This is a genomic window from Neisseria weaveri, assembly GCF_900638685.1.
In the GTDB taxonomy this organism is placed as follows: Bacteria; Pseudomonadota; Gammaproteobacteria; order Burkholderiales; family Neisseriaceae; genus Neisseria; species Neisseria weaveri.
On the sequence record NZ_LR134533.1, the window covers coordinates 2,184,608 to 2,238,481 of the forward strand.

The window sequence follows — 53,874 nt, forward strand, 5'->3', positions numbered from 1 at the left end:
TTTTTCAGGAGGTGCGGGATGGATCAAACCCAATTCAGCTGTTGCAATATAGTGTTGCGACAAAGTTTTGGCAAAACAATCCAATTGGTGATGATGTTGCAGCAGAGTTTCCGCCTCGGGGAGAAAAGCTTCTCCGGCAATCGTCAGCATCATGCCGCTGGCTGTTCGGGTAAACAGTGCCACATCCAATTTTTTTTCCAAAGCTTTGATTTGTGCTGAAACCGCAGGCTGGGAAAGATGCAGCCTTTCTGCCGCTTGGGTTAAGTTTCCGGTATGGGCAACCGTTGTAAAGGTTTTAAGTAAGGTATAATCCATAGTTTTCTTAATATATTTACATCAGCTGTACCTTAATAAAGCTTATTTGTTTTAAAGGCAAGCCCGAGAATGTGGCAGTTGATGATTATTGAGTCGGCATATTTTAAATATATTTATATATATCAATATATTATAAATAGGTATCAGAAAAACGGATTGAAGCTATTAGAAAATAAAATTGGTCAATGTGTAAAATTTTCATTTTAATGACGCTACATTTTTTAACAACCGTTTCCATTTTGCGACAAGTATCGGAATAATAACAGCAATAAAGTTGCTGTGGTTGTAAAATTATGTCTGCCGGGGCAGTTTGACCGGTTGAGCGTCGGGTTGGAGACATGAGCTTCCGTATCCGGCGTTGTGCAGGATTAAAACAAGGAGAAGAAAAACATGGATAAACAGACAGCCGAACGGGTATTAAAACACCCGAAATTCCGTCAAATGGCGCGTCAGAAAGCCCTTATCGGTTGGGGTTTTTCTGCCGTTATCTTTTTTATGTACGTCATTTATATTTGGATGATCGGTACATCACCCGAAATCTTCGGGCATCCCGTTTCAGAAGGCAGCATTACCACTTGGGGTATTTATGCCGGCTTATTCGTGATTGTCTTTTCATTCATTACCACCGGTATCTATGTAAGCATTGCCAACGGTAAATTCGAAGACATGACCAAAGACGTCGTACGCGAAGCTCAGGGAGAATAAGCATGAATAAATTATTAATTACCGCAGCTGCTCTCTTGGCTTCCGGCAGCGTTTGGGCGGATGCCTTCACCGGCGAAGTTCAAAAACAACCTTTAAACATCGCGGCCATCGTGATGTTCCTGATTTTCGTCGGCGGCACCCTGTTTATTACCAAATGGGCTGCCAAGCAAAACAAATCCACCAAAGACTTCTACACTGCCGGCGGCGGTATTTCCGGCTTCCAAAACGGCTTGGCGATTGCCGGCGACTACATGTCTGCCGCGTCGTTTTTGGGTATTTCCGCCATGGTGTACACCACCGGTTACGACGGCCTGATCTACTCCACCGGCTTCTTGGTGGGCTGGCCGATTGTATTGTTCCTCGTGGCCGAACGCTTGCGTAACTTGGGTAAATTTACGTTCTCCGACGTAGTTGCCTACCGTCTGAAACAAAAACCCGTGCGCGTGTTTGCGGCCAGCGGTTCGCTGTTGGTGGTGATTCTGTATCTGATCGCGCAAGTTGTGGGTGCGGGCAAACTGATTCAGTTGCTGTTCGGCATGAGCTACACTTCCGCGGTGATTATCGTGGGCGCGCTGATGGTGGCGTATGTATTGTTCGGCGGTATGTTGGCAACCACTTGGGTGCAAATCATTAAAGCCGTTCTGCTGCTGTCCGGTGCGACTTTCATGGCGTTCATGATTCTGAAAGCCAGCGGCTTCAGCTTGGAAGGCATGTTCCTGAAAGCTACCGAAATCCACGAAAAAGGTACGGCGATTATGGCGCCGGGCGGCTTGGTGTCCAACCCGATCGACGCGCTCTCGTTGGGCTTGGCGTTGATGTTCGGTACCGCCGGTCTGCCGCACATTCTGATGCGTTTCTTCACCGTACCCGATGCCAAAGAAGCACGTAAATCGGTATTCGTTGCTACCGGCTTTATCGGCTACTTCTACCTGCTCACTTTCGTCATCGGTTTCGGCGCGATCATCTTCGTTACCAAAGACAACCCGCAATTCTTCACCACTATGGTAAACGAAGGCAAAACCGTAGTCGAAATGATCGGCGGTACCAACATGGCGGCGGTTCACCTGTCCGGCGCATTGGGCGGCAACCTGTTCTTGGGCTTCATTTCAGCCGTAGCATTCGCCACCATTTTGGCGGTAGTGGCCGGTTTGACCCTCTCCGGTGCGTCTGCGGTGAGCCACGACTTGTATTCTTCTGTAATCCGCGAAGGCAAAGCCACTCAAGAAGAAGAAATGCGCGTATCCCGCTTGGCTACTTTGGGCTTGGGCGTTCTGGCGATTGTGTTGGGCATTGCGTTTGAAAACCAAAACGTAGCGTTTATGGTGGGCTTGGCGTTCGCGCTGGCTGCTTCGGCCAACTTCCCGATTCTGGCTTTGTCGATGTTCTGGAAAGGCCTGACGACACGCGGCGCGGTGATCGGCGGTTTCTTGGGCTTGTTGGTTGCTTTTGTGCTGATTATCTTAGGCCCGACCGTTTGGGTGAAAGTGCTGCACAACAAAGAAGCCATCTTCCCGTACAGCAACCCTGCCTTGTTCTCAATTCCGCTGGCCTTTATCGCAGCTTGGTTCTTCTCGATTACCGACAAATCGAAACAGGCCGAATTGGATAAAGCAGGCTTCGAAGCTCAATATGTACGCTCGATGACCGGTATCGGCGCGGCTGAAGCCAGCGACCACTAATCGGGCATGATCAGTCATAACGTTTAAAGCAATGGCTTGATTAAAAAGGCCGTCTGAAATTTCAGACGGCCTTAGTTTTATTTTCTTTATTTATTGCAATACAAAGTAAAGCCAAATGGCGGTGTCAATAGAGAGTCTTGATTTTGATGGATTTGATAACAGACTCAATAGATTGGAATGTCTTTATTGATACGATCTGAGTTAAGGCATAGGCCGTCTGAATTTTCAGACGGCCTAAGCTTTTTTCACTGTAAAACAATTTTGCATAAACAGAACCAGAGATAGCGATTAGGAAGCCGGTCAATTTGATTGAAGATAGTTTATGTGTATATGCTGGTTCTGACTAAGGGGGGAGGCCGTCTGAAATTTCAGACGGCCTCTTGGTTTTTCATAAAAGCAGGAGACGGATACTGTTTGCATAGTGGCATATTAATTGCATGGTAATGCTATGTATTTAAAAAAGAAATGCCTGAATTTCGGGCTGATTCTCATGATATTTGCAACTAAACTTGTGATTTATTTGATAAATATAAATATCGTGATTAATTATGTTAATATATTAACCTTATATTAACTATCATTATTTGTTTTTAAGTGACAATAAATGTCATTTTAGTTACTTTTTATTTTTATATAGTTGCCGCAGGCAGCAAAACATTATCAGCGTCTTTACTCACAGGAAAAAATATGAATAAAAGTTACCGCACCATTTGGAACGAGTCTTTAGGAGCATGGGTTGCAGTCTCTGAAATTGAGAAGACAAAGGGGAAACCGTCTAAAGGTTCCGTGGGAAGCAGCATAAATAACGTAAGCCTTTCCCTGTGGGGTACGGGGCTGCGTACAATGATTGTTTGCTTGGGCATGGCATTTGGCGGAGTTTATCAGGCTCAAGCTGCCACTTTGTATTGTGAAACTGACAGCTCGGGGTCACCTAGCGGCAATATTAAATGTGGTGCTGGTTCTGCTGCAAATGGTAATCAATCTATAGCAATTGGCTCTAAAGCAAAGGCTACGGGCGTACAATCTGTTTCAATTGGTGCGGATACGATAGCTTCGGGATCTTCATCAGTTGCCATTGGTGGTGACGATTTGTTGATTGTTTCGAAAGCGCGGGGAAATAACACTGCTAATACTAGTAATATTGCATTGAAATATCGTGCAGTTACGGGCGATGTTTTATTTCAAAGATATGATTCTACCCAATCAGGGGAAGCGGCTGTTGCGGTAGGCGTATCGGCAAAAGCTGCTGATTTAGCGACTGCGTTTGGTACACGATCTAATGCGGCAGGTGCTGTATCGGTTGCATTGGGTGCCGGCGCACATGCCGATAAAGAGAATGCTGTGGCTATTGGTGCAGGTGCTTCTACAGTCAATACAACTGCAGAAGGTATCACTGATGTTGCTCTAAATAGTAATAAAGTTGCCATTACTACGCCTTCGACTGAAGCGCCAGCTTTTTATCGCTTGAGAATTAATAATGTTGACTTCGATTTTAAAGCCGGCAATAGCGTATCTGATGGGGATATTGTTTCTTTCGGCGCGCAAGGCTTTGAACGGCAATTGAAATATGTTGCGCCGGGTAAGATTTCGGAAAACAGTACGGATGCGGTGAACGGCAGCCAGCTGTATACGGTGGTTGATGCTTTGACGGCATTGCGCGGGAATGTAACCAATCTGGAAAATACCAAGACACGCTTTTACAGCGTGAATAACGCAGGAACTACTGCAGCTACAGGCAACTATGATAATGATGGTGCGAAAAAGCCAAGATCCTTAGCAGCAGGTGTAGAGGCTCTTGCTAATGGAGATGGCGCAGTATCTGTTGGTTACAGAACGAAATCGACAGCCGGTTCCGCCGTTGCCGTAGGCGATCGTGCCGAAGCCTTGGACAATCAAGCGATTGCGATTGGTCAGGAAGCCAAAGCAAGTGCTGATTGGGATATTTCGATAGGCCGTCGTGCTGGGTACGGCATACAAAATGTAGCAGAAGAAGGTAGAAATATCGCAATTGGTGATGGCGCATTAAAACAAGCCGATGCACCTAACAATAATATTGCACTCGGAACGGATGCTGCGGCTTCTTCAAGAGGCAATTTTAATGTTGCCATCGGTACTTATGCCAATGCGCCAACTTCATTAGATGCAATTGACGGTATTGCTGTAAAAACTAGGGTACAGGCAGATAGAACAGTTGCTGTTGGCGATCGGGCGGTTGCTTATACCAGTTCGTCGGTTGGTGTGGGCGCGCGTTCAAAAGCAATAGGTACTATCTCAACTGCAGTGGGGGCAAGTGCTGAAGCACGTGGAGATTATTCTATAGCCCATGGTTATTCAGCAAAAGCAACCGGTACTTCTTCTATTGCTATCGGCGGTGCACAAAACGTAGGAACCAATAGTACCCAGGCGACTGCACATTATGCAGTCGCCGTAGGCTCTGTAGGTACGCAGGCAACGGGCGTGTCTTCTTTGGCTTTGGGTCATGGCGCTCAAGCAAGCGGCGCGAATGCTATTGCTCAAGGTAAATCTGCCCGTGCCGGGGCTGAAAACAATATTGCGGTGGGTAATAATGCTCAAGCTTCCACAGGTACCAATACCATCGCAATCGGTAAAGACGCTTCAGTATCTGCGGCTAATGCAGTTGTTGTCGGACACCGTGCAACAGTTGCCGCTACCGGTGCAGGGTCTGTTGCGGTTGGTTCTTCAAGTAAAGCGAACGGTGTAAATGCAACGGCAGTTGGTCAAGCTTCCGAAGCGGCCGGTCAAAATTCATTTGCAGGCGGTCAAGACTCCCATGCGACAGGTAAATCTACCGTGGCGGTCGGCGATGGTGCGAAATCCACGCAAGATTCTGCAGTAGCGGTCGGCGCGTATGCGCATGCAGGCCCTGAAGCTGCTGATTTGGCGCAAGACCAGAATGCCGGTGCCGGATCGGCTGCGTTCGGCTATTCGGCCAGAGCGGTAACTTACCGCAGTTTGGCTTTGGGGGCGGCAAGTAAAGCTGCGGGCGGTAACGGCGCATTGGCAATCGGCGATACCGCCCAAGCGTTGGCAGGCGATACTGTGGCTATCGGAACATCATCTTCTGCCGCAGCTGTTCAGGCTGTGGCGTTGGGGCGGCAATCGAATGCGGCCGGTGCCAAGAGCTTGGCTTTGGGCTATCTGGCCAACACCGGTGCTAATGCAGACAGCGCGACTGCCATTGGCCGTGAGGCGCGTGCGGATCTTGCCAATGCGGTTGCTTTAGGTTCAGGCAGCGTAGCCAATACCGCTCATGGTGTGGCCGGTGCGGATCCTTTGGGTGCGGAAACAAATAAAGCCAACAGCACATGGACGGCAACGACGGCTGCTGTAGCTGTGGGTAAAGGCAGTGAAATTACCCGCCAGATTACCAGCGTTGCAGCCGGTGCGGCGGATACCGATGCTGTGAACGTGGCGCAATTGAAAGCCGCAGGTTTTAAATTGATTGCGACGGCTTCCGAAGGTACGTTGGAGTCTGCAGCGGAAACCAAAGTTAAAAACGGTGAAACCGTTACGCTGGATGCGGGTAAAAATATCAAGCTGACTCAAAACGGCAAAACCATCAAAGTTGCGACTAAAGATGAAGTTGAGTTTAACCGGGTAACAGTCGGCGATGTCCAAATCGACAGCCAAGGCATTAATGCCGGTAATAAGGTAATCAGCAATGTTGCCGCGCCAACAGCTGCGAATCATGCTGCAAATAAGGCTTATGTTGATAGCGGACGCACTCAGGTGAAGTCTTCCAACAAAACAGTTACCGTGGTTTCTAAAACTGAAAACGGCGCCAATGTTTATGACTTATCGGTAGATACTTCATTGTTGGCGCAAGCGGACGGTACCAATATCGCTCTGCAATATGGCGGCGACGGCGGCACTACCGGTAGCAGTGCTTTGAGCCAACGCGTTCAATTCAACGGCACCAGCGATGAAATTGTTACCACCGCTACAGACGGTAACGTAACATTTAAGCTGGCAGACGCTGTGAAAAATAAAATTGAAGCAGCTAAAAACCAAGCTGAGGCCAATAAAACAAAACTTGCGGATCATGAAACCCGCATTACCGACAATCAGACTGCGGCTAAAGCTGCAGCCGATAAAGCAGCGGAAAATGCAGGAAAAATCGATCAAAATACCCTTGATATTCAACGCAATGCAGATAAGATTGCCGAAGGTTTGAATTTCTCGGGCAACAACGGCACGCCGTTTAAGCGCGAGTTGGGTCAAACGGTTGCTGTTAAAGGTGCCGATACCAATATTTCCACAACGGCCGACAACGGCACGATTACTGTCGAGCTTGCCAAAACGTTGGATTTGGGCGCAACAGGCAGCGTAACAACCGGCAAGACCAAATTATCCGATAACGGCGTAACGATTACTCCTACCGGAGCAGGCAATCCGGTTAGCTTAACTTCAGACGGCCTGGACAACGGCAATAAAACAATCCGTAATGTTGCCGACGCACAAAACGAAACCGATGCTGTTAACAAACGCCAATTGGATGAAGTGGCAAACAGCGGTTGGAATCTGCATAACAACGGTCAAGCCAAAGATACGGTTAAGCGCAATGATGTCGTTAATTTTGCCGATGGCGAAGGTACAACCGCGCTTGTGGAAACCGCAGGAGATACATCGTCTACCGTAAAATTCTCCGTGAATACAGCGGCTCTGAACGTACGCGACGGCGTGGTTTCTGCCGATAAAACCGGTAATGCGTTTGCAACGGCAACCGATGTTGCCCAAGCAATCAATGCTTCGGAAAAAACGTCTTCCGTGGTTCAGGGTAATAACACCCGTGTTACCACCGATGTACAAGGTAATCATACGGCTTATACCATTCACGCTGAAAAAACCACGTTGACCGGTTCGGATAAAGTATCGGTTACCGCCGGCAATAAAGATAATAATGATGTAACGAATTATGCTGTCGATTTAACCGATGCGGCAAAACAAGACATCGAAAAAGGCGTGCAAGCGAAAACTGCTATCGACGGTTCCGGCTTGCAGTTGAAAGATGGCGCAGGTGCTTTTTCTTCAGTGAAAAAATTGGGAGAAAGCTTCACGGTAACAGGCGACAGCAATATCACGACTGCCGCAAATACCGACGGTATTGAAGTCAAACTGAATCCTAATCTTTCAGTAACCAGCGTGAATGCCGGCGGAAGCACATTAAATTCAGACGGCCTTACCATCACGGGCGGCCCGAGTGTAACCAAAGCAGGCATTGATTCCGCTAATCAAAAGCTGACAAATCTGGCAGCCGGGCAAGATGACGGTGATGCTGTCAATATGTCTCAATTGAAAGACAGCGACAATATTGCCAAAGGCAATATGGCCGCTTTGGGAGGCAAATACGACTCTGCAAACAATACGTACACCCAACCGAGCTATGCTTTGAAAGATAGCGAAGGTGCGGTTAAAACACCTGTTCATACTGTTCAAGACGCTTTAAGCAGTTTGAATGAAGAAATCGAGAAACCGCTGACTTTTGTTGCTGATAAAGGTACGAACAGCAGCCGTAAATTGGGTTCGACCGTTTCTATTAAAGCCGGTAATTTTGCGGGTGCGGCTTCTGTCGAAAACCTGGTTACCGAGAACGACGGCAACGGAACGATTACCATCAAGCTGGCAGACAATCCGACCTTTAAAGGCAAAGTAACGGCTCAAGGTTTGGATGCGGGCGGTCAGCAGATTACAGGCGTGGCCAAAGGTAATAAAGAAACGGATGCGGTCAATGTAGGGCAACTTCAGCAAGCCATGAAAGATGTGACTGTAGAGAATCTGGCATTGGTGGCTGCCGATTCACCTTTCTCTTATATCAATGGAGCCGGTGAGCAGCTGATCCGTAAAGTCAATGAGCAAGGCCAACCATATTTTTTAAAGGCAGACGGTATCACTCCTTATAAAGGTACAGACATCTCTATTTCTGCTTTGAATCCGACTGATCCGCAAACTTCCGTGGCAACCCGCGTAACCAATGTTTCAAAAGGTATTAAAGATACTGATGCGGTTAACACTGCCCAATTGAAAGACGTTTTGACTGCTTTGGGTACGACGCTCGGAACGGACGGCGTACCGGTTAAACCGGTTTATGAAATTACCCGTGCCGACGGCTCGCCTATAGGTACGGTGAATACGGTTCAAGAAGCTTTAGGCCATCTGAATACGGCTTTAAAAGATCCGATTACCATCAGCGGCAATGCCAATAAAGGCAGCAGCACCATTGTTCAGGGCGGTTCTGATCATAAATTGGGTTCTAAGCTTCAGATTGTCGGCGGTTTGGCAAGCGATGAAGCGTCTGCCGATAATATCCGTACGGTAGTTTCGGACGGCAAAGTTGAAATCCAGCTTGCCAATGCCCCTACCTTTACCGGCAAGTTAAGCGCCAAGGGGCTGGATGCGGGTAATGCGAAAATTACCGGTGTGGCAAACGGCAGCGATCCTACTGATGCGGTAAATAAATCTCAGTTGGATGCGGTTTCCGACAGAGTAAATTTAGGTTGGGGACTGACGGCCAGTGGAGCAAACTTGTCTAAAGTAACGCCTGATGAGACCGTTGATTTAAACAATACCGATAACAATATCGTTATCAGTAAAACCGCCAATAGCAATGATGTTACTTTCAATTTGGCGAAAGATTTGAATGTCGACAGCGTAACCGCAGGCGACAGCGTATTATCTTCAGACGGCCTGAAAATCAAAAACGGTCCGAGCGTGACCAAAGCAGGCATTGATGCTGCGGACAAAGCAGTCAGCAATGTGGCAGCCGGCAAAAACGACAAAGATGCGGTTAACGTATCCCAGTTGGCTCCGTTGGCCAAAGCCTTGGGGGTAACGGTAGACAGAACCAGCGGAGCGGTTTCCGCACCGGCATTTACCGTTATGAAAACCGACGGAACGCAATATGATCCGGTAAACAGCATTCAAGGGGCATTCGATCATATCGGCTCGGAAATCAGAAAACCGATTACTTTTGCGGGTGATAACGGTTCGGGTAATTTCGACCGTAATTTAGGCAGCACCGTCAATCTGAAAGGCGGCGCAGACGCAACCAAGTTGAGTGACCGCAATATCGGTGTGATCAGCAACGGTCAAGATACTCTGGATATCAAATTGGCTAAAGAATTGACAGAATTGACCAGTGCGGAATTTACCGATGCACAAGGCAACCGCACGACAGTGGACGGTAACGGAGTGACCGTACGCAATGCCGACGGACAAAATACGGTCAAATTAAATTCAGACGGCCTCCGCATTGAAAACGGCCCGAGCCTGACTAAAACCGGCTTGGATGCGGCCAATACGGTGATTCGTAATGTTGCCGGCGGTAATGTAGGTGAGAACAGCAATGATGCGGTTAACGGAAGCCAGCTGCACGCACACGGCAAAGGCGTTCAAAACGTATTGGGCGGTTCGACCACTTACAATCCTGCCGACGGCTCTTATGCCAATAACAATATCGGCGGCACCGGTAAGAGCAATATTCACGAAGCCATTGAATCTGTGCGTAACACTGCCGGAGCCGGTTGGAATCTGACTGCCGAAGGTGTTAACAGCAGCAATGTTGCCGCCGGTGAAACGGTGGATTTGACCAGTACGGATAAGAATATCGTTATTGCCAAGCAAGCCGATAATGATCAGGTAGCCTTTGATTTGGCCGACGACATCAAGGTCGACAGCGTGACGGCGGGTGATACGGTGGTCAATGATGACGGCGTAACCGTAAACAGTAAAAACGGTAAAGCTCCGGTGGTTTTAAATTCAGACGGCCTCAACAACGGCGGCAATGCCGTAACCAATATTGCTGCAGGTAAAAGCAATACCGACGCGGTGAACGTGTCTCAGCTGAAACCTTTGGCTTCTGCATTGGGCATGGCATTTGATGCTGCCAGCGGAAACATCAGCGCACCGGCCATTACTGTTATGCGCACCGACGGTACGGATTATCCTACTGTCAGCACCATTCAAGATGCATTTAACCACGTCGGTACGGAAATGCGTAAAGCCATCCGCTTCGACGGCAATACCGGCATGTCTGAACGCAAGCTTGGCGAAACGCTCGTGATTAAAGGTTCTTTGGCAGATAATGCCCAAGCATCCGATCAAAATATCCGCACTAAAGTAGCCAACAATACGATGACGATTGAGCTGGCGGAAACACCGAAGTTCGGCAAAGTCACCGTCAACGACAACGGCAAAATTACCGGTATCGAATCCGGCGAGGTTGCCGACGGCAGCAAAGAAGCGGTTAACGGCAACCAGCTGTACGACCAAGGCAAAGGCGTGGAAACGCTGATCGGCGGTACAACGGTTTACAATCCTGCTACCGGAACGTATACCAATACCGATATCGGCGGAACCGGCGCGGCAAACATCAATGATGCGATTGCTGCGGTTAAAGACAAAGCAACAGCAGGCTGGAATCTGACGGCACAAGGCAAAGACAGCAGCAATGTGCAGCCGGGCGATACGGTTGATTTGCGCGGTGCCGATCAAAATATCGTGATCACCAAGTCTGCAAACAGCGATACCGTAACCTTTGATTTAGCTGACGATATTACGGTAAACAGCGTGAAATCGGGCAAAACGACTGTGAATCAAAACGGTGTGCAAGTCGACGACAGCGTAGCCTTGACCGAAGAAGGTCTGAAGGCAGGCAATGTTGCCGTTACCACCAACGGCATCAATGCCGGCGACAAGGTAATCAGTAATCTGGCCAAAGGCTTGGTTGCACAAGGCAGCAAAGAGGCTGTAACAGGCGATCAGCTGTTTGCGGTACAGGAGCAACTCAATGCCAATATCGGCGTGGTTGAAAAAGGCCTGAATTTCACCGGAAACAGCGGTAATTTCAACCGTAAGCTAGGTGAAAATGTGACCGTAAAAGGAGGCTTGGCCAATACGGTTGCCGCATCTTCGGATAATGTCCGCACCGTGGCCGACAGCTCCGGCAATATCGATATCTTGCTGGCAGACGCACCTACGTTCAAAGGCAAATTGACAGCGCACGGACTGGATGCAGGCGGACAAAGAGTGAATAACGTGCAAAAAGGCCAGGATGATAACGATGCAGTCAACGTAGAGCAGTTGCGCGAAGCTATGATCAATGCTTCGGTAACAACGCAAACCGTTGTGAATGCGAATGCACCGTTCTCCTATGTAAACGCTAACGGCGATATCTTGGTTCGTTCGGTAGAAAAAGACGGCACGGTGAAATTCAAGAAAGCTTCTGATAGTTCCGAATATGAAGGTGAAGACATCAGTATTGCCGCTTTGAATGCCAAAGATCCGCAATCGGCCATTCCGACAGTATTGGGCAATATTGCCGACGGCAAGAAAGCCAATGATGCGGTTAATGTCGGTCAGCTGAAAAATACCGTTAAAGCATTGGGTGGCGGCGCGGCCATCAATAGCGACGGCACCATCAAAGATCCGGTATTCACCGTTACCGGTACCAACGGCGCTATTTCCACGCTGAATAACGTAAGCGACGCCTTGAATGCTTTGAACACCGAAGTGCTCAAACCGCTGACCTTCACCGGAGACAACGTCAGCGAAAAAGTTAACCGCCAATTGGGTGAAGAACTAACCATCAAAGGCGGTGCAACCGGAACGTTGACGGATAACAACATCGGTGTAACCGGCAGCGCGGCCGACAATACCTTGTTGGTTAAGTTGGCAGAAACGGTTAATTTAGGCGAAAACGGCAGCGTAACGACCGGTAAAACGGTGCTTAACAATGACGGTGTCAAAGTCGGCAGCGATGTTGCGTTGAATTCAGACGGCCTCAAGGCCGGCAATGTCAACATTACCGCTTCGGGTATTGATGCCGGCGGCAAGCAGATTACCGGTGTCAAAGCGGGTGAAAAAGCAACCGATGCTGTGAATAAGGCCCAGTTGGATGCCGTGAAAGCAGCGGCCAGCAATAAAGTTGAAGCTCAGGGTAATCTGACCGTTAAAGAAGAAACCAATACCGACGGCAGCACAACCTACACGCTGGCAACTGCGGATGATGTGAATTTCAACAGTGTAACCGCGGGCAAAGGTGCTAACGAAGTGTTGCTCGACGGTAAAGGCGTATCGGTCGGCGGCAATACTTACCTGACTGCACAAGGCATCAATGCCAACGGTAAGAAAGTCGCCAATGTGGCAAAAGGCAGCGTTACCGTTGACAGTACCGATGCGGTAAACGGCAGCCAGCTTTACAATACTGCGGCTTCTGTAGCCAACCTGTTTGGCGGTGATGCAGCGGTAAATACCGACGGCAGCCTCCGTATGACCAATATCGGCGGAACGGGAGCAAACAATATCGACGATGCCATTAAAGCAGTCAATCAGGCTGTTGCAGTCAGCAAAGTAGCCGTGGTACAGGGAGACAACATCGTTGTCGACAAAGCGGCAAATCCCGACGGCAGCACCACTTACACGGTTTCTACCGCTAAAGATCTGAAGGTTGACAGTATCTCCGTAGGCAGCAACACCACGCTGAACGGCAACGGTATCAGCATTGCCAATGGTCCGAGCCTGACCGATACCGGTTTGAATGCGGCCGGCAAGAAACTGAGCAATGTGGCCGACGGCGAAATTTCCGCAACCAGCAAAGATGCGGTAAACGGCAGCCAGCTGTATCAGGCTTACCAAGTATTGGGCGGCAACAGTACGTCTATCAATATGACGGATGCACCGGCCACAAGCAACTCGGACGGCAGCAGCACACCGGCAGGTACGGTAACCACCGTGGTAACCAACCCTGACGGTACGCAAACCACAACTGTAGAAACCAACCAGAAAGTTGCGGTATCTGCAGATAAGAGCGGCAAGCAGTACACCTTAACCACTTACAACGTTGAAGGACAAAATACCTACGTGACCAACGACGTCATTATGGCCGTCGGCAAAATGAACGAACAAGGTATTAAGTTCTTCCATACTAATGACGGTGAAGTTAAACCTGTCGTACAAGGTAACAACAACGAAGACTCCAGCGCTTCGGGGGCTTATGCGACAGCCATCGGCTTCCAGTCGTCTGCCAGCGGTCAAGGTGCGGTAGCGCTGGGTAATACCTATCAAACCGAGAAAAAAGTCGAAGGTGCGCAGCTGAAAGAAGTAGTCGGCGCCGACGGCAAAGTAAGCTACGAACAGCGTACTATGGCCAGCGGTATCCGCTCCATTGCTATGGGTACGGGTTCGCAGGCTTTGGCCGAAGACACCATTGCCATCGGTACCGGCAACGTGGTTAGAGGCAAACATTCCGGTGCGATCGGCGACCCTTCCATCATTGACGGAGCCAACTCGTATTCAGTCGGCAACAATAACACCGTTGCCACCGACGATACGTTTGTATTGGGTAATAATGTTACGAAGACCATTAAAAACTCAGTGGTTTTGGGCAGCAGTTCTTCGGCAACAGCCGTACATACCACGGCAGCGGGCGGGCATTACACTTATGCTGGTGCGAATGATGCGAATGTGGCCGGTGTGAATGACGTAGTCGGCGTAGTCAGCGTCGGTATGGAAGGTCAAACCCGCCAGATTCAGAACGTGGCGGCAGGGGTGGTATCGCCAACTTCTACCGATGCCATCAACGGCAGCCAGCTGTACCATACTAATGAAGCCGTTAATAAGGTCGTGAACCATCTGGGCAATATCCACGCGCGTATCGACGATGTTGAAAACCGCGGTAATGCCGGAACGGCCACGGCAATGGCCGTAGCCGGACTGCCTCAGGCTTATTTGCCGGGCAAGAGCATGGTTGCTGTAGCAGGCGGTACTTATCGCGGAGAGAGCGGCTACGCCATCGGCTATTCCAGCATCTCCGACGGTGGCAACTGGGTGGTTAAAGGCTCGGCTACAGGTAACTCGCGCGGTCATTACGGTGCAACCGCCGGTGTGGGTTATCAGTGGTAAAAAATTTCAGACGGCCTAAAAGCTTTTAAGGCGGAGGCCGTCTGAAAAATAATCCCAAATACTTCTCTCATCTTTTACAGCAGCTTTCAAGCTGCTGTTTTTTTATCCCTGCTGCACCATACTCAAGAAGTTGTGAAGCAGGGCGGTACTTAATGAGTTGCCGGCGGGAAGCGTGTCGGGAGGAAAGGTTGGCCTACCGGCATTCATCCCGGTTTATTTTTATATAGTCAAACATAAGGCCGTCTGAAAAAACAAACTTGTTTTCAGACGGCCTTATATATCGGGCGCTTACCGCTTATCGCATTAACAGGCGGATAAGCCCAAGCGGTTTCGATTGGTCAGTCAAAATGTATTTGCATTGGTAAATGCTTTATTTTCCGGCTTTGTCTCCGATTTTGCTTTCTTTTCCCTGCAATAAATTTTGAATATTACTTTTGTGCCGGTACAGCACCAAAATAGCGATAACGACGGTCGCGGCCACCCAAGAATCAAAAGGCATAAAGAAGTAAGCGATAACGGGGCTGGCAACTGTTGCAACCAACGCGGCAAGCGAAGAAACTTTGAATCCGAAGGCCATCACCAGCCAGATTGCCGCGCAAATCAGGGCAGTCGGCCAAGATAAGGCCAGCAGCACGCCTAAAGCAGTCGCGACGCCTTTTCCGCCTTTAAAGCCGAAGAACACCGGCCACATGTGGCCGATTAAAGCGGCAACGGCGACCCAGGCAACGGTTGCGTCCGCCAAACCGAGCGAATCTTGGAAAACCCGGGCAAGTACGACGGCAACCAGGCCTTTGAGTGCGTCTCCCAACAGAGTCAGTGCCGCGGCTTTTTTCTTTCCGCTGCGCAAAACATTGGTTGCTCCCGGATTGCCGGAGCCGTAAGAACGGGGATCGTCCATGCCGTAAAAGCGTGAAACGATGACTGCGAATGAAAGCGAGCCTAAGAGATAAGCGGTAAGGACGGCGAAGAAATTTAACATTATGAATTCTTTGTTTTAGAATGACGTGGTTATTCTAGCGAAAAATGGCGCAAAACAAAATGGACAAAATATTTTTGCACGGTATGAAAGCGGATACGCTGATCGGGGTATACGATTGGGAGCGCGAGCGTATGCAGACCCTGATTTTGGATTTGGATATCGGCGTGCCGAAAACTTCGGCACTCTCCGACAATATCGAAGATACCGTTCACTACGGCGATGTGTGTGAAGCTGTGCGCAGAAGTATGAAAGAACAGCAATTTTTGCTGCTCGAAGCTTTGGCCGAACACATCGCCGAGTTGGTTTTCGAGGATTTCAATGCACTTTGGATTCGGGTTCGGATTACCAAGCCGGGTATCTTGCCGAATGTGCGCGAAGTCGGCGTAGAAATCGAGCGCAGCCGCTCAGACGAGGACGATTGATTTTTCAGACGGCCTAAATTCGAGAGGCCGTCTGAAAAAAGGAGACGGATATGGTTAAGATTTACACTTCCGCAGAAATGCGTTTGCGCGAACAGATCGCGGTCGATGCTGGCAGCAGTTTCGAGCAGTTGATGGAAAATGCAGGGCAGGCCGCAGCGAAAGATTTGCTGTTGCGTTTCCCGAATGCGGGGCGCGCGCTGATGGTCTGCGGCAAAGGCAACAACGGCGGAGACGCTTTGGTAATCGCTAGGGTATTGGCGCAAAAGGACTGGCAAGTTGATGTGTATTTTGTTTTGGGTAATCGGCTTTCCGAGTTATCGGAATTGAACCGGGGCCGTCTGAAAAATCTTGACAGTGTCCGTTTGATAGAGAGTGATCAGCTTCCATTGGAGATTAAATATGATGTCGTGGTAGACGGCATTTTCGGAACGGGGTTTACCGGTGCGCTGCCCGAACAGGTAGCGGGTGTATGTAGGCAGTTAAACGGCATAACCGGAGCGAAAATTGCTTTGGATATACCGACCGGTTTGAACGGCGATACCGCCGAATATGATCAAGAAACATTCCAAGCCGATATCACATATGCATTCGCGGCTTTGAAACCGGCGCATTTAACGGCTGAAGGAAAACGCTTTTCAGGCGAAGTTATCTGTTTGGATATCGGTATTGATTAAGCAATAGGCCGTCTGAAAATTTCAGACGGCGTTTCAATATTGAATCGGCAATAATTCGTTCCGAAGCGACACTGCTTATAAAGCTTTTTTGTTTTGTTGAAACCAAATTTTTCTATGCTTGAGAAGTGGTCGAGAAATAACGTAGCATATTTAAATCTATATAAAACAGGATTTTACTGAAAGTCGGAAAGCAGATAAGCAGCGAAGCACGACTGTTTTGAAAGCAACTTTATTTCCACTGCGATGTTTCATCATCAAAGATTTTTTAAGAATAAAGCCTTAAAAACAAGGCCGTCTGAAAATTTCAGACGGCCTTGTTTGTTTACTCTGCTTAACCCAAAGCCTTGCGCGCTCCGGCGAACATTCTGTACCAGCCGGAAAGTTCGCTGTTTTGCCAATCGTCGGGATGCCAGCTCATTTGGGCGGTGCGGTACACGCGCTCGGGGTGCGGCATCATGATGGTAACGCGGCCGTCGGCATTGGTTACGCCCGCGATACCTTGCGGCGAGCCGTTGGGGTTGAGCGGGTAGGTTTGGGTAACTGCGCCCAAGCCGTCCACATATTGTAGGGCGATGTTGAGGCCGTCTGAAATCTTGCCGCCGATATGGGCGAAATCGGCGCGGCCTTCGCCGTGGCTCACCACGACGGGCAGGCTGCTGCCTTGCATTTCGGCCAGAATCAGCGAGGGCGATTTGGGCACGTTGACCATGCTCAGGCGGGCTTCAAATTGCTCGCTTTGGTTGCGTTTGAACTTCGGCCAGCCTTGCGTGCCGGGGATGATTTCCGCCAAGTTGCTCACCATTTGGCAGCCGTTGCACACGCCCAAAGTGAGCGTGTCGCCGCGCTCGAAGAAGGCTCTGAACTGGTCGCGCAGTTCGGGGTGGAACAGGATGGATTTCGCCCAGCCTGCGCCCGCACCCAATACGTCGCCGTAGCTGAAACCGCCGCAGGCGGCGAGCATGTGGAAGTCGGCCAGTTTCACGCGGCCGGCCATCAAGTCGCTCATGTGTACGTCGTAAGCGTCGAAGCCCGCGCGGGTAAAGGCGGCGGCCATTTCCACCTGCCCGTTCACGCCTTGTTCGCGCAATACGGCGATTTTCGGCTTGGTACCGCTCGCAATAAACGGTGCGGCGATGTCTTCTTTAAGGTCGAATTTCAGGTCGGCAAACAGCGCGCTGCGTTGGTTGTCTGCCAGCAGGGCAAATTCGCTGTCGGCACATTCAGGGTTGTCGCGCAGGCGTTGGATTTGGTGGCTGGTTTCTTGCCAGGTTTGTTGCAGTTTGATTAGGTTGTCAGAAATAAGGTGAGTTTGCCCGTCGCGGATGATTAACGTGTTCTCATCAGTTAACGTACCGATTTCAAAGACATTGTGATGCAGCTTTTGTTGATAGAATAAATTGATAATATCGGCAACATCTTGTTTTCTGACTTGGATAACAGCACCCAACTCTTCATTAAATAATGTGCGGGCAATGGTTTCTTGCCATTCAGCCAACGCTTTTACCTCTTCAGTCCGCAATGATTGAGACAGAGCGGTATGGTTGGTAATGAATGTTTGTGCAAGCAATAAATTTAAATCTATATCCAAGCCGCAACGTGCCGCAAACGCCATTTCCGCCAACGTAGCAAACAGGCCGCCGTCGCTGCGGTCGTGGTAAGCCAGCAGTTTGTCTTCGGCCACAAGTTTTTGAATCACTTGGTAAAACGCTTTCAGACGGCCTGCTTCGATATCCGGCGCTTCGCCTGCCATATCGTTATACACTTGGCTTAAGGCCGAGCCGCCCATGCGTGCTTTGCCGAAGCCCAAATCCACGGCCAGCAATACGCTGTCTGCCGTGTTTTTCAATTCGGGCGTAACGGTTTTGCGCACGTCCTGCACCGGTGCGAAACCGGTAATAATCAGGCTTAACGGCGAAGTTACCGATTTTTGTGCGCCGTTGTCTTGCCACACGGTTTTCATCGACAGCGAATCTTTGCCCACGGGAATGCTGATGCCCAGTTCCTGACAGGCTTGCGACACGGCTTCGACGGTGCGGTAGAGTTTTTCGTCTTCGCCGGCGTTGCCGCAGGCGGCCATCCAGTTGGCAGAAAGTTTGATGTTGCCGATGTCGCCGATATTCACGCCGGCGAGGTTGGTCAGCGTTTCGCCGATGGCCATGCGGCCGGAAGCGGGCGCGTTAAAGAGGGCGACGGTGGGTTTTTCGCCCATGGCCATGGTTTCGCCTTTGTGGGTGTTGAAGCCCATCATGGTAACGGCGGCATCGGCTACGGGGGTTTGATATTTGCCGACCATTTGGTCGCGGTGGGTCATGCCGCCGACGCTGCGGTCGCCGATGGTAATCAGGAAGTTTTTGGCGGCCACGGTGGGCAGGCGCAACACGCGGTAGGCGGCTTCTTTCAAGTCGATATGGCTACCTGAAAACGGTTTTTCAGACGGCCTTACGGTGTTGTCGCTGCGGGTGGTTTTGGGCGGTTTGCCGAGCAAAACGTTCAGCGGCAAATCGACGGGATGGTTGCCGTACAAATCGTCGCGCACTTGCAGATGGCCGTCGTCGGTGGCGGTGCCGACCACGGCAAACGGGCAGCGTTCGCGCTCGCAGATTTGGCGGAACAAGTCTAAGTGTTCGGGCAAAATCGACAACACATAACGCTCTTGCGCTTCGTTGCACCAAATCTGCATCGGGCTTAAGCCGTGCTCTTCCAGCGGCACGTCGCGCAGTTTGAATATTGCACCGCGGCCTGCGTCGTTGACCAATTCGGGGAATGCGTTCGACAAGCCGCCCGCGCCGACATCGTGAATGGCGATAATCGGATTGCCTGCGCCCAATTGCCAGCAGCGGTCGATCACTTCCTGCGCACGGCGTTCGATTTCGGGGTTGCCGCGCTGTACCGAGTTGAAGTCCAAATCGGCGGCGTTGCTGCCGGTATCCATAGACGAAGCCGCACCTCCACCTAAACCGATGAGCATGCCGGGGCCGCCGAGTTGCACCAATAATGCGCCTTCGGGGATTTGGTCTTTATGGGTTTGCTCTGCCTGAATGTTGCCCAAGCCGCCGGCAATCATAATCGGTTTGTGGTAGCCGCGCATTTGGCCTTCGAACTCTTCTTCAAAGGTGCGGAAATAGCCCAAAAGGTTGGGGCGGCCGAATTCGTTGTTGAACGCCGCGCCGCCGATGGGGCCTTCGATCATGATGTCGAGCGGGCTGCTGATGTGGTCTGGCTTGCCGTAGCCGCCTTCCCACGGTTGTTTGAAATCGGGAATGTTGAGGTTGGACACGGTAAAGCCGGTCAAACCTGCTTTCGGGCGCGCGCCGCGTCCGGTGGCACCTTCGTCGCGGATTTCGCCGCCCGCACCGGTGGCTGCACCCGCGAAAGGCGCAATGGCGGTGGGGTGGTTGTGTGTTTCCACTTTCATCAAGATGTGCGTTTCTTCTTCGCTGAAGCGGTAGCCTTGCTGCTCGTCCGCACGCGGGTAGAAACGCTCGATTTTCGCGCCCTCGATAATGGAGGCGTTGTCTTTATAGGCGACTACGGTGCCTTCGGGGTGGGCATTGTGGGTGTCGCGAATCATGCCGAACAGAGATTTGGGCTGTTTTTCGCCGTTTAAAATGAAGTCGGCATTGAAGATTTTGTGGCGGCAGTGTTCGGAATTGGCCTGCGCGAACATCATCAGTTCGACATCGCTTGGGTTGCGCTGCAAGGCTTGGTAGTTTTCCAGCAGGTAATCGATTTCGTCGGGCGACAATGCCAAGCCCAGTTCGCTGTTGGCTTGTATTAAAGCGTCTTTGCCTTTGCCTAAAACGTCAACGGTGGCGAAGGTTTGCGCTTCGGGGTGGGCGAAGAGTTGGGAGGCCGTCTGAAAATCGGGCAGCACGCTTTCGGTCATGCGGTCGTGCAAGAGGGCGGCCCATTGCTGTTTTTGCCCGGCGTTCAGTTCGCCTTTCACCCACACCGCCATGCCGCGCTCGATGCGTTCGATTTCGCCCAAGCCGCAGTTGTGCGCGATGTCGGTGGCTTTGGATGCCCACGGCGAAATGGTGCCGATGCGCGGGGTGATTAAAAACAAATGCAGGCTGTTTTCGGCTTCGGGTGTTTTTTCGACACTTTCTGCTTCTAACAAAGCCTGCAATTTCGTTACAGTTTCGTGGTTCAGCGCGGATTCGCTGCTCACAAAATACCAAAATTCGCTGCTTAATTCTGCTTTCGGCAGGCCGGCGGCCGCGGCTTTTTGCAGGAGTTTTTCGATGCGGAAATCAGACAGGGCGGCAACGCCGCGCAAGGGCAATACGACGGACATGAATCTAGCTCACACATGCGGTTGGAAATGGGCGTAATTGTACGATAAATTCGACTTTTCTGCTTGGCTTTTTCAGGGGAAAAGAATAGCGTGTCTGTGTTTGGGATTGAAACGGCGTGCAGGGATGGAATTGCTTTATAATGCAGGGTTGTTGACAGTGAAATCATAGATAGGCCGTCTGAAAATTATGGCAAAAAATACCGATGCGTTCAGCCGTTTGATTAATGCTTTGAAAATATTGCCCAATGTTGGGCCGAAATCGGCCCAACGGATGGCTTATCAATTGCTGCTGCAAAACAGGCGGGCCGAAGCCGAGGAATTGGTTGAGGCTTTGCAGAATGCGTTGAAGCAGGTTCATCATTGCAAGCGGTGCAATACCTTTTGCGAAGGCGAAATTTGTGAAATTTGTGCGGATAGCGGGCGCGACAGCCACCGTCTGATGATTGTCCATATGCCTGCGGATGTTGCCAGCATGGAGGCGGCAAAATGTCACGACGGCCTGTATTTTGTTTTGATGGGGCAGGTGAATCCTGTGCAAGGTATGGATTTGAGCCATATCGCTTTAAACGAACTGGTAGGCCGTCTGAAAAACAGCGAGGTCGAAGAAGTGATCATTGCTACGAATTTCACGGCGGAAGGCGATGCGACAGCGTATATTTTGGCAGAATTGTTTAAAAACCTGCCTTACAAGGTGAGCCGTTTGGCTCGGGGTATGCCTTTAGGGGGGGAGTTGGAATATGTTGATGCGGGAACGTTGGCGCAAGCGGTGTATGAGCGGCGGATGTTGAAAGAATAGAATGCCGCGAAATTGTTTTTAAACTTTCTATAACAAGGCCGTCTGAAAAATAGACTTTTTCAGACGGCCTTTCTTCTTTTATTTAGGAAACGGTTTAATCCAAATTACCTAAAATAATGCGCAACATACGGCGTAAAGGTTCTGCCGCGCCCCATAATAATTGGTCGCCTACGGTAAAGGCGCTGATGTATTCGCCACCCATGCCCATTTTGCGGATACGGCCGACGGGCACGCTTAATGTGCCGGTTACTTTGGCGGGGGTAAGCTCGTTCATGCTGGCTTCTTTTTCGTTCGGAATCACTTTCACCCAGTCGTTGGCCGAAGCCAAAAGTTTTTCGATTTCTTCGACAGGTAAATCTTTTTTCAGCTTCAGAGTGATGGCTTGGCTGTGACAGCGCATGGCACCGACGCGAACGCATAAGCCGTCGATGACTACGGGATTGTCACCGGTAGCCAGAATTTTGTTGGTTTCCACGCCGCCTTTCCATTCTTCTTTGGATTGGCCGTTGCCTAAATCCGTGTCAATCCAGGGAATCAGACTGCCTGCCAGGGGTACGCCGAAGTTTGCTTTCGGGTAATCTTCGCTGCGGAGAAAATCGGAGACTTTGCGGTCGATTTCCAAAATCGCGCCGGCAGGATCGGCCAATTCTTTGGCCACTTCGTCGCGGATGGCACCCATGCCCTCGATTAATTCACGCATATTTTTCGCACCGGCACCCGAAGCGGCTTGATAAGTCATGCTGGTGGCCCACTCTACCAAACCGTTTTGGAACAAACCGCCCAATGCCATCAGCATCAGGGAAACGGTGCAGTTGCCGCCGACATAGTTTTTTACGCCGTTTTTCAGGGCTTCGTCGATAACGTTACGGTTAACGGGATCCAAAATGATTACTGCATCGTCTTTCATGCGCAGAGAAGAAGCGGCATCAATCCAGTAGCCGTTCCAGCCGCTTTGGCGCAACGGCTCGAAAACGGCTTTGGTGTAGTCGCCGCCTTGGCAGGTAACGATGATGTCCATGTTTGCCAGTTGTTGGATATCGTTGGCATCAAGCAGTTGTTTTTCGGTTTGGCCGAAGTCAGGAGCTGCACCGCCGACGTTGGACGTGGTAAAGAACACGGCTTCAGGAATGTGGGCAAAATCATTTTCTTCCTGCATGCGCTGCATCAATACGGAACCGACCATACCGCGCCAGCCGACAAATCCTACTTTCATTCTGTACTCCTTCGATGGAAATGGTTTGTTAAATAATATTAAAAAAGAAATGTTTTAACCTTATACGCTGAAAAAGTAAAGTTTTTTATTTGAAAACCGGTTTATGGCTTTGAATATGGCTATAAAACTCTTTCAAACGGGTTAAAAAGCATATTTATCGAGACAAAAAAGACGGCCTTTTTTATCGGAAGGCCGTCTGAAAAATAAAAGGGCTTAGTGGCTGTTTTCAGACTGTTTCTGCAAGGGCAGAACCCAGTTTAAAACAATGGCGAGAATAGCGCACAAACCTACGCCGGCAAAGCTCATGCTGCCGAATTTGATAACCATACCGCCGACGCCGGTCGTCAATACCGAGCTGACGATAACCAGATTTTTCGGCTGCATTAAATCCACTTTGGCATCAATCAGGGTTTTCAGTCCCAAAGAAGCGATGGTGCCGAACAGCAGAATCATAATGCCGCCCATTACCGGCAAGGGAATCGAAGCCAAAAATGCATTGAATTTGCCGAAAAACGCCATGCAGATGGCAAAAATTGCCGCCCAAGTCATGATGTAGGGATTGCCGTTTTTCGTAATCATCACTGCGCCGGTTACTTCGCCGTAAGTCGTCACCGGCGGACCGCCGATCAAACCGGCAACGCATACGCCCAAGCCGTCGCCTGCCAGCGTTTTATGCAAACCGGGGTCGGCGGCGTAATCTTTGTCGGTCACTTTGCCGATGGCCATCACGCCGCCGATGTGTTCGATGGCGGGTGCAATGGCAACGGGCAGCATAAACAGTGCGGCTTGCCAGTTGACTTCGGGGGTAACAAAGTGGGGAACGGCAAACCACGGAGCGGCGGCAATCGGCGCGGTATCTACCAAGCCCATTACCAATGCGGCGGTATAGCCTGCGGCCACGCCGATCAGAATCGGAATCAGCTTCATCATGCGGCTGCCGAATACGGCCACAACGACGGTAACGGCAAAGGTAAAGCCTGACAGCAATAGGGATTGCGTGTAGTCCACAACTTGTTCGCCACCGGCCTGACCCATTGCCATCTGGCTAGCCACAACGGCAACCGACAAGCCGATGACCATAATCACCGGGCCGATAACCACAGGCGGCAACAAGCGGTTGACGGCGGCAAGACCGCGCCATTTAACCAGCCCTGCAAACACGAAATACATAAAACCTGCGGCAAACAGGCCGAACATGGTAGAGGGCAGCCCCCATTCGGAAATAGAGTAGATAATCGGCGCGATAAAGGCGAAAGACGAGCCGAGAAATACGGGAACTTTCCATTTGGTTACCGCTTGGAACACCAGCGTGCCGATGCCTGCGCCCAAAAGTGCCATAGCCGGGTTCAGTCCGGTCAGAAGGGGTACGAGTACCATGGCACCGAAAGCGACAAACAAAATCTGCATGCCGGAAACGGCCAGTTTGATTTGCTGCATAATAAACTTTCACTTTGGTCGGATGATAAAATGCTGCGGATTATACCGCTGTCGGCAGGGTTTGTGTTGAGGCCGTCTGAAAACCGGGCGTTCTTTTTTCAGACGGCCTGCGTGCTTAAAAAATGCTACAATCTCTTCCGTTTACAACAAATTATTATTTTTATGAGTATTATTGAAGCAGTTTTTATTTTGTTTTTGCTGATCTTGATCAGCGGTTTTGTTTCCGCCGCCGAATTGTCGTTGGCTTCATCGCGGAAAATCAAATTGCAGGTAATGGGCAACGAAGGTGATGTACGGGCATTGGAGGTATTGAAAATGCAGGAGCAGCCGGGCAGTTTCATTACCATCGTCCAAATCGGTTTAAACGCAGTGGCCGTATTGGGCGGTATCATCGGCGAAGCGGCCGTCCGTCCTTTCCTGAGCCGCCTGTTTTCTGCTTACGGCGGCATACCGGCTTTGGAAACGGCGGCTTCCGTTTTATCTTTTCTTTTGGTAACCGGTTTCTTTATTCTGTTTGCCGATCTGATGCCCAAACGCTTTGCCATGATCAACCCGGAGAAAGTGGCGGTTCGGGTGGTTCGTCCTTTATTGTTGCTGATTTTTCTGCTGAAACCGTTTGTTTTCGTGTTTGACGGTTTGGCCAACTGGATTTTCAAGGCTTTGAAAATTTCTACGGTACGCACCGACCAGCTGACTTCCGAAGACATTTATGCCGTAGTGGATGCCGGTGCGCAGGCAGGGGTGTTGAAGCAGCAGGAGCATTATCTGATTGAAAACATTTTCGATATGCAGGAGCGTACGGTTACTTCAACCATGAATACGCGCGAATATATCGTTTATGTTGATAAAAACGATGATGCAGAAACCGTTTTGGCGAAAATGGACGAAGTGCCGCACTCTAAAATTTTGGTGTGTAACGGCGGTTTGGAAAAAGTCATCGGCTATATAGAAAGCCACACTTTCCTGACCCTGTACCTGAAAGAGAAAAATATCCGCCTGACCGACCGCCGCGTCTTGCGCAAAGCGTTGTTTATCCCCGATACGCTGTCGCTGTATGAGGTTTTGGAAACCTTCAAAAATGCCGGTGAGGATTTTGCCGTAATCATCAACGAATATGCCTTGGTGGTCGGCGTGATTACTTTGAAAGACGTGATGAGTATCGTGATGGGCGATTTGGTCGCAACCGAAGAAGAGCCGCAAATCATCCGCCGTAACGAAACCTCATGGCTGATTGACGGTGCCACACCTTTGGAAGACGTCATGCGGGCATTGGACATCAATACTTTCCCGCATTCGGAGAACTATGAAACCATCGGCGGTTTTATGATGTATTCGTTGCGGAAAGTGCCGAAAAAAACCGATTTTGTGGTGTTCGGCAAATACAAATTCGAGATTATCGATACGGATAACCTGAAAATCGACCAATTGTTGGTGTCGATTCATCATGAAACCGAATCCAAAGAAGATTGAGGTCGGATTAAACCAAAGGCCGTCTGAATTTTCAGACGGCCTTTTTCTGTTTGCAAAGCCACTTATTTTGCCGAAGCGGATAACAGTTCGCTGAGTCTGGCTACGATCGCGGCGGCGGCTTCGTCTTTGGAGGTTTCCGGGAACGATGTTTCGGCCGTATCGTCGATGATGGTGATTTGGTTGACCGGCTTGCCCATCGCCACTGAAACCTGGTTGGCGACAAGCATGGGGATGTTTTTACGCAAGCGTTTGGCGCGGGCGTATTCCACCACGTTTTCGCTTTCTGCCGCGAAGCCGACGCAGAAGGGGGCATCGGAAAGCGCGGCTACCGAAGCAAGGATATCGGGGTTTTCGGTTAATTCGATAACGGGCGGCGTTCCGGAGCCGTCTTTTTTCAGTTTTTGGCTGCTGCTGTTTTTTACTTTATAGTCGGCGACGGCAGCAACGGAAATGAAAACGTCTTGCCCTTCGACCGCTTGATGTACGGCTTCATACATTGCTTGCGCGCTGACGGCTTGTTCGGTGTAGTTTAGGGCAGTGGGCAAGGCGGTTTGGATTTGCCCGTAAATCAGGCTGACTTCTGCACCGGCGGCACGGCAGGCGCGTGCCAAGGCCATGCCCATTTGTCCGCTGGAAATATTGGTGATGCCGCGCACGGGATCAATGGCTTCGAAGGTTGCGCCGGCGGTAATCAACACCTTTTTGCCGTGCAGTTTTTTTTCCGTCCAACTGTCTGGCAGCAATTCCGCCAATTCAAACGCTTCCGGCATGCGTCCGACCCCGACTTCGCCGCAAGCCTGTTCGCCCGAGTTGGGCTGAATCACAGTCACGCCGTCGGCTTGAAGCTGCTTGATGTTGCGCAAATTGGCCGGGTTGAACCACATTTCGACATTCATTGCAGGCGCGACCACCAACGGGCATTTTCTGGCCGCAGCCAAATTGGTCAGCAGATTGTCGGCGATGCCGTTGGCGATTTTGGCCAAGGTGTTGGCCGAAGCCGGGGCAATCAGGAAAACGTCGGCATTGCGGGTGAGATTGATGTGTGCCATACCGTTGCCGCCCAAACCGCCGTCGTGCGTGTCGACCAAAACGGGATTGCCGCTTAGGGCTTGGAAGGTTAGGGGGGCGATAAATTCTGTAGCCGAGCGGCTCATGGCGACGGTAACTTCATGGCCCTGTTTTTTCAACAGACGCACCAATTCGCAGGATTTATAGGCGGCAATGCCGCCGCTGATGCCGAGTAGGATATGTTTGCTCATGTGTCGGAATAGTATAAATAAAAAGGCCGTCTGAAATTTCAGACGGCCTAAATATAGCATGAAATCATAGACGGGCTGAATGACTGAATTTTGAAACCGGCTGGAATTTCAGACGGCCTCGATAAACGGTTTTGGAGATTCCGCAAGAAATCCTAGATCATTCTATCGTTTATCAGCTCAACCGCTGCCGGGCGTATTTCAATCTCCGTCATTCAATCTTCACCCGCTTCAACCTCAAAGCATTTCCCAACACCGACACCGAACTCATCGCCATCGCCGCGCCTGCAATAATCGGGTTCAAAAAGCCGAATGCTGCCAGCGGTATACCCAAAGTGTTGTAGATAAAGGCGAAAAACAGATTTTGTTTGATGTTTTTCAAAGTGGCGCGGGAAATCAGCAGGGCATCGACCATTTGGTTGACGGAATGCTGCATCAGCGTGGCGGAGGCGGTGTGTTCGGCAACGTCTGCGCCGTCTTTCATGGCGAAGCTCACGTTGGCGGCGGCGAGCGCGGGGGCATCGTTGATGCCGTCGCCGACCATGGCAACTACCTTGCCGGCGTTTTTCAATTTTTGCACTTCGGCGGCTTTGTCGCGCGGGCTCATGTTGCCGTAGGCGTGGGCGATGCCGAGCTGTCCGGCGATGTAGCCGACCACGTTTTGGTTGTCGCCGCTCATGATGTAAACGTCGATGCCGTGGTTTTTCAGACGGCCTATGGCTTCCTGCGTGTCGGCTTTGAGCGCATCGGCAAGGGCGAATGCGCCGACGGGTTGGTCGTTGACCGACACGGCCACGATGGTGGCGATGCGCCAAACGGAATCAAGGCTGTCGGGCAGCACGAGATTGCAGTAATCGGGTTTGCCCACTTTCACTAAGCCCGCGCCGTCAATTTCGGCGGAAATGCCCGCGCCGACGGCGGTTTGCGCGTTTCGGGCTTCGGGAATGTCGATGCCGCGCGATAAGGCCGTCTGAACAATCGCTGCGGCCAGCGGATGGGTGGCGTTTTGTTCGACGGCGGCGGCAAGGCGGTAGAGTTCGTTTTCGTTTATCGGGTCGTTTTTTTCAGACGGCCTCAACCACACCGCCGCCACCTGCGGTTTGCCTTGCGTGAGCGTGCCGGTTTTGTCCAGCACCACCGCGTTCACATGAGCCGCTTCTTCCATAGCCGCAGCATCTTTAAACCAAATGCCGTGCTTCACCGCTTTGCCCATGCCGACCATCATTGCGGCGGGCGTGGCCAAGCCGAGCGCACACGGGCAGGCGATCACCAACACGGCTACGGCGTTCATCAACGCAGTTACCCAATCTGCTTTCACATACCATGTAATCAAAAAAGTTAACACGGCAATTCCAACCACCACAGGCACAAACACGCCCGCTACTTTGTCGGCAATACGCGCGATTGGCGCTTTGCTGCCCTGCGCTTCAGACAAAGCCGCCATCATGTCGCCGAGCAGGGTTTGGCTGCCGAGCTGTTCGGCGCGGTAAACCACGCTGCCGTCGGTCATCACCGCACCTGCCAGCACTTTGCTGCCCACGGTTTTGGCTTCGGGGTTGGATTCGCCGGTGAGATGGCTTTCGTCTGCCCAGCCGTTGCCGCTTTCCACCGTGCCGTCCGCCGCGATGCGTTCGCCGTGGTTGGCACGGATTAAATCGCCTATCTGCACTTGGTCGAGCGGTGTTTCCTGCCATTGCCCGCCGCGCTGCACGCTGACCCGCTGCGGTGTGAGCCTCAACAACAATCCCAAACTGTTGAGGCTGTTTTTCTTGGCGCGGTGTTCGAGAAATTTGCCCAAGCTCACAAAGCCCACTACCATCACGCCCGCTTCAAAATACACATGCGCCATGTCGCCGTGATGCGCGTGCGGGTGAAAAAACAGCATAAATACCGAGTAGAGATAAATCGCCACCGTACCTACCGTTACCAGCACGTCCATATTCGCCAGCCCGCCCCTGATGCTCGCCCACGCGCTTTTATAGAAAGGAATAGCCAGCCAAAGCTGCACGATACTCGCCAGCACAAACTGCCACATCGGCGGCATCATCCAATCGTGCCGCCCGATTATCATGCCCGCCATGCCGAATAAAAAAGGTACGTTAATCGCCAGCAGAAGCCACAGCCGCCAGCCGATATGCGGTTCGGCTTCGATTCGCGGCAGAGCGTCGGTTTTCAGCACAGCGTTAAAGCCTGCTTTTTCAATGATATGAATCAGCGCATCGGCATCGGTGCGGCTGTCGTCGAACACGACCTGCGCTTCTTCGCCGGCAAAGTTCACCGAGGCCGTCTGAACAAAGTCTTTTTTGTTCAACACTTTTTCAATACGGCTGGCACAGGCTTGGCAGGTCATGCCGTCGATTTGGAAACGGGCTTTTTGTTGCATGAAGTTCAGCCTTTCAGATTCAAAAACAAGCAGTCGCGGTTTTCAGACGGCCTAAATCGGATTTTGCGGATAACGTTTGGCAATCTGGTGCAAACTCAACTGCACCACCCAACCGACGCCGAACGCAAACAACAGCGTACCCAATCCCACCACGCCGCCGAGCAGCCAGCCGATCAGACATACCGAACTTTCAATCATCGTGCGCACCACGCCTACGCGCCAGCCGGTTTTTTGGCACAAGCCGATCATCAGGCCGTCACGCGGGCCGGCACCCAAATAACAAGTCAGATACAGAGACGAAGCAATGCCGATCACCACCACACCGCCCACACATTGCAGCACCCGCCACACCCAAGCAACCGGCGGCGGCACCCACTGCACAAACACGCCCAACACCGCGGCAATCAACACCATATTCAATACCGTGCCCAGCCCCGGCCGTTGGCGCAAAGGCAGCCACAGCATCAATACCGCCGCGCTGATCAAAAACGTAACCGTGCCAATATCGAGGCCGCTTTGCACCACAATGCCCTGCGCCAATACCGTCCACGGCGTAGAACCCAAACCGGCGTTCACCAGCATGCCTTCGCCCACGCCGAACAAAACCAGCGCGAAACACAACATCGCCAGAGATTGCGGCCGCAAAGACCACCATGCGGGCGCAGACCACGGCGTTTTCGGCAAAATGCGTCGGGCTTGAGCCATAGAAAACTACCTTTGCGCTTTATTGGGACAAAGAAGCGTCAAAGCCCGCATCTTCAATGGCTTCAACCAATTCGGCAGTTTGTACTTTGGCCGGGTCGAACGTAATTTTTGCAGAGGCAGAGGCCAAATCCACTTCGGCTTTTTCCACGCCGTTCAAGGCTTCGAGCACTTTGGTAACGCTTTTCACACAGCCTCCGCAAGTCATACCGCCGACGTTGATGTTGATGGTTTCCATGATTTTTCCTTTCGTAAACAATATGGTTGATTTGCCGTACCGGTGCTAATATAAACCTTTACCCGCAGTTAAGGTCAAGCCCCATGAACATCAGCGAAGCCGCCCGCCAAACCGGTTTGTCTGCCAAACAAATCCGCGATTATGAAAAACACGGCCTGCTCGCCCCTACTCCCCGCACCGAAAGCGGCTACCGCCGTTATGAAGAAAACGATTTGAAGCGTTTGAAATTCATCCGCCATGCCAGAGAGGTCGGCTTTTCGCTGCAACAAACCGCAGAGTTGCTGAAACTGCAAGACAATCCCGTGCGAAACAGCCGCGAAGTCAAAGCCCTTACCGCGCGCCACATCGCCGCACTCAATGCACAAATCCTCTCTTTGCAGCAGATGGTGGCCGAGCTTCAATCGCTTCACGACGCCTGCAAGGGCGACGACTGCCCGGAGTGTTCGATTTTGGAAGGGCTGGGGAAATAAACAGTTTACCCGCTTGGCCATTCAATGCCGATCTTGTTTAAGCTGAATAATTTAGGGTAATAAAGTGCGTATTTTAGATTAAACGGCTTATTGATTGATAAAGTGTATTTAAAAAGGCCGTCTGAAAATTCAGACGGCCTCTGTTTTAGGGCTTAGGCTTGCTTGCCAAAATATTGATTACTTTTTTGGTTTCGGTTTGCGGTGTGCTTTCTTCGTCTTCATCCTGAGAGGGGAAGCGTTGCGGCAGTGTTTCGCGGTCAAATGCCAAGTCGCCGCCGTGTTTCAGTTTTTGGCCTTTCTGCAGTCCGGCAAAGTCAAACAGTTCGATGTCGGCCAAGTGCGACGGTACGACGTTTTGTAAGGCGGAAAACATGGATTCGATTCTGCCGGGAAAGCGTTTGTCCCAATCTACCAGCATTTCACGGATAACCTGCCTTTGCAGGTTGGGTTGCGAACCGCATAAATTGCAGGGAATAATCGGAAACTGTTTCAGCTCGGCGTAGCGGATCAAGTCTTTTTCTTTAACATAAGCTAAGGGACGGATAACGATATGCTCGCCGTTGTCCGATACCAGCTTGGGCGGCATGGCTTTGAGTTTGCCGCCGTAAAACATATTGAGAAAGAGAGTGCCGAGAATATCGTCACGGTGATGGCCGAGAGCGATTTTGGTGCAGCCCAATTCTTTGGCCGTGCGGTAGAGAATGCCGCGACGCAGACGGCTGCACAGTGAGCAGGTGGTTTTGCCTTCTTCCAATACGCGTTTGACAACCGAATAGGTGTCTTCTTCAACAATTTTGTAGGGCACGCCGATACTTTCCAGGTAATCGGGCAAAACGTGTTCGGGGAAGCCCGGTTGCTTTTGGTCCAGATTGACGGCAACCAGTTCGAATTCGATGGGTGCGCTGGCTTGCAGTTGGCGCAGGATATCCAATAGGGCGTAACTGTCTTTTCCGCCCGAAAGGCAGACCATGATTTTGTCGCCGTTTTCAATCATGTTGAAATCATTGATGGCATCGCCGACGGCATGGCGCAGTTTTTTGTTTAATTTGTTGTTTTCTAATTCTGTTTTGGTTTTCTTAGACATGGTTTTGATAGAGGTAAAAATTTAAGTCGGGATTATACCGCAATCAAAACGAGGCCGTCTGAATCAGCTTTGCTTGCGGGCAATCATTTTAGCGAAAGCCAGACTGTCGGCAATCAGGTTGGCGGTGCTGTCGAACCGGTGTTCGGTCTCAATAATCAAAAGGTTGGAGGGGCGGCCGGCATGCAGGCTCATGCGCATTTTCGCCGGTGTGAAGGGCAGTTGATGCAGGGCGGCGAATTCTTTGGCCCGGCGGTTGGCTAAGCTGAGCATGGGCAGTAAGGTGATGTCCAGATGGAAAAAGCGTACGCCCAAAACCAAAATGCGTGCGGCAAACCAATCTGCTTCTTCGGTGAAAACGGTCGGGCTGGGGCGGTCGAATTGATGGCGCATGGCGGCAATCAGCGTAGCGGTGGTGCGTATATTCGGCAGCAGGGCTTCGCTGACGGTCGGATGCTCGGTTTGAGGAATAGATTGGCCGAACAAGTCGTTGCGGTGGACATTGCCGTCTACCACCATATGGCAGCGGTGCAGTGTCGGATTGGGTTCGGTTTTTTGAATGGTTGCTGCTTGCATTTTATTTGCTCCTGAATTTCTGTTTGGTTTTTCGGTTGGATGGCAGCAAATAAAACAATGCCGCCATTTCTTGGTCTGGCGGCATTTGTTTCGCGTTTGCTTAAGGTTTTCTGTCGGTTTCAGACAAGCGCAAAAAAGTACCGCACTGTTGTGTGGTACCAATAGTAATAAGCAAATGGGCGAATGTTTAATGTGTTCATGACGGCTAGGTTAAAACAAGAAGTTCAGGATTGTCAACAACCAATTCACAAAATCAACAATCATTCTGATAAATTCCTGTATTGCTTCCATTTTATTTTTCGCCCCACTTGGCCATTAAGGTGTGCGGAATGCGCAGTTGGTCGAGAATTCTGGCGACAACAAAGTCAATCAGATCTTCCATGCTTTGAGGATGATGGTAAAAGCCCGGAGAGGGGGGCAGGATAACGGCGCCCAGTTGCGACAGTTTCAATAGGTTTTCCAAATGCAGTGAAGAGAACGGTGCTTCGCGAGGCACAATAATCAAAGGGCGGCGTTCTTTGATGGCGACATCGGCCGCACGCTCAATCAGATGGTCGGAGGTGCCGTGTGCCATGGCAGCCACTACGCCCATGCTGGCCGGACAAACAATCATGGCATCGGCAGGGTTGGTGCCTGAGGCTGGCGGGGCAAACCATTCGTCTTTGCCGAATACGCGCAGCTGCTGCTCGGATACCTGAAAACGTCCGCATAAAAATGCCTGACACGCTTTGGCATTGGAAGGCAGCGTTAGATTCATTTCCTGTTGGGCGACGACTTGTGCGGCTTGCGAATAGAGCAGCCATACGTTTTTACCGCTTTGCAGCAGGCATTCCAGCAGACGGATTCCGTAAGGCATACCGGATGCGCCGGTAAAAGCCAGTGTAACGGTTTGGACGGGATGGTTATGCATAAGTGTTCTTTTGTGTTGCTTTAAAATGCGCCGAAATAGCGGAATAAGTAGGCGACCAACAAGATGATGGGAATAAATAGAAACAGGGTATGCCGCTGTAAACTGTCTTCGCTTTTTAAATGGTGTTTAACGGCTTTGAACAAAACATATTTGAATAAAAAAGCGGCTTCGCATGCCAAGATAATGCCGTTGATTAAATATTGGGTATCATCGTGCGGCCCGGTCAACTTTATGAGCAGCAAAGTGATCAGGGGGATAAGGCAGATAATCAGCCAATGCGGAAGCAGGTTTTTTTGTGGCATGGTTAAGTATTCCGGTGGGGCTTTAAGCCTGAATCATAGCAAAAGCCGCGATGTTTGGCAGCTTGGATACAGCAGGCCGTCTGAAAATTTCAGACGGCCTTCGGGTTATTGAATGCCGTTTTGTTTGTTTTCCAAGAATTCCCATCTCTCCAGTTTTTCCAATAACAGCATCTCGATTTCTTCGGCGCGCTGTTGCAATGCTCCTGCTTTTTCGTAGTCTTTGAAAATATCCGGATCGGAAAGTTGCCGGTTCAATTGAGCCTGCTCGGTTTCCAGTGCAGCCAATTCGTCCGGTAAAGCATCCAACTCGCGTTGTTCCTTATAGGATAGTTTTACCGTTCGGTTTGCTTTGGGTTTGACGGCTTTTTCCGATTCGACAGTTGTATTTTTGTTTTGGATTTCAGTAGCAAACTGTTGTTCGCGGTTTTTTGCGTCGATATAGTCCTGATAGCCGCCGATGTATTCTTTCAGACGGCCTTTACCTTCGAAGACGATGCTTTGGGTGATGACGTTATCCAGAAACATACGGTCGTGGCTGACGAGAAAGACCGTGCCTTGATAATCGCGCAATAGTTCTTCCAACAATTCTTGCGTATCGATATCCAAATCATTGGTCGGCTCGTCCAAAACCAGAATATTGGCCGGACGGGTAAACAGTTTGGCAAGCAGCAGGCGGTTACGCTCGCCGCCCGATAGCGAGGATACGGGGCTTTGGGCGCGGGCGGGGTGGAAAAGGAAGTCTTCCAGATAACTCATGACGTGTTTTTTCTTACCGCCGATTTCTACGTAATCGTTCCCTTGGCCCAATGTGTAAAACACGGTGTCGTTTTCGTTTAAGGCGCTGCGGAATTGGTCAAAATAGGCCACTTCCTGTTTGCTGCCTATGCGTATGCGTCCGTAAGTCGGTTGGAGTTCGCCGAGAATCAATTTCAGGAAAGTGGTTTTGCCGATACCGTTCGGGCCTATCAGGCCGATTTTGTCGCCGCGTTGGATGATGGCGGAAAATTTATCCATGATGACTTTATCGCCGTATTGGAAAGAGGCATGTTCCAATTCGGCAATGATTTTGCCGCTTTTTTCGCCGCTGTCGAGTTTGAAGTTGACTTGTCCTTGAATATTCCTGCGTTCTGCACGCTGGCGACGTAATTCTTCCAAACGGCGGACACGGCCTTCGTTACGGGTTCGGCGGGCTTCAATGCCGCGACGGATCCAAGCTTCTTCTTGGGCATGGAATTTGTCGAACAAGCGGTTGTGTTCGGCTTCTACCGCCAATTCCTGCTCTTTTTTCTCCCGGTATTTGGTGAATGATCCTGGGTAGGAGCGAAGTGTGCCTCGATCAAGTTCGACAATGCGGGTGGCGATATTATCGAGAAAACGGCGGTCGTGGGTAATCACGACCAAACTTCCGTTAAATTGTTTTAACAGGTTTTCCAACCAAATAATGGCTTCGATATCCAAATGGTTGGTGGGTTCGTCCAGCAATAGTACGTTCGGTTTCTGCACCCAGGCGCGCGCCAAAGCCACGCGTTTTTTCTGTCCGCCGGATAGGTTGCCGATTTTTTCCTGCTCGGGCAAGCCCAATTCGCTGATGCTTTGTTTGACTGCCGCATCGAGCTGCCAGCCGTTACGGGCTTCGATTTCGGATTGCAGCTCGTTCAATTCTTTCAATAATTCGGGAGCTTGGCTGCTTTCCAGTAGTCGGCTGATATGATGGTAACGGCTCAGCAAGTCGCGGATTTCGCCTAATCCTTCGGCAACGACATCAAAAACGGCGGCATCCTCGGGAAAAAATGATTCTTGGGGAACGTAAACGATTTTGAGGCTGTGTTGAACAATAATCTGCCCGTCGTCCAATTTCTGCACGCCGGCCAGAATTTTCAGAAAAGAGGATTTTCCCGCTCCGTTGCGGCCGATAAGGCCGATTTTTTCTCCGCTGTCGAGCTGGAACGAGGTTTTATCGAGTAGGGCGACATGGCCTACTGCAAAAGAGGCATTTTCAACGGATAGGATATTCATGTTTTCCGAATGGCAAATAATCTGGAAGGAAAATGGGAAAGGCCGTCTGAAAAAATGATTATTTTCAGACGGCCTGCCGTTTATTTCGGCTTATGCGCGTTTGCGGAATTCGCCGGTACGGGTATCGATTTCCACTTTGTCGCCGGTTTCAACGTAAGCCATAACTTGGATTTCGGTACCGCCGACCAAACGGGCGTTTTTCATTACTTTGCCTGAAGTGTCGCCCTTAACGGCAGGCTCGGTGTATTCTACTTCGCGCACGATGATGGTGGGCAGTTCTACGGAGATCGGGTTACCTTCGTAGAAAGTTACTTCGCATACGTCTTCCATGCCGTCTACGATGAATTTCAGTGCGTCGCCGATGTTTTCGGCTTCGATTTCATATTGGTTGAATTCTTCGTCCATGAATACGTACATGGGGTCGGCAAAGTAGCTGTAAGTACAGTTTTTGCGGGCCAGAATCACGACGTCGAATTTGTCATCGGCTTTGTAGATGGTTTCGGTGGCTGCGCCGGTCAGCAGGTTTTTCAGTTTCATGCTGACTTTGGCAGAGCTGCGGCCGCCTTTAATGTATTCGGTTTTTTGTACTACCATCGGGTCGTTGCCGACCATAAATACGTTACCTGCGCGCAGTTCTTGTGCGGTTTTCATAATGTGCTTCCAATCTAAAATCTGTTGATGCGGTTAAAAATAAACGCGCTATTTTATATTATCTTCAATAAATTTGGCTAGTTTTTCCGTGGCACTGGCTTGGTTAAACAAAAAATTTTGCCAGCTTGCCGCACCTTGTTGCCATTGATGTATTTGCTTCCACAGTGTTTGCCATGCTGAAAGGCGCTGCTGTTCAGTCAGCTCTACGGCTTGATTCAGCTCGTCGGACAAGGCCTGATGGGCGGAGGCGGTTTCTTCCGGGTAATACGGGTAAGCCTTATTCCAAAAGGCGTGCAGCTTATCGATATGTATTTTTTCATCTTGCGGATAGATATGCCAGAAGAAAGGTTTGCCTGAAAACTGGGCGCGCACGAAGCTGTCCTCTCCGCGAATCAAGAGGCCGTCTGAAAGTTGCAACAAGTCGTCAAAACGGTTTTGGGCGACAAACGGTATGCGGATCAGGCGTATACAGCCGATTTGAAAAGTATCGCCGCTTTCGCGCAGAGCATAATCCGGAAGGGCTCGGTATTCTTTCAGGCTTTCGATAATTTGCGTTCCGGCCAGCATTAACGTCATGGCTTGGCCTGCCTGTTGCCACATATCCAGCCATTTGTGCCAAACACCGCTTTTGTATCCGAACAGCAGCCATTCAGGACTGTTTTTCTCCGGCAGTTTCAATTCCCGGCGTAATGCTTGGACGGAGTGATCGCTTGCCGGCTGAAATCGGTAATTTTTTTCGCGCAACAATCCGCCGCTTTTTTCGGAAAAACCCATAAACCAAAAGTATTTTTGAATGCCGTTTGCCTGAAGTGAGGGCAGGGCGTGCAAACGTTCGTTGCTGTCTTCTGCGCTCAAATATTCCCAATTTAGCCATAAGGGTTTGCAGGCTTTAATGACGGCGATGATGTTGTCCGGCAGATTACAGCCGAATGTTTCGATGACGATTTGCGGGGCATGTTCGGGAAGATCGTAGGCATGATCGGGCTGCCATGTCCGCAGATGGATATTTTGGTAAGTGCAGGGCAGGGTTGGCAAATCGGGACACAGGGCTTGAAGTGCCGAAGGTTGGTCAACCCATAAACAGACGTTTAAATTCAATTCAGAATGCAGTATGTTTGCCAATCGCCAAGACACACCGATATCACCGTAATTATCGATAACATTACAAAAAATCCAGCAGTTTTTTTGAGGTAAACAAGCAGACATAAAACACCGTATTCAGCAAAGCTAGAAGCAGCAAGGTTTTACGCTGATTTTGTTTTTTGTCAAGCTTGAAACTGCTAATTTTTTTGCATTATCCACATTGACAAGGCGGCAGATAATGGCATGCCTATTTTTCTTGATTCAGGATGTTGACAAGTGTGTGAAAAATTTAAATATATGATTTTATTTATAAATAATTAAAGGCTTATTTTTTATGCAGCAATGGCGGAAGCCGTGATTTTACAAGGCAAAAGCGCTTAGTTCACAATTAATCCACAAAGTTATCCACAAAAGTTGTGGGTTATTACTCCATATCATTGTCCAGACTGGATTTCGTTAAAAAAGCCGACGCAAAACGGAAAAGCAGTCGCTTTTCAGACGGCCTGAAAAAGTTTTATTTTACGGAAACGGTTTGCAGGCAGAACGTGTTTTGTTTCCGTTTAAACAAACTTCCAGTTCTTTTTACTTTATCCGATATGGGAAACAGGCCGTCTGAAACTCTGAAATCTTCAGACGGCCTATTCATATATTCCACCATCAGCGCGCCGGGAAAACAGACATTAGTTTCAGATGGCCTTTTATGTTAAAATCACCGACTATTGTCTTACTGAATCCAAACATAATCATGACTGATGCCACCATCCGAAACGACCACCATTTTGCCAAAGAAACCATTCCCATCAGCTTGGAAGAGGAGATGCGCCGCAGCTATCTCGATTATGCGATGAGTGTGATTGTCGGACGCGCGCTGCCCGATGTGCGCGACGGTCTGAAGCCGGTTCACCGCCGCGTCTTATACGCCATGCACGAGTTGAAAAACAACTGGAACAGCGCGTATAAGAAATCTGCCCGTATTGTCGGCGACGTAATCGGTAAATACCACCCCCACGGCGACTCAGCCGTATATGACACGATCGTGCGTATGGCACAGGACTTTTCCATGCGCTATATGCTGGTTGACGGTCAGGGCAACTTCGGTTCGGTAGACGGCGACGGCGCGGCAGCCATGCGTTATACCGAGATCCGCATGGCGAAAATCGCCCACGAAATGTTGGCGGATATCGAAGAAGAAACCGTTAATTTCGGCCCGAACTACGACGGTAGCGAGCATGAACCGTTGGTGTTGCCTACACGTTTCCCTGCATTGCTGGTTAACGGCTCTTCCGGCATTGCCGTCGGCATGGCCACCAATATTCCTCCGCACAACCTTCCCGATACCATCAATGCATGTCTGCAATTATTGGCAGACCCGCAAACCGATATCGATGTGCTGATCAATACCATCAAAGCACCCGATTTTCCGACCGGAGCCACGATTTACGGCATGAGCGGTGTGCGCGAAGGCTATAAAACCGGCCGCGGCCGCGTGGTGATGCGCGGTAAAACGCACATTGAGCCTATCGGCAAAAACGGCGAACGCGAAGCCATCATCATTGACGAAATTCCTTATCAAGTAAACAAAGCCAAGCTGGTTGAGAAAATCGGCGAGCTGGTGCGCGACAAAGTGCTGGAAGGCATCTCCGATTTGCGCGACGAGTCCGACAAATCGGGCATGCGCGTGGTTATCGAACTGAAGCGCAACGAAAATGCCGAAGTGGTGTTAAACCAGCTTTACAAGCTCACCCAGCTGCAAGACAGCTTCGGCATCAATATGGTGGCGCTGGTGGACGGTCAGCCTCGTTTGCTGAATCTGAAACAGATTTTGAGCGAATTTATCCGCCACCGCCGCGAAGTGGTTACCCGCCGCACCTTATTCCGCTTGAAAAAAGCCCGTCACGAAGGCCATATCGCCGAAGGTAAAGCCGTTGCCTTATCCAATATCGACGAAATGATCCAATTGATCAAAGAATCCGCAGATGCCCCGGAAGCCAAAGAAAAAATGCTGGCCCGTCCGTGGCGTTCCTCTTTGGTGGAAGAGATGCTGTCGCGCACCGATTTGGATTTGACAATGGCGCGCCCTGAAAACCTTCCGGCGGGACTGGGTTTACAGCAAAACGGCTATTTCTTAAGCGAACTGCAAGCCGATGCCATTTTGCGCATGAGCCTGCGTAACCTGACCGGTTTGGATCAGGACGAAATCGTTAAAGACTACAAAAGCATCATGGCAAACATTATTGATTTGCTGGATATTTTGGCCAAATCGGAACGTATCGACGACATTATCCGCACCGAATTGGAAGAAGTGAAGGCACAGTTCGGCGACGAACGCCGCAGTGAAATCAACCCGTTCGGCGGCGATATTGCCGACGAAGACCTGATTCCGCCGCGCGAAATGGTGGTAACGCTGACGCACGGAGGCTATATCAAAACCCAGCCGACTACCGACTATCAAGCCCAGCGTCGCGGCGGACGCGGCAAACAGGCTGCGGCAACCAAAGACGAGGATTTCATTGAAACCCTGTTTGTTGCCAATACCCATGATTATCTGATGTGCTTCACCAACTTCGGCAAATGCCACTGGATTAAGGTATACAAACTGCCCGAAGGCGGACGCAACAGCCGAGGCCGTCCGATTAACAATGTGATTCAGTTGGATGAAGGCGAAAAAGTCAGCGCAATCCTGCCGGTACGCGAATTCCCCGAAGACGAATATGTATTCTTCGCAACCGCGCAAGGCATGGTGAAAAAAATCCAACTGAGCGCATTCAAAAACGTCCGCAGCCAAGGTATTAAAGCGATTGCTTTGAAAGAGGGCGATCATTTGGTCGGTGTCGCCAAAACCGGCGGTAACGACGATATCATGCTGTTCTCCAACCTCGGCAAAGCCATCCGCTTCAATGAATATTGGGAACGCAGCAACGAAGCGGAAGATGCCGATAGCGAAAACGAAGATTCAGACGGCATCGAAACCGATGCGGCCGAAGACGACAGCAACGAAACTGCCGCACCGAAAGCAAACGGCGTACGCCCGTCCGGTCGCGGCAGCGGCGGATTGCGCGGCATGCGCCTGCCTTCAGACGGCCGCATCGTCAGCCTGATTACCTTCTCGCCGGAATGCGAGCAAGACGCCGCCTTGCAGGTGTTGACTGCCACGGAAAACGGCTACGGCAAGCGCACCCCGATTGCCGACTACAGCCGCAAAGGAAAAGGCGGGCAGGGCAACATTGCCATCAACACCGGCGAGCGTAACGGCGAATTGGTTGCCGCGACACTGGTGGCGGAAACCGACGATTTGATGCTGATTACCAGCGGCGGCGTATTAATCCGCACCAAAGTCGAGCAAATCCGCGAAACAGGCCGAGCTGCGGCAGGGGTGAAGCTGATTAATCTTGATGAAGGAGAGACGCTGGTTAGTCTGGAACGCGTAGCCGAAGAACCTGAAGAGGCTGCCGTAGAGGAAAACAGCGCATCTCCAGAAAACGTTACAGAATAATCAAGATTCTATGCGTATAAAAGGCCGTCTGAAAATTTCAGACGGCCTTTTTTTCAGACGGCCTTTTTTTCAGACGGTCTTTTTTTCAGACGGTCTTTTTTTCAGACGGCCTTTTTTTTCAGACGGCCTTTTTTTCAGACGGCCTTTTTTTCAGACGGCCTTTTTTCAGACGGCCTTTTTTCAGACGGCCTTTTTTCAGACGGCCTTTTTTCAGACGGCCTTTTTTCAGACGGCCTTTTTTCAGACGGCCTTTTTTGTTCCGACTACCGTTAAAATAAGATAAAGTTTTGACTTATTATGCAAAAAGAGTCAAGCTAGCTGTATCAGATTCTGTCCGAAACTTTAGTATTAGAGGCATATAATGACTGCAACCCAATTGATTCAATCGCTTACCAAAATTGTCGGCGAAGATTTTATTATTACCGATCCTGCAAAAACCGAGCCTTACCGTCAGGGCTACCGTTTTGGCGAGGGCAAAGCGTTGGCGGTTGTCCGGCCGGGCACTTTGTTGGAGCAGTGGCAGGTGTTGCAGGCTTGTGTGGAAGCGGATGTTATCGTGTTAACTCAGGCGGCGAATACCGGGTTGACGGGCGGTTCGACGCCGGACGGTAATGATTACGACCGCGACATTGTGATTGTCAACACCATGCGGATGAACATTATTCAGTTGATTAATAATAACGAGCAGGTGGTGTGTTTGCCGGGTGCGACCTTAAACCGTTTGGAAAAATTGCTGAAGCCGTTGGGGCGCGAGCCGCATTCGGTAATCGGTTCGTCTTGTATTGGGGCGTCGGTATTGGGCGGGGTGTGCAACAACTCCGGCGGTGCTTTGGTTCAGCGTGGGCCGGCTTATACGGAAATGGCTCTGTTTGCGCAATTGGATGAAAACGGCAGCCTGCAGTTGGTGAATCACTTGGGCATTGAGTTGGGCGATACGCCGGAAGAAATTCTGACCAATCTGCAAGGCCATCATTATCAGCGTAAAGACATTAAGTTGGATGCGGGCAAAGGCCACGATCATACTTATTGCGACCATGTGCGTTGTGTCGACGAGCCGACTGCGGCGCGTTTCAATGCGGATCCTTCCCGGCATTACGAGGCTTCGGGTTGCGCGGGCAAGCTGATGGTGTTCGCGGTGCGCTTGGATACGTTCCCCGAAGAAAAAAATACGGCGGTATTTTATATCGGCACGAATGATATCAACGAGCTGACCGATATACGCCGTGCGGCGTTGGCTCAGTTTGCCAATTTGCCGGTATCGGGCGAGTATATTCATCGCGACGCGTTCGATATTGCCGATGTATACGGCAAGGATACGTTTTTTGTGATTAAGCAGTTTGGGACGCACAGGCTGCCTGCTTTATTCGACTGGAAGGCTAAAATCGACCGTTTCGGCAGGAATTTCCGCTTTTTGCCTAAGCATTTTTCCGATAAGGCTTTGCAGTTTGCCGGCCGTTTTCTGCCCGACCATCTGCCGAAGTCGTTACGCAGTTACCGCGACCTTTACGAACACCATTTGATTTTGAAAATGGGCGGTGACGGTGTGGAAGAGGCGAGAAGTTTTCTGAAAAATTATTTTGCTGCCAAAACGGGGGCTTACTTCGAGTGTAGTCCGGAAGAAACCCAAGCGGCGATGCTGCACCGTTTTGCCGTTGCTTCCGCAGCCGTGCGCTACCGTGCCGTGCATGATGATGAAGTTGAAGATATTGTGGCTTTGGATATTGCTTTGCGTCGCGACGATAGGGACTGGTTTGAACGTCTGCCGTCTGAAATCGACAGTAAAATCAGCCATAAGCTGTATTACGGCCATTTTATGTGCCATGTGTTCCATCAGGATTACATTGTGAAAAAAGGCCATGATTGTGTGGCGTTGGAGCATGAAATGCTGGCCTTGCTGGATCAGCGCGGTGCGCAATATCCTGCGGAGCATAATGTCGGCCACCTTTATGAAGCGAAGCCTGCTTTGAAGCAGTTTTACCGCAAACTGGATCCGACCAACAGCTTTAATCCGGGCATAGGCAAAACGTCTAAGAAGAAATATTGGGCTGAATAAATCGGGATAATGAAAAGGCCGTCTGAAATTTTCAGACGGCCTTTTTATATTTGCGTATCGGTTGGAAACGGATAAGTTAAATCAATTCCAAATCCGGGCCGGCGGTTTGGGCGCGGCGGCTGCGCAATTGGATGTCGGTGCGCAAATCGTGTGCGGAGTCGGCGTTTTTGATGGCATCTTGGAAGCTGATTTGACCGGTTTCATACAGGTTGTATAAGGCTTGGTCGAATGTCTGCATACCGGATGCGGTGGATTTTTTCATCACTTCTTTAATCCCGTGTACGTCGCCTTTCAGAATCAGTTCGGCAATGAGCGGAGAATTCATCAGGATTTCCGCTGCGGCAACACGGCCTCTGCCGCCTTCGCGCGGAATCAGGCGTTGGGATACGAAGGCTTGCAGGTTGAGCGACAGGTCGGTGAGCAGTTGGACGCGGCGCTCTTCGGGGAAGAAGTTGATAATGCGGTCCAAAGCCTGGTTGGTGCTGTTGGCGTGCAGCGTTGCCATACACAAGTGGCCGGTTTCGGCGAAGGCAATGGCATAGTCCATGGTTTCGCGGTCGCGGATTTCGCCGATCAGAATCACATCGGGTGCTTGACGCAGGGTGTTTTTCAATGCGGCATGCCAGTTTTCGGTGTCTACGCCGATTTCGCGTTGGGTAACGATACAGTTTTTGTGTTCGTGGACAAATTCGATCGGGTCTTCGATGGTGATGATGTGGTCGTGGCTGTTTTCATTGCGGAAGTCGATCATGGAAGCCAGCGACGTGGACTTACCCGAGCCGGTGCCGCCGACAAAAATCACCAAGCCGCGTTTCTGCATGGCGATGTCTTTTAATACGGGCGGCAGGTTGAGCGTGTCGAACGAAGGAATGTTGGACGTGATTGAGCGGAAAACCAAAGCGGTTGCGCCTCTTTGCACCATAGCATTGACGCGGAAGCGGCTGGTATTCGGCAGGCTGATGGCGAAGTTGCATTCGTTGGTTTGGGTGAATTCTTCGATCTGTTTGGGCGTCATGATGGAAAACGCCATTTCCATGCAGCGTTCCGCGTCCAGCGGCGTATCGCTGATGGGGGTGATTTTGCCGTCCAGCTTCATGGCGGGCGGGAATTTGGCGGTCACGAATAAATCGGAACCTTTGTATTTATTCAGGTGTTTCAGCCAAGAATAGAGTTCTTCTTTTGCGGGTAAAGACGTATTAGGATGGTTCATGGAAGCGTTCCCCAGTTATTTCACTATGTGTAAAGTTACTATGTAAAGATTTGTTTGCATTATAGCAAATCCGTGAAAGAAAAGACGTTTTATCGCGTTAAAGTGATGTTTATGGCTTAAATCGGGTGCGGTGCGTATAATACGGGCAGTTTACGGTTTAAGCGGAGAATAAAATGTCGTCTTTGAGCGTTAAAAAGATAGAAACTGTTGCTGTTGTCGGTGCAATGGAGCAGGAAATTGAATTGCTGAAAAACAGTTTGGGCAATTTGGAAGAGAAGCGTTTCGGCAATTTCACTTTTTACTGCGGTATGTTGGGCGGTAAACAGGTGGTTTTGGCGTTGAGCGGTATCGGAAAAGTGAATGCGGCAGTGTCAACGGCACTGTTGGTCGGTAAGTTCAATCCGGATTGCGTGATCAACACCGGCAGCGCGGGCGGTTTGTGCAGCGGCTTGAAAGTGGGCGATGTGGTGGTGGGGACACAGATTGCCCATCATGATGTGGACGTAACCGCATTCGGTTATGCTCCGGGTCAGGTGCCGCGTTTGGCCGCACGTTTCGATTCGGACGAACGGCTGGTGGCGGCTGCGGAAAAAGCGTCGGCGGCATTTGACGGTGCGGCGGTGCATCGCGGTTTGATTGTCAGCGGCGACCAGTTTGTGCACAGCAGCGAAAAAACGGCGGCCATCCGCAAGCTGTTTGAAGATGTGCGCGTCGTGGAAATGGAAGCGGCGGCGATTGCGCAAACGTGTGTGCAGTTGGATGTGCCGTTTGTGGTTATCCGTGCGGTTTCGGATTTGGCCGATGAAAAAGCGGACATCAGTTTCGAAGAATTTTTGGAAACGGCCTCGGTGCATTCGGCCGATATGGTCAAACGGATTGTGGCGGAACTGTAACTGTAATGAAAAGGCCGTCTGAAATTTTCAGACGGCCCGGGTATTTGGAAAAGCGATGGTTGCGGAAGAAACAACAGAATCCGGCAGCGGTGCCGCCAATGCGGCATTGAGGCTGTTCGGCGGGTATGCACCAGAAGCGGCGGAGCAGGTTGCGCCGTTTGTGCGGCGTTTGTTTGCGGCGTTGAAAGACGGCCACACGTTTATTTGGTTGGACGGCAACGATGCTGCTGCGCTGGGTCATGCTGCGCCGATTGTCGGCGTCGGCACCGATGCGCCTTTGGTGTTGGACGGCAGACGTTTGTTTTTGGGGCGGATGTGGCAGCTGGAACGCGACTTGGCCAAAGAAATCGTGCGCCTGGCAACGGCAAAAACGGCAGGCGTCGATTGGATGCGGAGCCGCGCGGTGTTGGCGGAGTGGTTTGCAGGCGAAAACAGCAAGGGGCAGCGTGATGCGGCGGCTTTGGCTTTATTGCAGCCGTTTATGCTGATCAGTGGCGGCCCGGGAACGGGTAAAACCACCACCGTAGCCAAATTGTTGGGATTGTTGTGTTTAAACAGCGGCAGTCTGCCGCGTATCGGGTTGGCCGCACCGACCGGCAAAGCGGCGGCGCATATGGCCAAAGCCCTGCACCGTGCTTTGGCAGAATTTCCGCTGCCGGAAGACATCCGTGCCCATTTGGCCGACAGTGAAGGGAAAACCGTCCACCGGTTGCTGAAATTGCGTCCGCCGCAAATGCAGCCGGTGTTCGGTAAGGAAAAGCCGTTGCCGCTGGATGTATTGATTGTCGATGAAGCATCGATGTTGGACGTTTCCTTAATGCTGCAATTGTTGCGTGCAGTGCCGGACGGTTGCAGGGTGGTTTTGTTGGGCGATGAAAACCAACTGCCTTCGGTCGGTGCCGGGGCGGTGTTGGCACAATTGGCGCAGCCGACGCTGCTGGATGAACAAACAGCGGCGGATTTGGCCATGATATTGCCGGATCACGGTTTTCAGACGGCCTCTCAGCCTGCGCCTTTGTCGCAAAACACCGCACGCTTGGTGTTCAGCCACCGTTTCGGCGAAGACAGCGGCATCGGCTGTCTGGCTCGTGCGGTGGTAAACGGTGAAGCCGAATCTGCTTGGCAACAGTTTGAGCGTTTTCCTCAGGAATTGTCGGTTTGCCGCGGCGGCAGCCGTGAGCAGGCGGAACGGTTGTACGGCCTGCATGAAGCCTATTGGCAAGCGGTAGACGGCGCGGATGTGGCGGCGGCTTTCCGACATCAGGCCGATGTGGTGGTGTTGGCGGCGCGGCGCAGCGAGGCGGAGGCATTTAACGAAGCGTATCGGCAATGCCTGCAACGGCACGGCAGGGTGGCCGGAGACGGCAAATGGTTTGCCGGCCAAGTGCTGATGATCGAGCGCAACGATTATGCCTTGGATTTGTTTAACGGCGATATCGGTTTGGTGTTGGCTGATCCCGACCATGAACGGCAGGATTCGGACACGCAGGCTTTGGCCGCTTATTTCCCGATGGCGGACGGATTTAAAAAAATGGCGCTCAGCCGTTTGCCGGAACACCATACCGCTTTTGCGATGACTGTGCATAAAAGTCAGGGTTCGGAATACCGCGATGTGTGGCTGCTGGCCGAAGAGACGCAAAATCAGGAAGAAGACGGCCGACTCTTGGATAAAGCCTTGCTGTATACCGCCATCACCCGGGCACGGGCGCGTTTTGTTTTTTGGGGCAGCCAAGCGGTTTTTCAGACGGCCTGTACGTCCGAACAGAAGCGTAACAGCGCCTTGCGCCCTATGATTGCCGAAGCCTTCGGTTGAGATAGGGCGGAATGCCGTATAGTGAAAACGAAAAGGGCGGTTTGACGTTGAGGCCGTCTGAAAAAAAACAGCACACCGTATTGCAGATAAAATTGGTAAAAGCAGATACGGCGGTGCGGAATAAAAGGTAAGGAAACGAGATGGAATCTTGGAAAGAAGCGTTGGGTGCGGAAAAAGAGCTGCCGTATTTCCGGCATATTTTGGAAACCGTTCGCGCGGAGCGTATGCAGGGGGAAGTGGTCTATCCGCCTGCGTCCGATGTGTTCAATGCTTTTAAAGCGACGGAGTTCGGCCGGGTTAAAGTGGTGATTTTGGGGCAAGACCCTTATCACGGGCCGGGGCAGGCGCACGGATTGGCATTTTCGGTACGCCCCGATATTCAGATTCCGCCGTCGTTGAAAAATATTTATAAAGAAATGGCAGACGATATCGCCGGATTCCGTATTCCCCATCACGGCTGTTTGCAGGCTTGGGCGGAGCAGGGCGTATTGCTGTTGAATACGGTATTGACCGTCCGCGCCGGGCAGGCGCATTCGCATGCGGATTTGGGTTGGGAAACTTTTACCGACAAAGCGGTGCGGCAACTGGCGGAACACCGCGAACATCTGGTATTCATCTTATGGGGCAGCCATGCCCAGAAAAAAGGGGCGTTTATCGACCGCAACCGCCATTTGGTGCTGACATCGGCCCATCCGTCTCCCTTGTCGGCTTACCGCGGTTTTTTCGGCAGCCGTCCGTTTTCCAAAGCCAATGCTTATTTGGCGGCACACGGGCAAACGCCGATTGATTGGCAGCTGTAAGCTTGAAGTTTGAATTTTTCAGACGGCCTCTGTGGGATACGGAGGCCGTCTGAAATTTTATACGGTGTTTATGGCAAATAAGTGTGTTTGCTTTTTTCAGACGGCCTGTTTTTCAGACGGCATTCGGGTAAAAAGGCCGTCTGAATATTTTATTGTGCCGGTGCTTGCAGCCATTCCTGTAAGTCGGCGGTGTCGATGTCCCATTGCCATATGCCGTTATCGGTGCCGTCCAAACCGCGCAGAAACAGATAGCGTACGGAAATGCCGTGCAGCGGACGGCCGCGTACTTGGAAATGCCGGGCAACGGCAATGCTGTAAATCAAAGCCTGAAGGTAATAATGGTGTCCGGCCACGGCTTCGTCCATTGCCCGACGGGTATAAGCACTGGCATTGTCGCCCAGATGGTTGGATTTGTAGTCGATAATGCAGACATGGCCGTCTGAATATTGGCAAACCATATCGATAAAGCCGTTGAGAAAACCTCTAACGGTTTGGAAATCCAGATGTTGTGCGGCGGCAAGGCAGGCGCCGGGCAGGGTCGAGCGTTCAAACCACCGGCGCAGTTGTGCCAAGTCGAACTGCTCCATATACAGGGTAAACGCCATTTCGGGCAGGCGTTTTTTCGGCGGGATATCGGCCAGCGCATAATTATCGAACAGCTTGCTCAAACGGGTTTGCTCGAGCATGGTTTCGACTGAGGGCAGCCAGCTTGCGTCAAAACCGTATTTCTGCAGGCAGGCGGCGGTTTGTTCGCTTTGCATGGCTGCAGGTTTGGAAAAATCCAAATGCTCCAGCATTTCGTGTAAACACACACCGGCTTTGGTGCCGCGCGGAAAATGATGAATGCTGTCGGGGGATACTTCGTAAGCAGCGGAAATTTCAGACGGCCTTACCGTTAACGCGGTTTCGGCAGGATCGATGGCGGGCTGAAGCTCTTCGCGGTTTTCTTCTTCAACGGCGGAAGTCCGGCTGCTTAAGGCGGTGAAACTGGTGTGTTTGATAAATTCAAACGAACGCTTCGGCAGCGCGGTCGCGTGATAGGCGGTTTGGCGGTTGAGATCCGGCGTGTAGCCGCTAGGTGTCGGCACGCTGTCGAGCCATTCGCAGCCGCTTTCGGGTTCGGGTATGCCGAGAAAGCGTTGCCAATCTTGTTTCAGCAGCGACGGGCGGTTGGATTTTTCCAAAGCGGAATAGGCGGCTTCCACTTCGTCGGGTCGGGTTTCTGCGTTGCCGTTCAGTAAGTATGCCAAACTGTTGTTGGGGGTATCGTTGCAATAGGCGGCATATACGGTTACCTGTTCTTCGGCACGGGTCAGCACCACATAAAGCAGCCTTAGATCTTCGCCTAAATTTTCTTCGTTAAGCTGTTGTTTGTCATCTTCGCTTAATTGCGAGGCATAGCATAGTTCGGCGGTTTGGTCGCTGCGTTGCAGAATCTGCCAGCCTTCGGGCTGGTTTTTTTGCGCTTCCCAAGCAAACGGACAATAAACCAGCGGATACTGCAGGCCTTTGGACGCATGGATGGTTACGATTTTGACCAGCTCTTCATCGCTTTCCAAACGCAGGGTTTTTTCTTTGTCTTGATTGCCTTTTTCGGCGGCGTTGATTTCGTTTTGCAGCCATTGCAGCAGCGAAAACGGCGAATGGCTTTCTTCGTCTTCTTCGGCAAGCAGCTCCAACACTTGGTTGAAATTGGTCAGGCTGCGTTCGTTTTTTCCGGCCAGCAAACGGGATTCGATACGGTAGCGGGTGGAAAAATACTGAATGGCGGCATAAAAACCGCGCTGTTGCCAGATTTCCAATGCTTCGGCGGCGGCATCCGTCCACTCCGACAGCAGCTGTTCGTTTTGATTGAGTTCGTACAGTTGGTCTGCGGTATATTGGAACAACACGCTGCCTAGCACAAAACGCAGAAACTCGGTTTTTTGCGGTTCCAGCCAGAAACGGATCAACGCGGCAATTGCCAGCGTTTCTTCGGCGGCGAAAACCGATTCGCGGCTTTGGATCACGCTTTGGATATTCCGTTTTTTCAGTTCGCGCGCAATCAGCCTGCCTTGTTCGCCTTTTCTGACCAAAACGGCAATATCGCCGGCCTCTAATGCACGGTCGCCCAAACGGTATTCTCCTTTGGCGGCGCGGTTGAGTGCATCGGCGATTTCATCGGCGCAATAACGGGCGGAAAGCCGTCTGAGCGGGTCTCTTTGTGCGGGTGTGTCGCCGTTTTCATCGATTAGCCAACGCACGCGGAATGAAGCCTGCTTCGGATTCAGACGGCCTTCCTTACGGGCGGCTTCCACTTCGGGATAGCGGATATCATTTAAAACAAAGGGGTGGGTTTTCTGCATAAACAGCCGGTTGATGTTTCCGACCAGCTCTTGATGGCTGCGGTGGTTGGTGGCGAGTGTATAGTGGTGTTCCGCATCTCGGGCGGCCTTCAGATACGCATAAATATCGGCGCCGCGGAATTTGTAAATGGCCTGCTTGGGATCGCCGACCAAAAACAGCGGCGTACCTTGTCGGATAAAGGCGGTGCTGAAAATTTCGTATTGCAGCGGATCGGTATCCTGAAATTCGTCAATCAGCGCCACCCGCCAGTTTTCGGAAATGGTTTGTGCGAGCTTTTCGCCGTAGGGCGTGGCGGTTAGGGCATGATGGACATCGGTCAGCAAGTCGTCGAAGCTGCGTTCTTTGCGGCTTTTTTTCTGTTCGGCAAGATTTTGTTTGAGATAGTCGAGCAAATCCAGCTTCAAGCGGATAAAGGCTTCTTCTTCTGCTTCTTCGAGTACGAGGATGTGTTCGCCCAATTCGGCCAATACGGCGAGTTCGGCAAAAGCCTGTTCATCGGCAATTACCCCTTTTTTCAATCCTTTGGTTAAAGCACCTTGATCGAATTTTTCAAAGTATTTGGAATGGCCGGGAAGCGTGTTGCGTTCTGCGGACTTTTTCCACTCTGCAAATTGCTCGGTAAAGCTTTTTTGGCGGTAACTGCTGCCGTTTAGGCCGGGATGGATTTTCCAGAACGTTTCTTCAAGTTCCGGCAGACGGCTGCGCACAGTCTGCCACACGGTTTTGACAGCTTCTTGGATATCGGCCAGGCGGTTTTCTGCCGTTGCGGGTTTCAGGTAGGGGCGGCCGATAAACGGAATCAGCTCCTCCAATACGCTTCGCGGTGTGGCTTTGTTTTCAAATGCCAAGTTTGCCAACACAGGGTCGGTAGCCACGCGGGTGCGCCAAAAATCCTGAGCCGGTGTCAGAAAGCGTTCGATGGCGCCGCTTGAAGACAATTCCATATCGAACGGTACTTGGCAAAGAAAAGCGTAATCGCGCAGCAGCCGTTGGCAGAAGCCGTGAATGGTGAAAATGGCGGCATTGTCGAATTGGACGATGGCCGCTTTCAAACGCAGAATGAGCTTGGCTTGCGCTTCTTGCTTTAACGCTTGGCTAAGCAGCGCGGGAATAAAGGCATCTTTGGGGTGTTTGTCCGCACAGTAAGCCGTTAGGCCGTCTGAATTTTCTGCGGCATCGGGGACTTTTTCCAAAATATGCAGCAGGTTGTCCAAACGGGCGCGCAGACGGGTTTTCAATTCCGCAGTGGCGTCTTTGGTAAAGGTTACGACCAGAATGCTTTCAACCGGCATTTTTTCCAATAAAACCAAGCGTGCAAACAGTGCGGCAATGCCGTAGGTTTTACCGGTACCGGCCGAGGCCTCAATCAAGCTGGTGTTTTGAATGTCGATGGTCAGCGGCGTAAACGGAGTAGCGGTATGCATAAACGGACAGGAGCAATAAACAGGCCTGTATCATAGCATTAGTGAAGTGGTTTACAAATAAGGCGGTGCGGTTCGGGTGGCGGTTTTGCCGGTTTTAAAAACAGGCAGGCCGGCTTGCGACAGTGTCTTTGAAATAGGTGTGTGATGGGTGTACGGAAACAGGCCGTCTGAAATTTTCAGACGGCCTTTTTTCAGACGGCTTCGAGTGGAATGACGGCTATTTTATGTTTTTATCATAATAAAACACCCATCGATACCGCATATTCTTCCGTTTGTCGGCGTCTGCTTGTTGGGGCTCATGCCTGTCTTTACATTCTCACGAATTTAACATTTCTTAATAGAACTTAATTATGGCTTCACCATCGGTTTTACGTTTGTTGTTTCCCGTGTTGTGCGTCTCTTCCGTAACTGCTCAATCGGTTCCCGACGAAGTAACACAGCAGCATTTGATTTCCGGACAGCAGTCGGTATTGGAACAGCAGCGCAGACAACAGCTGCAGGAACAGTTTCAGCATCAGGAAGACGTGCGCTTGGACAGTCCGCGTACTGAAACGGCAGAAGACAGGGCAGCTCCGGAAGAACCGTGTTTTACCGTCAACCATATTTCACTGGTGGGCGATGGTGCGGCCGATTTCGATTTTGCCTTAAAGCAAAGTGTACGCGGTTTTGGTTTCCGGCCCGGCGCGTGTTTGGGCGCAAACGGCATCAACCGCATTATGAAGCTGGCGCAAAACGCGGTGATTTCGAAAGGTTATACCACCACGCGCATATTGGCTGCGCCGCAGGATTTGAACAGCGGTACATTGGTGCTGACCGTGATGCCGGGGCGCATCCGCAGCATCCGTGTCGATGCCGCCGGTGCCGACAAAACCCATGCAGGCAGGATTGCCGCGTTTCAAAACGAATTTCCCACCGCTCCGGGCGAGATTCTCAATCTGCGCCATTTGGAACAGGGTTTGGAAAATCTCAAACGTATTCCCACCGCAGAAGCCGACATCAAAATCATTCCGGCAGATACGCCGTCTGAAAGCGATATCGTGATTGTGTGGCGGCAGCGCGAAGTGCCGTTCAGAGTCAGTATCGGTGTGGATGACGGCGGCAGCAGGTCAACGGGCAAATATCAGGGCAGCGTCACTTTGTCTGCCGACAATCCTTTGGGCTTGAGCGATTTGTTTTATGTTTCGTTCAACCGCGACTTGGGCCACAAAGCGTCTTATACCGATGCGGAAGGCCGTCATACCGGCAGCGGCACCAACGGCTACAACCTGCATTATTCCGTGCCTTTCGGCTATTGGCAGGCTTTCTGGAACCACAGTTATTACCGCTACCATCAGGCAGTGGCGGGCGATTCCCAAAACTATGACTACAACGGCCGCAGCTATTCCGGCGATTTCGGTATCAGTCGTCTGCTGCACCGCAGCGCGCAACGTAAAACCCATCTGACCGCCAAACTGTGGCAGCGCGAATCGGAAAGCTTTATCAACGATGCCGCCATCAGCGTGCAGCACCACCGTACAGCCGGGTGGTCGCTCGGATTGGCGCATAAAGAATATTTAGGACGCGCCACGCTTGATTTCGGCTTGGACTACAAGCGCGGCACAGGTTGGAACAACAGCCTGCCCGCGCCCGAAGAAGCATTGGGCGAAGGCACTTCACGCATGAAAATCCTTACCGCCGATCTCGGTTTGAACCTGCCGTTTGATTTGGGCGGACAAATGTTTGTTTACGACAGCCGTATTTACGCACAGTGGAACCGCACGCCATTAATGCAGCAAGACCGCCTCTCTATCGGCAACCGCCATACCGTGCGCGGTTTTGACGGCGAAACCGTCTTGTCGGCGGAGCGCGGCGGCTACTGGCGCAACGATTTGTCGTGGCACTACCGTCCTATGCACCGACTTTATGTCGGCATAGACGCAGGCCGCGTATCCGGGCCGTCTGCCAAGCATTTGGTCGGGCAAACGTTAACGGGGGCGGCAGTCGGCTTAAAAGGCCAATTCAATGTCGGCGGCAATCTTTCCTACAACGTTTTTGCCGGCAAACCGCTGCATAAACCCGCAGGATTCCGTACCGCTTCCACCGCATACGGTTTCAACCTGAATTACTCCTTCTGATTACTTAGTGTTTGCAAGACCATTTTTTAAAGACAACACATTATTTTCAGACGGCCTGCCGCATTCTCAAACAGGCCGTCTGAAAAAAAACACATATGAACCGGTGTTGCCGTATCCAAAACTGCAACATACCCCGACGCAAAAGGGCACAACC

32 protein-coding genes (1 of these 32 running past the window's edge) are annotated in these 53,874 nt (G+C 51.0%); 14 read left to right on the top strand and 18 right to left on the bottom strand.

Going from position 1 to position 53,874, the window contains the following annotated elements:
* Positions 1 to 315, bottom strand: the 5' portion of a protein-coding gene (locus tag EL309_RS10450; RefSeq protein WP_004283358.1) for a LysR family transcriptional regulator. 567 nt of this gene lie to the left of the window's left edge; 315 of the gene's 882 nt are visible here — the first part of the coding sequence; the start codon lies at positions 313 to 315; the stop codon falls past the left edge of the window.
* 390 nt (positions 316 to 705) lie between these two features.
* Between EL309_RS10450 and EL309_RS10455 the strand changes: the two genes are divergently transcribed.
* The 3 genes from EL309_RS10455 to EL309_RS10465 all read left to right on the top strand — a co-directional run bounded on the left by EL309_RS10455 (position 706) and on the right by EL309_RS10465 (position 14,618).
* Positions 706 to 1,020, top strand: a complete 315-nt coding sequence (locus tag EL309_RS10455; protein WP_004283356.1) for a DUF485 domain-containing protein — start codon at positions 706 to 708, stop codon at positions 1,018 to 1,020.
* Between the two features lie 2 nt (positions 1,021 to 1,022).
* Entirely contained in the window at positions 1,023 to 2,699 is a 1,677-nt protein-coding gene (locus EL309_RS10460; protein ID WP_004283355.1) for a cation acetate symporter, read from the top strand.
* A 687-nt stretch (positions 2,700 to 3,386) separates the two neighbouring features.
* A complete protein-coding gene (locus EL309_RS10465; RefSeq protein ID WP_081463188.1) occupies positions 3,387 to 14,618 on the top strand; it encodes a YadA-like family protein in 11,232 nt (3,743 codons plus the stop codon).
* Positions 14,619 to 14,988: 370 nt separating this feature from the next.
* On the opposite strand, the gene plsY is transcribed toward EL309_RS10465, so the two are convergent.
* Positions 14,989 to 15,597 carry a glycerol-3-phosphate 1-O-acyltransferase PlsY gene (gene plsY / locus EL309_RS10470; RefSeq protein WP_040669691.1) on the bottom strand — a complete coding sequence of 203 codons (609 nt, stop codon included), beginning with the start codon at positions 15,595 to 15,597 and terminating at the stop codon, positions 14,989 to 14,991.
* Positions 15,598 to 15,656: 59 nt separating this feature from the next.
* Between plsY and folB the strand changes: the two genes are divergently transcribed.
* Both folB and EL309_RS10480 read left to right on the top strand, forming a co-directional pair.
* Entirely contained in the window at positions 15,657 to 16,019 is a 363-nt protein-coding gene (gene folB, locus EL309_RS10475; RefSeq protein WP_036494986.1) for a dihydroneopterin aldolase, read from the top strand.
* A gap of 50 nt (positions 16,020 to 16,069) precedes the next feature.
* The gene (locus tag EL309_RS10480) at positions 16,070 to 16,693 is read left to right on the top strand and encodes an NAD(P)H-hydrate epimerase (RefSeq protein WP_004283350.1); all 624 of its coding nucleotides are present in this window, start codon (positions 16,070 to 16,072) and stop codon (positions 16,691 to 16,693) included.
* Positions 16,694 to 17,024: 331 nt separating this feature from the next.
* On the opposite strand, the gene purL is transcribed toward EL309_RS10480, so the two are convergent.
* Positions 17,025 to 20,990 (bottom strand): phosphoribosylformylglycinamidine synthase, encoded by a 3,966-nt coding sequence (gene purL, locus EL309_RS10485; protein ID WP_040669689.1) that lies wholly within the window; start codon positions 20,988 to 20,990, stop codon positions 17,025 to 17,027.
* Positions 20,991 to 21,177: 187 nt separating this feature from the next.
* Here purL and recR point away from each other — a divergent pair, with 187 nt between their 5' ends.
* Entirely contained in the window at positions 21,178 to 21,786 is a 609-nt protein-coding gene (recR, locus tag EL309_RS10490) for a recombination mediator RecR (protein WP_004283348.1), read from the top strand.
* 94 nt (positions 21,787 to 21,880) lie between these two features.
* Here recR and asd read toward each other — a convergent pair whose 3' ends face one another.
* Positions 21,881 to 22,999, bottom strand: coding sequence for an aspartate-semialdehyde dehydrogenase (gene asd, locus EL309_RS10495; protein ID WP_004283347.1), 1,119 nt, complete (start codon positions 22,997 to 22,999; stop codon positions 21,881 to 21,883).
* A gap of 213 nt (positions 23,000 to 23,212) precedes the next feature.
* Positions 23,213 to 24,436 (bottom strand): uracil-xanthine permease family protein, encoded by a 1,224-nt coding sequence (locus EL309_RS10500; protein ID WP_004283346.1) that lies wholly within the window; start codon positions 24,434 to 24,436, stop codon positions 23,213 to 23,215.
* 162 nt (positions 24,437 to 24,598) lie between these two features.
* Here EL309_RS10500 and EL309_RS10505 point away from each other — a divergent pair, with 162 nt between their 5' ends.
* On the top strand, positions 24,599 to 25,906 hold the full coding sequence (locus EL309_RS10505) for a hemolysin family protein (protein ID WP_193777280.1): 1,308 nt from the start codon (positions 24,599 to 24,601) through the stop codon (positions 25,904 to 25,906).
* Positions 25,907 to 25,968: 62 nt separating this feature from the next.
* Here the strand turns inward: EL309_RS10505 and coaBC are convergent, their stop codons facing one another.
* The 4 genes from coaBC to EL309_RS10525 all read right to left on the bottom strand — a co-directional run bounded on the left by coaBC (position 25,969) and on the right by EL309_RS10525 (position 30,485).
* Positions 25,969 to 27,165 carry a bifunctional phosphopantothenoylcysteine decarboxylase/phosphopantothenate--cysteine ligase CoaBC gene (coaBC, locus tag EL309_RS10510; RefSeq protein WP_004283344.1) on the bottom strand — a complete coding sequence of 399 codons (1,197 nt, stop codon included), beginning with the start codon at positions 27,163 to 27,165 and terminating at the stop codon, positions 25,969 to 25,971.
* Between the two features lie 208 nt (positions 27,166 to 27,373).
* Positions 27,374 to 29,545 (bottom strand): heavy metal translocating P-type ATPase, encoded by a 2,172-nt coding sequence (locus EL309_RS10515; protein WP_004283343.1) that lies wholly within the window; start codon positions 29,543 to 29,545, stop codon positions 27,374 to 27,376.
* Between the two features lie 51 nt (positions 29,546 to 29,596).
* A complete protein-coding gene (gene yczE / locus EL309_RS10520; protein ID WP_004283342.1) occupies positions 29,597 to 30,250 on the bottom strand; it encodes a membrane protein YczE in 654 nt (217 codons plus the stop codon).
* 19 nt (positions 30,251 to 30,269) lie between these two features.
* Entirely contained in the window at positions 30,270 to 30,485 is a 216-nt protein-coding gene (locus EL309_RS10525) for a heavy-metal-associated domain-containing protein (protein WP_004283341.1), read from the bottom strand.
* Between the two features lie 83 nt (positions 30,486 to 30,568).
* Between EL309_RS10525 and cueR the strand changes: the two genes are divergently transcribed.
* Positions 30,569 to 30,955, top strand: coding sequence for a Cu(I)-responsive transcriptional regulator (cueR, locus tag EL309_RS10530; protein WP_004283340.1), 387 nt, complete (start codon positions 30,569 to 30,571; stop codon positions 30,953 to 30,955).
* Positions 30,956 to 31,100: 145 nt separating this feature from the next.
* Here the strand turns inward: cueR and ttcA are convergent, their stop codons facing one another.
* The 7 genes from ttcA to earP form a co-directional block, all read right to left on the bottom strand.
* Positions 31,101 to 32,039, bottom strand: coding sequence for a tRNA 2-thiocytidine(32) synthetase TtcA (gene ttcA, locus EL309_RS10535; RefSeq protein ID WP_004283339.1), 939 nt, complete (start codon positions 32,037 to 32,039; stop codon positions 31,101 to 31,103).
* 63 nt (positions 32,040 to 32,102) lie between these two features.
* Positions 32,103 to 32,612, bottom strand: coding sequence for a hypothetical protein (locus EL309_RS10540; RefSeq protein WP_004283338.1), 510 nt, complete (start codon positions 32,610 to 32,612; stop codon positions 32,103 to 32,105).
* Positions 32,613 to 32,904: 292 nt separating this feature from the next.
* On the bottom strand, positions 32,905 to 33,522 hold the full coding sequence (locus EL309_RS10545) for a flavin prenyltransferase UbiX (RefSeq protein WP_004283337.1): 618 nt from the start codon (positions 33,520 to 33,522) through the stop codon (positions 32,905 to 32,907).
* Between the two features lie 20 nt (positions 33,523 to 33,542).
* Positions 33,543 to 33,824: a hypothetical protein gene (locus EL309_RS10550; RefSeq protein ID WP_004283336.1), complete on the bottom strand. Its 282-nt coding sequence runs from the start codon at positions 33,822 to 33,824 to the stop codon at positions 33,543 to 33,545.
* A 105-nt stretch (positions 33,825 to 33,929) separates the two neighbouring features.
* Positions 33,930 to 35,840, bottom strand: coding sequence for an ATP-binding cassette domain-containing protein (locus EL309_RS10555; protein WP_004283335.1), 1,911 nt, complete (start codon positions 35,838 to 35,840; stop codon positions 33,930 to 33,932).
* A gap of 90 nt (positions 35,841 to 35,930) precedes the next feature.
* Complete coding sequence (gene efp, locus EL309_RS10560; protein ID WP_004283334.1) at positions 35,931 to 36,491, bottom strand: elongation factor P; 561 nt, start codon at positions 36,489 to 36,491, stop codon at positions 35,931 to 35,933.
* Positions 36,492 to 36,539: 48 nt separating this feature from the next.
* Positions 36,540 to 37,697 (bottom strand): elongation factor P maturation arginine rhamnosyltransferase EarP, encoded by a 1,158-nt coding sequence (gene earP, locus EL309_RS10565; RefSeq protein ID WP_004283333.1) that lies wholly within the window; start codon positions 37,695 to 37,697, stop codon positions 36,540 to 36,542.
* A gap of 622 nt (positions 37,698 to 38,319) precedes the next feature.
* Here earP and gyrA point away from each other — a divergent pair.
* Complete coding sequence (gene gyrA / locus EL309_RS10570) at positions 38,320 to 41,067, top strand: DNA gyrase subunit A (RefSeq protein WP_004283331.1); 2,748 nt, start codon at positions 38,320 to 38,322, stop codon at positions 41,065 to 41,067.
* 361 nt (positions 41,068 to 41,428) lie between these two features.
* Positions 41,429 to 43,120, top strand: a complete 1,692-nt coding sequence (gene dld, locus EL309_RS10575; protein ID WP_004285270.1) for a D-lactate dehydrogenase — start codon at positions 41,429 to 41,431, stop codon at positions 43,118 to 43,120.
* Positions 43,121 to 43,196: 76 nt separating this feature from the next.
* On the opposite strand, the gene EL309_RS10580 is transcribed toward dld, so the two are convergent.
* Positions 43,197 to 44,330 carry a PilT/PilU family type 4a pilus ATPase gene (locus EL309_RS10580; protein ID WP_004285269.1) on the bottom strand — a complete coding sequence of 378 codons (1,134 nt, stop codon included), beginning with the start codon at positions 44,328 to 44,330 and terminating at the stop codon, positions 43,197 to 43,199.
* Positions 44,331 to 44,503: 173 nt separating this feature from the next.
* On the opposite strand from EL309_RS10580, the gene EL309_RS10585 reads away from it, so the two are divergent.
* From EL309_RS10585 to ung, 3 genes are all read left to right on the top strand, one after another.
* The gene (locus EL309_RS10585; protein WP_004285268.1) at positions 44,504 to 45,223 is read left to right on the top strand and encodes a 5'-methylthioadenosine/adenosylhomocysteine nucleosidase; all 720 of its coding nucleotides are present in this window, start codon (positions 44,504 to 44,506) and stop codon (positions 45,221 to 45,223) included.
* A 55-nt stretch (positions 45,224 to 45,278) separates the two neighbouring features.
* Entirely contained in the window at positions 45,279 to 47,036 is a 1,758-nt protein-coding gene (gene recD, locus EL309_RS10590; RefSeq protein WP_004285267.1) for an exodeoxyribonuclease V subunit alpha, read from the top strand.
* A gap of 140 nt (positions 47,037 to 47,176) precedes the next feature.
* Complete coding sequence (ung, locus tag EL309_RS10595) at positions 47,177 to 47,836, top strand: uracil-DNA glycosylase (protein WP_004285265.1); 660 nt, start codon at positions 47,177 to 47,179, stop codon at positions 47,834 to 47,836.
* Between the two features lie 149 nt (positions 47,837 to 47,985).
* Here the strand turns inward: ung and recB are convergent, their stop codons facing one another.
* Positions 47,986 to 51,606 carry an exodeoxyribonuclease V subunit beta gene (gene recB / locus EL309_RS10600; protein ID WP_004285264.1) on the bottom strand — a complete coding sequence of 1,207 codons (3,621 nt, stop codon included), beginning with the start codon at positions 51,604 to 51,606 and terminating at the stop codon, positions 47,986 to 47,988.
* Between the two features lie 350 nt (positions 51,607 to 51,956).
* Between recB and EL309_RS10605 the strand changes: the two genes are divergently transcribed.
* The gene (locus EL309_RS10605) at positions 51,957 to 53,720 is read left to right on the top strand and encodes a ShlB/FhaC/HecB family hemolysin secretion/activation protein (RefSeq protein ID WP_004285263.1); all 1,764 of its coding nucleotides are present in this window, start codon (positions 51,957 to 51,959) and stop codon (positions 53,718 to 53,720) included.
* The last annotated feature ends 154 nt before the right edge of the window (positions 53,721 to 53,874 follow it).

Excerpts from the sequence above, each read along its gene's own strand:
- folB (WP_036494986.1), top strand. The coding sequence starts at position 15,657 with ATGGACAAAATATTTTTGCACGGTATGAAAGCGGATACGCTGATCGGG.
- EL309_RS10550 (WP_004283336.1), bottom strand. The coding sequence starts at position 33,824 with ATGCCACAAAAAAACCTGCTTCCGCATTGGCTGATTATCTGCCTTATC.
- EL309_RS10555 (WP_004283335.1), bottom strand. The coding sequence starts at position 35,840 with ATGAATATCCTATCCGTTGAAAATGCCTCTTTTGCAGTAGGCCATGTC.
- EL309_RS10545 (WP_004283337.1), bottom strand. The coding sequence starts at position 33,522 with ATGCATAACCATCCCGTCCAAACCGTTACACTGGCTTTTACCGGCGCA.
- EL309_RS10480 (WP_004283350.1), top strand. The coding sequence starts at position 16,070 with ATGGTTAAGATTTACACTTCCGCAGAAATGCGTTTGCGCGAACAGATC.
- EL309_RS10540 (WP_004283338.1), bottom strand. The coding sequence starts at position 32,612 with ATGCAAGCAGCAACCATTCAAAAAACCGAACCCAATCCGACACTGCAC.
- recD (WP_004285267.1), top strand. The coding sequence starts at position 45,279 with ATGGTTGCGGAAGAAACAACAGAATCCGGCAGCGGTGCCGCCAATGCG.
- earP (WP_004283333.1), bottom strand. The coding sequence starts at position 37,697 with ATGTCTGCTTGTTTACCTCAAAAAAACTGCTGGATTTTTTGTAATGTT.
- EL309_RS10500 (WP_004283346.1), bottom strand. The coding sequence starts at position 24,436 with ATGCAGCAAATCAAACTGGCCGTTTCCGGCATGCAGATTTTGTTTGTC.
- EL309_RS10580 (WP_004285269.1), bottom strand. The coding sequence starts at position 44,330 with ATGAACCATCCTAATACGTCTTTACCCGCAAAAGAAGAACTCTATTCT.
- EL309_RS10505 (WP_193777280.1), top strand. The coding sequence starts at position 24,599 with ATGAGTATTATTGAAGCAGTTTTTATTTTGTTTTTGCTGATCTTGATC.
- EL309_RS10455 (WP_004283356.1), top strand. The coding sequence starts at position 706 with ATGGATAAACAGACAGCCGAACGGGTATTAAAACACCCGAAATTCCGT.
- dld (WP_004285270.1), top strand. The coding sequence starts at position 41,429 with ATGACTGCAACCCAATTGATTCAATCGCTTACCAAAATTGTCGGCGAA.
- ung (WP_004285265.1), top strand. The coding sequence starts at position 47,177 with ATGGAATCTTGGAAAGAAGCGTTGGGTGCGGAAAAAGAGCTGCCGTAT.
- plsY (WP_040669691.1), bottom strand. The coding sequence starts at position 15,597 with ATGTTAAATTTCTTCGCCGTCCTTACCGCTTATCTCTTAGGCTCGCTT.
- EL309_RS10585 (WP_004285268.1), top strand. The coding sequence starts at position 44,504 with ATGTCGTCTTTGAGCGTTAAAAAGATAGAAACTGTTGCTGTTGTCGGT.
- EL309_RS10605 (WP_004285263.1), top strand. The coding sequence starts at position 51,957 with ATGGCTTCACCATCGGTTTTACGTTTGTTGTTTCCCGTGTTGTGCGTC.
- cueR (WP_004283340.1), top strand. The coding sequence starts at position 30,569 with ATGAACATCAGCGAAGCCGCCCGCCAAACCGGTTTGTCTGCCAAACAA.
- purL (WP_040669689.1), bottom strand. The coding sequence starts at position 20,990 with ATGTCCGTCGTATTGCCCTTGCGCGGCGTTGCCGCCCTGTCTGATTTC.
- yczE (WP_004283342.1), bottom strand. The coding sequence starts at position 30,250 with ATGGCTCAAGCCCGACGCATTTTGCCGAAAACGCCGTGGTCTGCGCCC.
- EL309_RS10460 (WP_004283355.1), top strand. The coding sequence starts at position 1,023 with ATGAATAAATTATTAATTACCGCAGCTGCTCTCTTGGCTTCCGGCAGC.
- EL309_RS10525 (WP_004283341.1), bottom strand. The coding sequence starts at position 30,485 with ATGGAAACCATCAACATCAACGTCGGCGGTATGACTTGCGGAGGCTGT.
- recR (WP_004283348.1), top strand. The coding sequence starts at position 21,178 with ATGGCAAAAAATACCGATGCGTTCAGCCGTTTGATTAATGCTTTGAAA.
- coaBC (WP_004283344.1), bottom strand. The coding sequence starts at position 27,165 with ATGAGCAAACATATCCTACTCGGCATCAGCGGCGGCATTGCCGCCTAT.
- gyrA (WP_004283331.1), top strand. The coding sequence starts at position 38,320 with ATGACTGATGCCACCATCCGAAACGACCACCATTTTGCCAAAGAAACC.
- asd (WP_004283347.1), bottom strand. The coding sequence starts at position 22,999 with ATGAAAGTAGGATTTGTCGGCTGGCGCGGTATGGTCGGTTCCGTATTG.
- efp (WP_004283334.1), bottom strand. The coding sequence starts at position 36,491 with ATGAAAACCGCACAAGAACTGCGCGCAGGTAACGTATTTATGGTCGGC.
- EL309_RS10465 (WP_081463188.1), top strand. The coding sequence starts at position 3,387 with ATGAATAAAAGTTACCGCACCATTTGGAACGAGTCTTTAGGAGCATGG.
- EL309_RS10515 (WP_004283343.1), bottom strand. The coding sequence starts at position 29,545 with ATGCAACAAAAAGCCCGTTTCCAAATCGACGGCATGACCTGCCAAGCC.
- recB (WP_004285264.1), bottom strand. The coding sequence starts at position 51,606 with ATGCATACCGCTACTCCGTTTACGCCGCTGACCATCGACATTCAAAAC.
- ttcA (WP_004283339.1), bottom strand. The coding sequence starts at position 32,039 with ATGTCTAAGAAAACCAAAACAGAATTAGAAAACAACAAATTAAACAAA.